61 protein-coding genes and 2 pseudogenes are annotated in these 55,525 nt (G+C 65.7%); 28 read left to right on the forward strand and 35 right to left on the reverse strand.

Features of this window, described 5'->3' with window-relative positions; genetic code table 11:
• Positions 1-395: 395 nt before the first annotated feature.
• The 4 genes from ABLE43_RS18085 to ABLE43_RS18100 all read right to left on the reverse strand — a co-directional run bounded on the left by ABLE43_RS18085 (position 396) and on the right by ABLE43_RS18100 (position 5,561).
• Positions 396-1,655, reverse strand: coding sequence for a Y-family DNA polymerase (locus tag ABLE43_RS18085; protein ID WP_348979722.1), 1,260 nt, complete (start codon positions 1,653-1,655; stop codon positions 396-398).
• 6 nt (positions 1,656-1,661) lie between these two features.
• On the reverse strand, positions 1,662-2,108 hold the full coding sequence (locus tag ABLE43_RS18090; protein ID WP_348979723.1) for a LexA family protein: 447 nt from the start codon (positions 2,106-2,108) through the stop codon (positions 1,662-1,664).
• Positions 2,109-2,750: 642 nt separating this feature from the next.
• The gene (locus tag ABLE43_RS18095) at positions 2,751-4,934 is read right to left on the reverse strand and encodes an NACHT domain-containing protein (protein WP_298808853.1); all 2,184 of its coding nucleotides are present in this window, start codon (positions 4,932-4,934) and stop codon (positions 2,751-2,753) included.
• Complete coding sequence (locus ABLE43_RS18100) at positions 4,935-5,561, reverse strand: hypothetical protein (protein ID WP_298808856.1); 627 nt, start codon at positions 5,559-5,561, stop codon at positions 4,935-4,937.
• Between the two features lie 548 nt (positions 5,562-6,109).
• On the opposite strand from ABLE43_RS18100, the gene ABLE43_RS18105 reads away from it, so the two are divergent.
• Together ABLE43_RS18105 and ABLE43_RS18110 are read left to right on the forward strand one after the other, a co-directional pair.
• On the forward strand, positions 6,110-6,556 hold the full coding sequence (locus ABLE43_RS18105) for a hypothetical protein (RefSeq protein ID WP_315463018.1): 447 nt from the start codon (positions 6,110-6,112) through the stop codon (positions 6,554-6,556).
• A 347-nt stretch (positions 6,557-6,903) separates the two neighbouring features.
• Positions 6,904-7,614: a recombinase family protein gene (locus tag ABLE43_RS18110; RefSeq protein ID WP_425475287.1), complete on the forward strand. Its 711-nt coding sequence runs from the start codon at positions 6,904-6,906 to the stop codon at positions 7,612-7,614.
• Positions 7,615-7,710: 96 nt separating this feature from the next.
• Here the strand turns inward: ABLE43_RS18110 and ABLE43_RS18115 are convergent, their stop codons facing one another.
• Both ABLE43_RS18115 and ABLE43_RS18120 read right to left on the reverse strand, forming a co-directional pair.
• Positions 7,711-8,076, reverse strand: coding sequence for a ribbon-helix-helix domain-containing protein (locus ABLE43_RS18115; RefSeq protein WP_315462956.1), 366 nt, complete (start codon positions 8,074-8,076; stop codon positions 7,711-7,713).
• Between the two features lie 131 nt (positions 8,077-8,207).
• Positions 8,208-8,843 (reverse strand): nucleotide-binding protein, encoded by a 636-nt coding sequence (locus ABLE43_RS18120; protein WP_315463019.1) that lies wholly within the window; start codon positions 8,841-8,843, stop codon positions 8,208-8,210.
• 564 nt (positions 8,844-9,407) lie between these two features.
• Between ABLE43_RS18120 and ABLE43_RS18125 the strand changes: the two genes are divergently transcribed.
• Entirely contained in the window at positions 9,408-9,707 is a 300-nt protein-coding gene (locus tag ABLE43_RS18125) for an antibiotic biosynthesis monooxygenase family protein (RefSeq protein ID WP_315462957.1), read from the forward strand.
• Between the two features lie 19 nt (positions 9,708-9,726).
• Here the strand turns inward: ABLE43_RS18125 and ABLE43_RS18130 are convergent, their stop codons facing one another.
• The 27 genes from ABLE43_RS18130 to ABLE43_RS18260 form a co-directional block, all read right to left on the reverse strand.
• A complete protein-coding gene (locus ABLE43_RS18130; RefSeq protein ID WP_348979724.1) occupies positions 9,727-10,245 on the reverse strand; it encodes an SGNH/GDSL hydrolase family protein in 519 nt (172 codons plus the stop codon).
• Positions 10,245-10,430: a hypothetical protein gene (locus tag ABLE43_RS18135; RefSeq protein ID WP_315462959.1), complete on the reverse strand. Its 186-nt coding sequence runs from the start codon at positions 10,428-10,430 to the stop codon at positions 10,245-10,247. Before ABLE43_RS18135 ends, ABLE43_RS18130 begins: the two co-directional genes overlap by 1 nt.
• Entirely contained in the window at positions 10,417-10,575 is a 159-nt protein-coding gene (locus ABLE43_RS18140) for a hypothetical protein (protein ID WP_240575686.1), read from the reverse strand. Before ABLE43_RS18140 ends, ABLE43_RS18135 begins: the two co-directional genes overlap by 14 nt.
• A 48-nt stretch (positions 10,576-10,623) precedes the next feature.
• Entirely contained in the window at positions 10,624-10,908 is a 285-nt protein-coding gene (locus ABLE43_RS18145) for an HU family DNA-binding protein (protein ID WP_315462961.1), read from the reverse strand.
• A gap of 46 nt (positions 10,909-10,954) precedes the next feature.
• Positions 10,955-11,647, reverse strand: a complete 693-nt coding sequence (locus ABLE43_RS18150; RefSeq protein WP_315462962.1) for an SOS response-associated peptidase family protein — start codon at positions 11,645-11,647, stop codon at positions 10,955-10,957.
• 15 nt (positions 11,648-11,662) lie between these two features.
• On the reverse strand, positions 11,663-12,646 hold the full coding sequence (locus ABLE43_RS18155; RefSeq protein ID WP_315462963.1) for a GGDEF domain-containing protein: 984 nt from the start codon (positions 12,644-12,646) through the stop codon (positions 11,663-11,665).
• Positions 12,643-12,966, reverse strand: coding sequence for a hypothetical protein (locus ABLE43_RS18160; protein ID WP_315462964.1), 324 nt, complete (start codon positions 12,964-12,966; stop codon positions 12,643-12,645). Before ABLE43_RS18160 ends, ABLE43_RS18155 begins: the two co-directional genes overlap by 4 nt.
• 202 nt (positions 12,967-13,168) lie before the next feature.
• Positions 13,169-16,084 (reverse strand): conjugal transfer protein TraG N-terminal domain-containing protein, encoded by a 2,916-nt coding sequence (locus ABLE43_RS18165; protein WP_315462965.1) that lies wholly within the window; start codon positions 16,082-16,084, stop codon positions 13,169-13,171.
• A 13-nt stretch (positions 16,085-16,097) separates the two neighbouring features.
• Positions 16,098-17,558, reverse strand: a complete 1,461-nt coding sequence (locus tag ABLE43_RS18170) for a conjugal transfer protein TraH (protein WP_375244185.1) — start codon at positions 17,556-17,558, stop codon at positions 16,098-16,100.
• Positions 17,558-18,310 carry a conjugal transfer protein TraF gene (locus ABLE43_RS18175; protein ID WP_423828600.1) on the reverse strand — a complete coding sequence of 251 codons (753 nt, stop codon included), beginning with the start codon at positions 18,308-18,310 and terminating at the stop codon, positions 17,558-17,560. Before ABLE43_RS18175 ends, ABLE43_RS18170 begins: the two co-directional genes overlap by 1 nt.
• Positions 18,311-18,434: 124 nt before the next feature.
• On the reverse strand, positions 18,435-19,127 hold the full coding sequence (locus ABLE43_RS18180) for a hypothetical protein (RefSeq protein ID WP_348979726.1): 693 nt from the start codon (positions 19,125-19,127) through the stop codon (positions 18,435-18,437).
• A 40-nt stretch (positions 19,128-19,167) separates the two neighbouring features.
• Positions 19,168-20,961 carry a conjugal transfer protein TraN gene (locus ABLE43_RS18185; protein ID WP_315462968.1) on the reverse strand — a complete coding sequence of 598 codons (1,794 nt, stop codon included), beginning with the start codon at positions 20,959-20,961 and terminating at the stop codon, positions 19,168-19,170.
• Positions 20,958-21,701, reverse strand: coding sequence for a type-F conjugative transfer system pilin assembly protein TrbC (gene trbC / locus ABLE43_RS18190; RefSeq protein WP_315462969.1), 744 nt, complete (start codon positions 21,699-21,701; stop codon positions 20,958-20,960). Before trbC ends, ABLE43_RS18185 begins: the two co-directional genes overlap by 4 nt.
• A gap of 10 nt (positions 21,702-21,711) precedes the next feature.
• The gene (gene traU, locus ABLE43_RS18195) at positions 21,712-22,731 is read right to left on the reverse strand and encodes a conjugal transfer pilus assembly protein TraU (protein WP_315462970.1); all 1,020 of its coding nucleotides are present in this window, start codon (positions 22,729-22,731) and stop codon (positions 21,712-21,714) included.
• Positions 22,728-23,006, reverse strand: coding sequence for a hypothetical protein (locus ABLE43_RS18200; RefSeq protein ID WP_315462971.1), 279 nt, complete (start codon positions 23,004-23,006; stop codon positions 22,728-22,730). The genes traU and ABLE43_RS18200 overlap by 4 nt, the downstream gene beginning before the upstream one ends.
• Positions 23,006-23,644, reverse strand: a complete 639-nt coding sequence (gene traW, locus ABLE43_RS18205; RefSeq protein WP_425475288.1) for a type-F conjugative transfer system protein TraW — start codon at positions 23,642-23,644, stop codon at positions 23,006-23,008. Before traW ends, ABLE43_RS18200 begins: the two co-directional genes overlap by 1 nt.
• Positions 23,641-24,183 carry a S26 family signal peptidase gene (locus ABLE43_RS18210; protein ID WP_315462972.1) on the reverse strand — a complete coding sequence of 181 codons (543 nt, stop codon included), beginning with the start codon at positions 24,181-24,183 and terminating at the stop codon, positions 23,641-23,643. Before ABLE43_RS18210 ends, traW begins: the two co-directional genes overlap by 4 nt.
• The gene (locus ABLE43_RS18215; protein WP_315462973.1) at positions 24,183-24,896 is read right to left on the reverse strand and encodes a TrbI F-type domain-containing protein; all 714 of its coding nucleotides are present in this window, start codon (positions 24,894-24,896) and stop codon (positions 24,183-24,185) included. Before ABLE43_RS18215 ends, ABLE43_RS18210 begins: the two co-directional genes overlap by 1 nt.
• A complete protein-coding gene (locus tag ABLE43_RS18220; protein ID WP_315462974.1) occupies positions 24,893-25,252 on the reverse strand; it encodes a hypothetical protein in 360 nt (119 codons plus the stop codon). The genes ABLE43_RS18215 and ABLE43_RS18220 overlap by 4 nt, the downstream gene beginning before the upstream one ends.
• A gap of 5 nt (positions 25,253-25,257) precedes the next feature.
• Positions 25,258-27,834 carry a type IV secretion system protein TraC gene (gene traC, locus ABLE43_RS18225; RefSeq protein ID WP_315462975.1) on the reverse strand — a complete coding sequence of 859 codons (2,577 nt, stop codon included), beginning with the start codon at positions 27,832-27,834 and terminating at the stop codon, positions 25,258-25,260.
• Positions 27,831-28,841, reverse strand: a complete 1,011-nt coding sequence (locus ABLE43_RS18230) for a TraV family lipoprotein (RefSeq protein WP_348979727.1) — start codon at positions 28,839-28,841, stop codon at positions 27,831-27,833. Before ABLE43_RS18230 ends, traC begins: the two co-directional genes overlap by 4 nt.
• Positions 28,838-29,710, reverse strand: coding sequence for a DsbC family protein (locus tag ABLE43_RS18235; RefSeq protein WP_315462977.1), 873 nt, complete (start codon positions 29,708-29,710; stop codon positions 28,838-28,840). Before ABLE43_RS18235 ends, ABLE43_RS18230 begins: the two co-directional genes overlap by 4 nt.
• Positions 29,697-31,019: a TraB/VirB10 family protein gene (locus ABLE43_RS18240; RefSeq protein WP_315462978.1), complete on the reverse strand. Its 1,323-nt coding sequence runs from the start codon at positions 31,017-31,019 to the stop codon at positions 29,697-29,699. The genes ABLE43_RS18235 and ABLE43_RS18240 overlap by 14 nt, the downstream gene beginning before the upstream one ends.
• Positions 31,020-31,023: 4 nt before the next feature.
• The gene (locus ABLE43_RS18245; protein WP_315462979.1) at positions 31,024-31,839 is read right to left on the reverse strand and encodes a type-F conjugative transfer system secretin TraK; all 816 of its coding nucleotides are present in this window, start codon (positions 31,837-31,839) and stop codon (positions 31,024-31,026) included.
• A complete protein-coding gene (locus ABLE43_RS18250) occupies positions 31,836-32,405 on the reverse strand; it encodes a type IV conjugative transfer system protein TraE (protein WP_315462980.1) in 570 nt (189 codons plus the stop codon). Before ABLE43_RS18250 ends, ABLE43_RS18245 begins: the two co-directional genes overlap by 4 nt.
• Position 32,406: 1 nt before the next feature.
• Positions 32,407-32,697 (reverse strand): type IV conjugative transfer system protein TraL, encoded by a 291-nt coding sequence (traL, locus tag ABLE43_RS18255; RefSeq protein ID WP_093067744.1) that lies wholly within the window; start codon positions 32,695-32,697, stop codon positions 32,407-32,409.
• Between the two features lie 58 nt (positions 32,698-32,755).
• A complete protein-coding gene (locus tag ABLE43_RS18260; protein WP_093067741.1) occupies positions 32,756-33,070 on the reverse strand; it encodes a hypothetical protein in 315 nt (104 codons plus the stop codon).
• Positions 33,071-33,476: 406 nt separating this feature from the next.
• Between ABLE43_RS18260 and ABLE43_RS18265 the strand changes: the two genes are divergently transcribed.
• The 5 genes and pseudogenes from ABLE43_RS18265 to ABLE43_RS23200 all read left to right on the forward strand — a co-directional run.
• The gene (locus tag ABLE43_RS18265) at positions 33,477-33,956 is read left to right on the forward strand and encodes a hypothetical protein (RefSeq protein WP_315462981.1); all 480 of its coding nucleotides are present in this window, start codon (positions 33,477-33,479) and stop codon (positions 33,954-33,956) included.
• 87 nt (positions 33,957-34,043) lie between these two features.
• The gene (locus ABLE43_RS18270) at positions 34,044-34,592 is read left to right on the forward strand and encodes a hypothetical protein (protein WP_315462982.1); all 549 of its coding nucleotides are present in this window, start codon (positions 34,044-34,046) and stop codon (positions 34,590-34,592) included.
• Between the two features lie 85 nt (positions 34,593-34,677).
• Complete coding sequence (locus ABLE43_RS18275) at positions 34,678-34,971, forward strand: hypothetical protein (protein WP_315462983.1); 294 nt, start codon at positions 34,678-34,680, stop codon at positions 34,969-34,971.
• 194 nt (positions 34,972-35,165) lie between these two features.
• Positions 35,166-35,951 carry a helix-turn-helix domain-containing protein gene (locus ABLE43_RS18280; RefSeq protein WP_315462984.1) on the forward strand — a complete coding sequence of 262 codons (786 nt, stop codon included), beginning with the start codon at positions 35,166-35,168 and terminating at the stop codon, positions 35,949-35,951.
• A gap of 50 nt (positions 35,952-36,001) precedes the next feature.
• A pseudogene (locus tag ABLE43_RS23200) lies at positions 36,002-36,172 on the forward strand (hypothetical protein); the annotation flags it as partial.
• Here ABLE43_RS23200 and ABLE43_RS18285 read toward each other — a convergent pair.
• A complete protein-coding gene (locus ABLE43_RS18285; RefSeq protein ID WP_315462985.1) occupies positions 36,146-37,057 on the reverse strand; it encodes a lytic transglycosylase domain-containing protein in 912 nt (303 codons plus the stop codon). The pseudogene ABLE43_RS23200 and the gene ABLE43_RS18285 overlap by 27 nt on opposite strands.
• 198 nt (positions 37,058-37,255) lie before the next feature.
• Here ABLE43_RS18285 and ABLE43_RS18290 point away from each other — a divergent pair.
• Positions 37,256-38,547, forward strand: a pseudogene (locus ABLE43_RS18290) (hypothetical protein).
• 7 nt (positions 38,548-38,554) lie between these two features.
• Here ABLE43_RS18290 and ABLE43_RS18295 read toward each other — a convergent pair.
• The gene (locus ABLE43_RS18295) at positions 38,555-38,824 is read right to left on the reverse strand and encodes a hypothetical protein (RefSeq protein ID WP_315462986.1); all 270 of its coding nucleotides are present in this window, start codon (positions 38,822-38,824) and stop codon (positions 38,555-38,557) included.
• Positions 38,825-39,033: 209 nt separating this feature from the next.
• Here ABLE43_RS18295 and ABLE43_RS18300 point away from each other — a divergent pair, with 209 nt between their 5' ends.
• The 19 genes from ABLE43_RS18300 (at position 39,034) to ABLE43_RS18390 (ending at position 55,523) form a co-directional block, all read left to right on the forward strand.
• Positions 39,034-39,249, forward strand: a complete 216-nt coding sequence (locus ABLE43_RS18300; protein WP_315462987.1) for a hypothetical protein — start codon at positions 39,034-39,036, stop codon at positions 39,247-39,249.
• A gap of 25 nt (positions 39,250-39,274) precedes the next feature.
• On the forward strand, positions 39,275-40,144 hold the full coding sequence (locus ABLE43_RS18305) for a DUF7146 domain-containing protein (protein WP_315462988.1): 870 nt from the start codon (positions 39,275-39,277) through the stop codon (positions 40,142-40,144).
• A 38-nt stretch (positions 40,145-40,182) separates the two neighbouring features.
• Positions 40,183-44,418, forward strand: a complete 4,236-nt coding sequence (locus ABLE43_RS18310; protein WP_315462989.1) for a strawberry notch-like NTP hydrolase domain-containing protein — start codon at positions 40,183-40,185, stop codon at positions 44,416-44,418.
• Between the two features lie 71 nt (positions 44,419-44,489).
• On the forward strand, positions 44,490-44,741 hold the full coding sequence (locus ABLE43_RS18315) for a type II toxin-antitoxin system Phd/YefM family antitoxin (RefSeq protein ID WP_093067704.1): 252 nt from the start codon (positions 44,490-44,492) through the stop codon (positions 44,739-44,741).
• Complete coding sequence (locus ABLE43_RS18320; protein WP_315462990.1) at positions 44,741-45,169, forward strand: type II toxin-antitoxin system VapC family toxin; 429 nt, start codon at positions 44,741-44,743, stop codon at positions 45,167-45,169. Before ABLE43_RS18315 ends, ABLE43_RS18320 begins: the two co-directional genes overlap by 1 nt.
• Before the next feature lie 63 nt (positions 45,170-45,232).
• Complete coding sequence (locus ABLE43_RS18325; RefSeq protein ID WP_315462991.1) at positions 45,233-47,419, forward strand: ParB/RepB/Spo0J family partition protein; 2,187 nt, start codon at positions 45,233-45,235, stop codon at positions 47,417-47,419.
• Between the two features lie 130 nt (positions 47,420-47,549).
• Positions 47,550-48,488 carry an ArdC family protein gene (locus tag ABLE43_RS18330; protein ID WP_315462992.1) on the forward strand — a complete coding sequence of 313 codons (939 nt, stop codon included), beginning with the start codon at positions 47,550-47,552 and terminating at the stop codon, positions 48,486-48,488.
• Between the two features lie 40 nt (positions 48,489-48,528).
• Positions 48,529-49,140: a DUF6927 domain-containing protein gene (locus tag ABLE43_RS18335; protein WP_093067692.1), complete on the forward strand. Its 612-nt coding sequence runs from the start codon at positions 48,529-48,531 to the stop codon at positions 49,138-49,140.
• Between the two features lie 44 nt (positions 49,141-49,184).
• Entirely contained in the window at positions 49,185-49,379 is a 195-nt protein-coding gene (locus ABLE43_RS18340) for a hypothetical protein (protein ID WP_093067689.1), read from the forward strand.
• Positions 49,370-49,936: a thermonuclease family protein gene (locus tag ABLE43_RS18345; RefSeq protein WP_093067687.1), complete on the forward strand. Its 567-nt coding sequence runs from the start codon at positions 49,370-49,372 to the stop codon at positions 49,934-49,936. The genes ABLE43_RS18340 and ABLE43_RS18345 overlap by 10 nt, the downstream gene beginning before the upstream one ends.
• Positions 49,937-49,985: 49 nt before the next feature.
• Entirely contained in the window at positions 49,986-50,633 is a 648-nt protein-coding gene (locus tag ABLE43_RS18350; protein WP_093067684.1) for a DUF7007 domain-containing protein, read from the forward strand.
• Between the two features lie 64 nt (positions 50,634-50,697).
• Positions 50,698-51,180 (forward strand): hypothetical protein, encoded by a 483-nt coding sequence (locus ABLE43_RS18355; RefSeq protein WP_315462993.1) that lies wholly within the window; start codon positions 50,698-50,700, stop codon positions 51,178-51,180.
• Between the two features lie 59 nt (positions 51,181-51,239).
• Complete coding sequence (locus tag ABLE43_RS18360; RefSeq protein ID WP_093067678.1) at positions 51,240-51,539, forward strand: CCDC90 family protein; 300 nt, start codon at positions 51,240-51,242, stop codon at positions 51,537-51,539.
• Positions 51,540-51,621: 82 nt separating this feature from the next.
• The gene (locus ABLE43_RS18365; protein ID WP_315462994.1) at positions 51,622-52,263 is read left to right on the forward strand and encodes a hypothetical protein; all 642 of its coding nucleotides are present in this window, start codon (positions 51,622-51,624) and stop codon (positions 52,261-52,263) included.
• Between the two features lie 13 nt (positions 52,264-52,276).
• On the forward strand, positions 52,277-52,573 hold the full coding sequence (locus ABLE43_RS18370) for a hypothetical protein (RefSeq protein WP_093067672.1): 297 nt from the start codon (positions 52,277-52,279) through the stop codon (positions 52,571-52,573).
• A 15-nt stretch (positions 52,574-52,588) separates the two neighbouring features.
• Positions 52,589-52,900: a hypothetical protein gene (locus ABLE43_RS18375; RefSeq protein WP_093067669.1), complete on the forward strand. Its 312-nt coding sequence runs from the start codon at positions 52,589-52,591 to the stop codon at positions 52,898-52,900.
• Positions 52,901-52,969: 69 nt separating this feature from the next.
• Entirely contained in the window at positions 52,970-53,473 is a 504-nt protein-coding gene (locus ABLE43_RS18380) for a hypothetical protein (RefSeq protein WP_315462995.1), read from the forward strand.
• A 184-nt stretch (positions 53,474-53,657) separates the two neighbouring features.
• Complete coding sequence (locus ABLE43_RS18385) at positions 53,658-54,224, forward strand: hypothetical protein (RefSeq protein WP_348979728.1); 567 nt, start codon at positions 53,658-53,660, stop codon at positions 54,222-54,224.
• Positions 54,225-54,230: 6 nt separating this feature from the next.
• Positions 54,231-55,523 carry a hypothetical protein gene (locus ABLE43_RS18390; protein WP_093067660.1) on the forward strand — a complete coding sequence of 431 codons (1,293 nt, stop codon included), beginning with the start codon at positions 54,231-54,233 and terminating at the stop codon, positions 55,521-55,523.
• Positions 55,524-55,525: the final 2 nt, after the last annotated feature.

A 55,525-nucleotide genomic window follows, 5' to 3' on the forward strand; every position in this document is an offset into this window, starting at 1 on the left:
CTTATGCACGTCCAGACCAACGTATTTCACTGCCTCCGTCATGACTCGCCTCCGCTGCTGAAAAATCCATCATCAGCATCTCAGATTCGAGCCTCCGAGGCTCGGGCAGTCATGGGGTCTAAGCCCGCTACCGTCCCGATTGGGAGGATGGTCGGGACGAGTGACGGTCGCAAGGCACGCTGGACGACAAGGAGTGAGCCGTTTTCCCGAAATATGTTCCCGATTGCTCGTTCCCGAAATAGCCGGTTGGAGACGGAGAAATGGGACGGCCCCGCCCGTGAGCGGAACCCGGCTTTGACATCCACCCGGAGCGGATAATGTAGGCAGGCATCTCGGATCACGAGCAACACCGGATGATGGCGAGCAGACGCCGCTATGTTTGCGAGCCTCTACACCTAGCGCGCCACCGGCACCTGATCGATCCGGGTGGTCCATGACGGACTCTTGAACGCGCGCTTGGTGTCATAGGCCTTCTGGCCGAACCCCTCGGATGCAAGCCGCATCGTGTGACGGCCGAACCGGCCGTTCAGCCCGTCGATCGCGGCCAGCAGCGCGGGCGAGCGCGGATCGGGTACGGCGAACAGGTCGGCCTGGTGCGCCGCCATCGGCTCCAGTCCTTCGAGCATCACCCCGCACTTGGTATAGACGCCGCCTGCCTCGTACATTGCATCGGCCATCCGCCCGGCCATACCGGCGATGATCCGGGGGTCGTGCGTCGCCGGCGACAGTCGCGCCACCCGCGATGCTGATGGGGCGTTCGGCTTGAAGCGGCTGCCGTGCGCGAAGGCGATGAGACGGGAGGCGGCGAGATGCTGCGCGCGGATCTTCTCGGCCGCGCGCACAGCGCGGCGCACCATCGCCTCGCGCAACGCCACCACGTCATGTACCGGCTCCCCGAAGCAGCGGGTCACCGCCGTCGCCTTGGATGGAGGCGGTTCGGGCTCGAAGTCGGTGCACTCGATGCCGTTCAGCTCGCGCACGAGCCGTTCGAGAACGACGGTGCCGACATCGCGCGCGACCTCCGGAGGCAATGCTGCCAGGTCCGCCGTGGTTCGCACCCCCAGCGGCCGCAGCCGAGCGCTCATGGCCTTGGCGATCCCCCAAACCTCCTCGACCGGCCATTGCGCGAACATCCGCGTACGCAGCTCCTCGTCGTGCAGGTCGACCACGCCGCGCCAGACCTTCTCCGATGCCTTGGCCAGCGCATTGGCGACCTTGCTGAGCGTCCGTGTCGGTCCCAGCCCGATGCGGATCGGCAGGCCCGTCGATCGCTGGACCGCCGCAATAATGCGGTGCGCGGCCGCCACGTCGCCCAATCCGTTCGCCAGAACCGGTAGACGGAAGAAGCTTTCATCGATAGAATAGACCTCTACCGTGCAGCTATGCTCGGCAATTACCTGATTGAACCTGCGGTTCATGTCGGCGTAAAGTTCGTAACAGCTGCTTCTATACTGAATGCCGTGTTCGCGAACGGTGTCGCGGATTTTGAACATCGGTGCGCCCATTTTGATGTGCAGCGCCTTCGCCTCTTCTGAACGAGCGATAGCACAGCCGTCTCCGTTCGACAGGACTATCAACGGTTTATTGCGCAGTGACAGGTCGAAAACCCGTTCCGACGAGCAGTAGAAGTTCGCCACGTCGGCGATCGCCCACATGGTCCCTCAGCCCTGAAGGTTGCGGACGCAGGCGCGCACCACGCCCCACACCTCGACGTTCTCGTCCGCGACCACCGGCTCATAGCGCATCCGAGCATTGCGCGCCTCGAGCAGTGGCTTGCCGTCACGCCAGACGATCTGCCGGATCACGAAGCCGCTATCGACCACCGCGATTACGATCCGGCCGCTGGTCGGTATCGCGTCGCGATCGACCACCACAACGTCGTCGTCATGGATGCCGGCATCGATCATCGACTGGCCGCTGACGCGGAATACGAAGCTGGCGGCGCGGTCGAGCCGCAGCAGCTCGACCAGGTCGATCGCCGTCTCCTCCCAGTCCTGCGCGGGTGACGGAAAGCCGGCACCGGCCGCGCTTACGACCTGCAAGCGCAGGGCAACGGGGACTTCGGCGATCGGTACGGGTCGGGACAAGGGAATGGCACACGCGGACATGCGCGCATGATACGCGCCTACAGAACATCTTGGGAACAGGGATTTCTGCTTTTGTTCTCATCCTACAAGCCGCATAAGTGGGGTCACGACACGAAAGTGAGTTTTGCGTACGCTAGGAGCGAACAGAACGTGTCCGTAAACCCGTTGCGCGCCGATCTTGTCCGGCAAGCCGTCAAAACCGTGCGCTGCCGGACACTCTGACGCTGACCGGCATACCAGCGTTTGACGGCGACGGCAGGAACCGCCCAAATCCTGCCGTTCAGTAAATCGTCTCGGCGTTTCGAAACCGGCCATTTGCCGTGCAGAAATATTCCCGCTTTCCCATGTACGACGGGCTGTTTTGAGAAAACTCAATCGGGAACAGATTTCGAGAAAGTAGCTCCCCTAGGCGCATCAAGAGAACGATCCTGCCCAGCTTTCTCGCTGCGCCTTCCCATTCGGGACGGCAGGTGCCGACCACGGCTCGTCGTTCTCCGACGCGGTCGTAAACGGCCGCTTTTGCCTTAACCCGCCACCCCGTCTCGTCGAGCGTTCCGGCACTAGCCCGGCCAAGCTACGCCATCCAAAGAGCCCAATTTATACCTGGATACAGCCGCTCACTACCGCATAGTGAATGGGACATGCTTGACACGTAATTGCGGGTTATTGCGCCAATTCCGCGACGCTCCCCCAAATTCGCCGATCCTCTTCCGAGGCACGTTCCAAAAGGGCGCCAGGGTTGATGATGTGAATAAATTCTCCGCGCTTTCCTGACGCATCTTTCCTGTCTGTTCGGCGCAACCGGCCTTCGTGAGCGAGCTTCTCTTCGATCGCAGGCCAGAGATCTTCCGATAGGTAGCGTCCCGCAGGGTCAAATGGATCGCTTTTGATAAAAAACTGTCGCAAAAATACGCGGGCAACTTTCTCGAGAAGTCTGGTGGCTTCGTTCTCTGCCTGCGACTCATCACGATGGGTCTGATGCGCAGATACCCAGTCGTTGATCTCCTCCGGATTATACAGCACCGCCGTTTTACCTGCGGTTTCGACCATCAAGCTGCCCACAGCGGGTCTCGTTGCCCCGATCAAAGTTTGCTCGTCGACGACCAATACTGAAGCTGAGCATTGATCAAATGTTATAGCTGATAAGTTAGCTCCTCTGCAGTCGAGGCGATTGATACCGACCTCCACCATTCGAGCCGAACCGGTAGTCCCAAACAGGACCACATCACCCGCGTTAGCGCGCTCAATAAGAAGCTCATCTGAAGAATCTACGATGGCTGAAGTTACTAGCAGACTGGTAACGTTATCGCTAAGTCTTTCTGCGCCAGCATCGTTGCGCATCAGTGTGATCAATTTTGATCGAAGATCGTTAAATATCTCAGTGGGCAAATCCAACATCTGCTCGCCCGCGATTAGAAGTAAGTCAGTTCCAAAGTAGCCGCGTCGCAAAAAGCGCGGCACCTTACCTGACAGCACCTCCTTGAACAGGGCACTTGCGAGAAAATGATTCGATATTTCCGTATGTGGAAATCGCCGAAATCCCTGTCGAGTATCGACGTCCATAAGGGCGAACGAACCCGCTTTGTGACGAAGCTTGGCTAAGTCGGAGGGGTCCTTCAGTGCACGTTCAAACGTGAGATCAACAGCCAACTGTAAAAATGGCAAATCAACGGATTCTGTCTCGGCTTCGGCCATTTCAAGCGCCACTAGCTCGAACAATTCCCACAGCAACTTGGCTGCAGTCGGCTCATCCATGTTTACACGCTGAGTGATCAACTTAGCTTCACGCTGGAGGAAGCTTTTCACAAGGAAGTCGCGTGGGCTGACTAGGTCTCCTAGGACGGAGTTAACGCCACCTAGTGGTGCGATCGTGCTCAAAAAGTACGGTCGGAGGACATAGGAGTCAGGCTTCAATAGCTCATTGGCTTCGCTGGAGTTGAGCTCCTCGGCTGACCAACCGATCTGCGTAAGCCATGTCTTCGCCGTCGCTGGGCTGATGGGCGACAGGCTGGCGTGCTTAATATCAACCTTTGCGCTGAGATCGTGTAGCCGTTCGGAGAATTTCGTGAGATCAAAGAAGGTATCTCGCCCTGCTAGAATAATCGGCCCGCCGGACTCGATCTCATTGAGAAAATCTCGAAGTACTGACCAAGTATCAGCATAGCCCTCGGCATCGACCAACTCATCGAATCCGTCAATCGCGATTTGCAAAACGCCATGACGGACCAAAGCTGGCACTTGGTCATACGTAAACCTGCCGCGAACGAGCTGAATCGATAATGCAATCAACTCATCCAGGCTAACTAAGCGTCGCCCACGATTTGCGACGTGTAGAACGGGTGGCTGATTGCCGTCTCGTCCGTAACTCTCTGCACGCGAAAAAACGAGCTGAGAAATAAGGGATGTCTTACCCACCCCGGCGGACCCATCTAGGAGAATGAGGCCGATAGGCTTATCGTGCGGTTGCCTTTCCTTAAGGCTCGCTAGCTGTTGAAAAGTGTTGAGTGTAAGAGGCTCTCTATCAATTTCACCCTCAGGCTCGATAAAATTGCCAACGCGTTGTGAGTCCAATAAGCGCCGTTGATTGTCTGCGAGAACCTGAACACTTGAAAAGTATTGTGAAGCAAGAAGCGAACGCAGGCTTGGGAAGTCACGCGTGACGGGTTCCCCGTCTTGTGAGGTCTGAAGCCGCACGTGGCCGGAGTCTGCGGCCAAGGTAATGGTATGGCCTTCGCCGTCGCGGGTCAGCAAAACCCGGATTGTTTGTCCATTGGCCAACACGTCGACTTCCGTTGCCGGATCCGCGAACGGGCGAAGGTCGCGCTCCAAGAAATCAGGCAAGATCATTTAAATCCCCTCAAGGACAGAGACAATCCGACGGGTGTCCAAGTGCCTGCTCCCATGGTCTGGGCGAAACATGTGGACGTTAGCGCCCCAAGCCTCAGCTGCAAACACACCCGGCAATAGGTCGTCATCGTTGCCATAGACTAGATGAATGTCATCACGAGAACTACGGGAAGACTGTAAAAGATCGCAAACTAAGCTAGTATCAACCATCTTCTGCCTTACCGTCTTCGTGCCATCCGCCTCTTCTAGTTTTCGTAAGGTATCATACAATGGCATTCTTTGCCCCCCGATGAGCATCGACGTTGCAACTTCGATGTCGATGCCGAAGGAGACGTTCCTAATAGCGATCGTGCTTGCGTCTTGCAAAAATCTGCTCACCGCTTGGTAATCAAAGGTCTTGCTCTTGCCGCTATACCAACCGTGGTAAAGTCGCCAACGAACCCGGAACAGCGACTTCGAATCCAGAGCTGTCAGGTGAGATGCGACGATGCCCTGAAGGGCCGAAAAGACCTGCTCGATCTGCCGTGCGGCGCGCTTGAGATCGGAGGTCTGGAAGCGATCCGCAGGAGCAATCCGACGGGCGGTATCCCAATCCAGGAATACGATAGCTCTACGGACAGATGCCATTGTTCAGCCTTCGGAATTGCCGGCAGATCGACCAAATTCGGTATGTGGTTGCCGTTTCGATTCCACGCCGTTCGCCTCCCATCTACCTTGGGGCGGTGCCTGAGAAATCGTCGGCAGTCTAGGCCATCCTCTCGGTGTAGGAGTGGAGCGTTGGTCTTATCAGTTCGAGGGATTCCAAGACGCCTTTCTTTGCACTGGAAGCTACATTGGCCCCACACACCAAGACCGGACAGATTGCAGTCGACCAAGCTTGCCCGTTCAATGAGCTAAGGTCGCCGAATGCGCGAATGTCGGCCCGTGTCGCAAGCCGACATATGGCGAACCGGACGAGAACGACGGCTTTGTCCCACATCACGCCATTTGAGAGGGCTGAAGCCGTCCCGTTATTCGATCCTTTTCGAGAAAGGCAGCAGCGCGACACGGTAGCAGCTATCAAACCTACCTCCCGGAAAGCGGTCGGATTGCTTCTCGCGAAGTATCGCCGTTCGCTGTCCGTTCGCTCCTAGCGTACGCAAAATTCACTTTCGTGTTGTGACCCCTAAGTGGCCATGCCGATCCGCCCCGAGAACCGCTGGCTCTATCCGATCGACTGGCCGCAGATATCCGACCGGGTTCGCTTCGGTCGCGCCAGAGGCCGGTGCGAACGGTGCGCGCGGCCGCACAAGCGCCGTGTCGCCCATCTCGGCGATGGTCGGTGGTGGGACGCCGATGCGCGCTGCTGGCGGTCTAACACCGGGCGGCGGATCAAGGGACAGAGGTTCGTGCTGGCGCGGATAAGGACCACCTATGTCGTCCTCGCCTGCGCACACCTCGATCACGATCCTGGGAACAGCACCCCCGGCAACCTCGCGGCGCTATGCCAGCGATGCCACATGCTGCACGATGCCGAGGAACATCGCTGGCAGCGATGGTGGAACGCTTACCGCATCCGTGCCTGGCGCGACCTGTTCGAAAGTCCGCAGGAAGTGCGGCTGCGTAATAACGTGAGCAGATGAAAACTTCAGATCGGTCCTACAACACCCTCTCGCAGTGGGCCGCTGATCGTGCCGACATGCGCATCGTTTGTGATTGCGGACGAACGATAAACATCCCTTCGGAACAAATACTCCAGCGTTTTCGCCGCGACAGCGATGTCCCGTCCAGCTTTGTCCGGCTGCGATGCCGTCGCTGCGGCCGGCGTGGCCATGCCACGGTGACTTCGGTTCCGATTCTGCGCCGGTAACGACATCATCTGATACATGAACCATGTCGTGATGGTTCGATGGGTAGCCACTTGAGGCCGCGTCGGATAGCTAGGCCACGTAGGTTCGCAACAAGTTTTTATGAGCCAGTAGTCGTTGAGATGGCCATTTCGGCTATACCCAATCGAGCCATGCGGGACGAGGAGCGAGGAAGCGTGATCCAGGCAGCGCGCGTATATCTACGGGTCAGCACCGACGAACAGGATCTGGCGCGGCAGGAGGCGATCGTTGGCAATGCGCGCACCGCCGGCTTCTATGTCGCGGCGGTGTACCGCGAGAAGGCATCAGGCGCGCGGCCGGACCGGCCCGAACTCCTGCGGATGGTAGGCGACCTGCAACCTGGCGAACTGGTGATCGCGGAGAAGATAGATCGCATCAGTCGCCTTCCGCTGCCCGAAGCGGAGCTGCTGGTCGAGACGATAAGAGAGAAGGGGGCTCGACTGGCGGTGCCGGGGATCGTCGACCTCTCTGACTTGGTCGCCGACAGTTCGGGGGTGGCGCGCATCGTGCTGGAGGCGGTGCAGGACATGCTGCTGCGCGTCGCGCTGCAAACCGCACGCGACGATTATGAAACCCGACGCGAGCGCCAGCGCGAGGGGATTGAGATCGCAAAACGGGCAGGACGTTATACCGGACGTAAGCCCGATCTTGCTCACCACCGCCGGATCGTCGCCCTACGCGACGCCGGCATGAGTATCGCGCGCACCGCCGAACTGGCGGGGTGCAGTATCGCGCAGGTCAAGCGCGTGACCGCAATTCACCGTAGAATGCTCGCCGCCGCCCCCTCACCCGCGATCGGAACCAGCCCTTGAGCAGCATGTCGAGCGATGGTGCGAAAGGTCGGGTGTACGGGCTTTGGACCGCGGCCGCACACCTTGCCGTAATCGTGCACGCCACCTTGCCAGCAATCAGGCGTTGTGGCGTTCCAGCAAGCTGGCAATTGCTTCACGCATCAAGTCTTCAATTGTCCGATCAGTATCAGCCGAAAGACGCTTAACTCTCCGGTGCTCTTCGGGCGGCACCACGACGGTCAGGCGCTTCATACCCTCTCTCGTTTTTGCGCGATAAAGGCTTGGAGCCTCGCGCTCGCCGGTGGCGGGTAAAGCGGATACTCCATTCGCCTCGTGTCTCGCTGACGGGGAAGCCACGTTGGCTACGGGCTCTTTTGCCGCCGCTTTCATACTCTCCGCCAGGCTCGGACGTTTAGCCATAGATATTCCCTTTCGCTGTAATGCCAGCTTCATGACATTGGTGAATTGCTGGTAAGCCGCCATGCCTGCACCTGGGCAATAAATGTTGCCTAGATTGCAGGTTGCCATCAAGCGACCATGCCATATTGCTGGCAACAAGGCATACTATCAATGTTGCGGTCGATTTTGCTGGAAATCAGGCATTCTGGCTTGCCTTAGAAGTTCAGGGTTTGACGAAGCCAAGCCACCACTTGGTCAACCTCCTCAGCAGCCTTGCCTCCTGGTTCGTACTCGGACGCGGTTTGGCCGACCGTAAGAGCGTGCCCGAAGGCAGCTCGTTGCTGAAGACCAACTGGCGCAACATCCATGCCGTGCTGGGCTATAGCGGTCTGGGCGTCAGCCAGCAGTTGGGTTGCTCTCGGCGGGACAGCGTTTAGAACGACGAACGCCTCCTTCCTCGCGCTGGCGACCAGCTCCGCAGTGCTCACAATCGCGCGAAGATCGAGGATGCCCGCTCGACAAGGAATCAACACGAGGTCCGCCGCTTTAATCGCGGCGATTGCTACGCTGTCAGAGTGGGGCGCAGTGTCGATGACGACAAGCTCGGCACCGCCGTCCGAGGCGGCTTGTAAACCGTGGGAAAGACGGGAGTAAGGCAGGGCAACCACGACAGGGGCCTCACCTTGCCGGCTGTCACCCCAACCCGCAGCACTCGCCTGTGGATCTAGGTCAATAATGGCCGAGGGGAGGCCCGAAGCCTCCGCAGCGGTTGCGATGTGAAGCGCAAGGGTCGTTTTCCCCGCGCCCCCCTTTTGACTAACTATCGCGATTGTTTTCATTATTGCTGGCATATTGGCAAAACGGCAAGCATGCAAGATCAATTATCAGCAATAAGACATGCCAATAGTCCGATATGCCGGATTGCCAGCAATATGGCAGCTTCATGCTTTCGCAGAATTCCGTGCACATTCGCATTCGTTAAGGGCAGTTACGCAAGCCTGCGCTTCTCCGCCTCCCACCGCAAATAGCCAAAGTAGCGCATCTCCGCAGGAGAAAAGACGTCTGCCCTTTGCATTGCCAAAGCTGGCTGGCAGACGCTTTACTCGATATGCTATCTATGTCCGATCATCGAGTGGGAGAATGAGGATGCGTACGATTATCGCCGCTGCTGCCGCACTTTCCCTTGTCGCAGGTGTTCCGGCTTTCGCTGCACCCTGCAAGGACGCCAAGGGCCGCTTCGTTAAATGTCCTGAGAAGCCAGTCAAGCCGGCACGCTGTAAGGATGCAAAAGGCAAGTTCGTCAAATGCGGTGCGCCTGGCAGCAAGCCTGTGTAACAACAATGGCATACTAAAGCGTCTCGCGACGCGGTTATTCAGCCTATCGGAATCAACAGTTGACCACATCGGTATTCAAGGTGGACAAGTTCGTCGTTCCTGCCGCGAGCATTAATACCTTCGTTGAGAAGCTTGCTGAAACGCACAGCTTTCTTGACGACATGGAGGGGTGTCTACAGAACCTCATCCTTACCCGAGAAAACGGGCTGGCCAGCTATAGCGTGGTGACGATCGTCGAATGGCGGGACCAGGCATGCTTCGATCACGCCAAGTCACTTGCTGCCGAACGACACCGGGCAAATGGCTTCGACCCGGCGACCATGATCGACGCGCTCGGCATCCACGCCGACCTTGGCAACTATCGCGTGGTCGAGCATTGACGAGCTTATCGCACCGATATCAGAACGTCATCACCACTGCCTGGCGAACCGGCCGAGCAGCGGGGGCGGGGGCTACGGCGCGGGGTTGCCGCGCAACGACAACTCCACCGTATCTCGGCGATGGCGACAGCGAAAGTGCAACCGATCGATAGCTGGCCGGGTGAATACCATCGCGGGTATCGATCGCTGCGAGATGGACGATCTCATCGCCGAACGATCGCGCGATGGCCGCGCTGATCCGCGCCGCTGCCGGCGCGTAGGGAGTGACCCAGGCAACCCGCGTAGCCCTGACCCGCTGGCGCAGCGCAACGAGATTGCGCAAAAGGTTCGGATTGCCGGCGTCGTTCGATCCCAGCGCGATCACCGCGCGCGCCCGATGTCCGCCATCGGTGAAGGTACGCAGCATTTCAGCAGAGGACGCACCGACGCGCGCGTGAACCTCGCAACGCAACCCCTCGCTGGCGAGTGCGCCTGCGGTTCCCACCGCGATGCTGTCACCGATCACGATGCAGGCAGGTGGCGGGGGCGGGAGCGGCATCAAAAATCCAGATCGCGGGCGCGCATCTGCTCGGCGGCAAGGTCGGCCACCGGCCCTGCGCCTTCAGCCGCCTCGTGGATCTCGATCACGGCCTTGTCGTCGAGCCACTCGACCATCAGCGCGACCGCACGGAGATTGGCGGGATCGAGCACGACCCCGCCGGCATCACCGTTACCGTCTGACACCGAACCGGTCCCGCAAGTCGGCCATCTTCGTCCAGATCTCGGCCGAGCGCAGCGCACGCTCGCGCTGGTTCGGCAACTCCGCCTCGGCGGCCTCCGCCAGGGCAGCGGCAGCGCGTGTGCGCAAGTCCATGACATTTTCCGACATATCGTCTCCCGGTTGCTTCGGCGGGCGGTGTCGCCCGCCGAGTGGATCTCAGTTGCCGTTCATGCGGTCGCGGACCTGCTTGGCCGGCGCGAAGGTCAGCTTGCGCTGTGCCGCGATCGTGATCGCCTCGCCGTTCGAAGGATTGCGACCCTGCCGCTCGGGGACGTCCTTCACCTTGAACTTGCCGAAACCGTTGATGCTGACCTCTTCGCCTCCGGCGACCGCCGCGGTCAGATTGGCGAAGACAGCATCGACCACCTTTTTGGCATCGCCCTTGGCGAGACCATGGGTGTTGACGAGCTGGTCGGCGAGATCGGAAGTCGTAACTGCCACGTATATGTTCCCTTGCTGTGATTTCCGATGCGAACCCTATCCACGATCAGGCGTCACCGCCATCCGGTGTTGCGATCTGTTCGCGCATTTCGCCTTCGTACGGCCGCACCAGCGCCAGGGCCGCCGCATGATCGCCGTCGAGCCAGGTCGTGAAGTCGCCCGGGTGCAGGATCGCCGGCATCGCCTTGGGATGCCACGGCGCGACCGTCTCGTTCGGACTGGTGGTGCAGAAGGCATAGGCGTCGCCACGCTCGGTCGGTCGCCACAGCCCGGCGAAGAAGCCGATCGGCCGATCGGGCAACGAGAACCAGACCTGGCGCGGCTTGCCGTCGTCGCCCTTGCCGCCTTCGGGATGCGGCTCGGCAAAGTGCGTGAAGGGCACGAGGCAGCGCCGCTCCGGGTTCGCGATCGAGGGCTTCCACATCGAGGACGAAAGGTTGCGCGCATTGGTGACGTACTTGTCGAGCTTCACCGCCGGATCGCGCTTGCTCGCGACCTTCGTCGGGAAGCCCCATTCCATCGCCACGGGCTCGAGCGGGCGGTTGCCTTCGCCCGATCGGCGCACGACCAGGCCATGCCGCGCGGTCTTCTTGCCGGTCGGAAAAATCTCGCGCGGCACGGGGAAGTTCGCGTCCTCGGGGTAGGGCGGCTCATAGCCGCACGCCCGCATCACCTCCGCCTGCTTCGCGCTCAGTCGATACCGATTACAGACGATCGCCTCCCTGTGTGAAATGGCCACGCCATCCTGCGCCGATCATCGAATTTCCACCACCGGCGGCTCGCTGACGATGACGTCGCCATCGGCGCCGGCGCGGGCGGCTAGAATGGCGACCGCCCCGATCAGTTCATCGACGGTCCGCGAACGGGCCTGGGCGATGCCCGCCGAGAAGGTCATCATGCCGAGTTCGACGTCGCTCTCGCGGACCTTCATCCGCCGATCGGCGAATGCCTGACGGGCTGCATCGAGACGCGCGATCAGCTTGTGTGCCGGCATGTCCCGGAAGACGGCGAGCAGCCGATGGTCACCGGCACGCCCGATCGCGGACGGGCGGCATTGTTCGGCAAGGGTCGTGACGAGGACACGCAACAATCTCACCGCAACCGCCTGACCGTGACTCGCCTCGACATGCGCGAACCTGTCGAGATTGAACATCGCGACCGATACGTGCTGCCGCTCGGAGGCGAGTGTCATCGCGAGCCGGTCGAGCACCGCGTCATGCGACAATGCACCGGTCGCGGGATCCTGCTCAACGACGTCAAGGATCGCGAGAAGATCGTCATGGAGCGCTCGGGTCCGGCTGCTGACCGCCGCGAACGACTCCTCGGCCGAGCGGCTCTGCGCCAGCATCCGCATGACGATCGCGCGCACGGTCTGCACATCGCCCTCGGCGAGTTCGATAGCCGCCAGGGTAAGTTCGCGGGTCAGCGCGGACGCCTCGCCGCTTGCAGCGGTCATGACCGCGAGGATGCCGAGCGAGATGCGTTCGATTTCGGGTAGCAGCCGGTCGTTGGCGGGGGCATCCACTGCCGGGGCGGGTGCAAGGCTGGCCACCTGTCGCTCGGTCAGCCGGACGCCGCCATCGATCAGTTCATCGACCCGGGACCTGAACATGGCATCGCGTCCGTGCAGGTAGCGGTGGGCGAAGGCATAATGTCCCGGCGTATGCTCCAGCTGATGGGCATCGAGAAACTTCAGCACCGCCACACCGCTGCGCGTTTTGCTCCGACGCCCGGTCATGCGCCGGCCACGAACAGCAGCGCGGCGAGCGACATCACGAACAGCGACAGCCAGATCGCGATCTGGCCGTAGATGTGCATGGCGAGCCCGACCCAGCTATAGCGGCGGCGCAGCACGATGCCGCTCGCTACCGCCACGAAGAAGGAGATCAGCGCCGGCGTCGCGATCGAGGGACTGCGCGCCATCGTCGCCTCCGCCAGCGGCAGGAGTCCCAGCGCCAGCACCAGCAGCCACGAGAAGGCCAGTACCACCCTCGATCGCAGGTCGAGTTCCACCTGTTCGGTGGTGCGGGAGCGTTCGGTTGTGAACCTCGTTGTCATGGTCTACCCTTCGCGCGAGGAGGCTGGGCTATGTTCGACAGTGAAACGTACACGACAAGCCGGGATAGGTTGGGGACGCCAATTTATGCTGAAACACAGGAGCCAGATCGATACGAGTTTGGGCCTTTCTACGACGAAGAAGGTAACGAAACGATCGGTTCAAAGATCGGCGGATATCTTTCCCTGCTTTTGATGATCGGGTTCATTTTTTATCTGTGGGCTCGCTAGGACCAAAAATCTTCTCTTTCAGGTAGCGGGATCCAGGGAAGAGTTCCGGCATCTCGCGAGCCTTCGGATCGGTGAAGAATTGCCGGTTCATGTCCTTGTCAACCTCGCTACGTACACCCGAGCCAGCATCCAGATGTCCCTGACGCATGACGGAAGCCACGCCTCCTTCATCCGCGATCCCGGCTTGACCCGCTGCGATGCTTCCCGCCGCCCCGATGGTGTCAGGCAGCGATCCCGGGATGTTCACAGGCAATAGCCCACCGGGCCGATGATGGCCGCGCACATCCGCCTCCGATGTGATCGGTGAGGCAGGAACGTCTACAAGATCCGGCTCGTGGAGGCGCGATGCCACGGAGTCCATGATCTCCTGCTTCGACGATGCGAGATACTCGGACATCAACTGGTCGCGGACCTGCCGCTGCTGCGGCGTCATCACGACGGCAAGCGGGGAGGGGGCATCGAGACCCTGGCGTCCCGCGATACGACGCTCGTACCACTGCGAGAAATCCTGGCTGAGGTTCTGGCTGACCTGGAAGTTATGGCTCTCCATGTAGCTGGCTTCGTTCGACAGCTGGTCCGCACGCTCGTTCAGCTTGCGCGCACGCAATTCGTGGGTCGCGGCCTCGGAAAGCGCTTGCTCGCGGCTGCGCGACGCCGTGCTGGATCTCTCGTTGCGGCTCGTGAGCGCGGTACGCTCCTGATGCCCTGATCCATCTGTGAAGCGCTCGCCACCGGACTTTTCATTTCGCACGCCACCGGAAGCTGTATTCGTATCATCGTTCGACTGCGTTCGTTCCGTCGAATGAGCCAAATTATCTGTTTGCTGAGCAGACATAGTTCTACCACCCTCAACGCCTGCCTTTGGCCGTGGGGACGATGCGCCAGTGCCAGATGCCCGACCTGCTCCACCTGATCCGCCTTGGGCTCCACTCCCCGAACCACCGCCGCCAAGGCTAACGGAGTACCCACCTTTCGTTGCATCGATGTCATCGGAACTACGCCGATGCGACCCAGATACTTTCGTGCCATTCCCGACACTGGACCGATCCTCGATCCCGTTGAAGGTGCTGCCGCTGTTACCGTAGAAGTTCTCCACGCCGCTGCTGTCGGTGTTCGACGAGGATGTCTCGAACCCGCTTCCAATCGTGGTCGAGGTGCCCTGAGACGCGCGATCGGTGTTGGTCGAGGTCAGGATGCGCGCTGCGGCTTCCTCTTCACTGACCGCCTGGCGACGCATCTCGGAGGCGGTCTGTCGCAGGTCGGCCGCGATCCCGCGGTTCTCGGTGAAGCCGGTGCCGAGCTGCGACATGGCACCCGAGACATTGTAGACGGACTCGCCGTTGCCATACGCCGAACGGGTCGCACCGTTGTTCGCGCGCTCGGTAAACCCGGCCGCGCCGGTCGTGTAGGTCGGTGCGTCGGACCACTGGTTGCCCTGGTGCATGTTCGACGACGAGTTGGCGAAGCTGACGTTGCCGTAGCTGTAATTGCCGGTGGTCTGCTCGACGGCGGCTGCCTCGGCCGCGTTCTGCGCCGGGTTGAGCATCGACATCGACTGACCCGAAATGCTCATGGCCCCGCGTGAGAGGGCTGCCGCCATGAACGGCACGCTCATGAGCATGAACCCCGCGATCGTGGCGGTCTCGGCGTTGACCGCGCCGATGCCCGCGAAGCTGCCGAGCGACACGCCGCCCTCGGCGACCCCGTTGGCGGCCGACATGCCCCGGCTCATGCAGATCATGTGGAGGATGACGTAGAGCGGCCCCCACGAGGCGAGGTAAAAGAAGCCGGTAAGATAGCCCTTCAACGCCTGGACGCCGGTCTGCGGCATCAGGAACAGCGGGAAGATCACCGGGAACATCGCGTAGAAGACGACGGTCAGCACGATATTGAGGATCGGGACCCAGGTCATCGCCTGCTGCGAGATCGAATTGTAGGTGTTGCGCGCCTGGATGTCGGCGCGGGTGGTGGCGAAGGTGTCGATCGAGGCTGACCCCGGCCCCCCGGCCATGCCGTCGCGCGCCTGCATGAAGGCGTTGATCGCGGTCATCTGGCGCATGGTCGAGGTATAGTCGCCCGACGAGCCGGTGAAGGCGGAAGCCACGACCGGTATGTCCTGTTTCAGCTTGGCCGCCGCCTGCGCGGTCGACAGGCGGGTATAGGCTTCCTTGCCCCACAGGCTGGTGGCCGCCTCGATCATCGGCACCCATTGCGCACTGAGCAGGTTATAGGCCTGCTCGCAGGTGACGATCTGGCTGCTCATGCCCGACCCGTCGCGCGCGATCCACGGCTGTCCGCGCGCCGGCGAGCCAGGGGCGAGATCGCGCCACAGGTCCTTCGATTGCGACAGGACGGTCAGCGACTTGCGGTGCAGCAGGATGTCGCCGAACACGCAGTTCTTGAAGTGCATCTGGAGGTTGGTGGAAAACTCGGCGTCACGGATCTGGAAGTTGCGCGTCATGTCGAACAGGCGCGAGCCGTAGATCATGCCGTTGGTCGAATAGTTGAGTTCGTTCGGCATCACGAACACGGTCTCGGCGGTGCGCGTCAGCCAGTCGCCGACCTGGCTGGTGAAGCTGGCCATGACGCCGAGCCCCAGCGGCACGTTGGCGACGACGGCGGGGGCGAGGCTGGGATTGATCCGGTCGGTGACCTTGACGGTGACGGTCGGCACCATGAGGCACGAATAGATGAGCGACGAGCCCAGGAACCAGTTGAGCCAGGCGCGCACGTTCATCGTGAAGGCGACCGCCATCAGCGCGTAGATGAAGCCGAGCACCATGACGACGCGCAGCAGCGCGCGATAACCGCCGCCTCCGGTCCACGCGGCGACCGCGTTGAAGACGTTGACGATATACTCGCCGCCCCCGATCGTGAACACCTCGACCATCGTCAAAGCCCCCTTAGTTGAGCCCCTGCGCGCTCAGGCCCCGCGAGAAATTGAGCGCGGCCTGCATGCCCGGCGACATCGCGTTCTGGAGTGTCGATTCCAGCATCACCGAACGGTTGATGAGGTTGGTCGCCATCGTGACGGTGTCCTTCACCTTCACGTCACGCTGCGCGTATTTGTTGCGCGCATCGGCCAGTTGCCCGCGCCACGTCTCGGCGGTCGCCTGATCGGCGGGCTGGAAATCGACCTGCGTCACCACCCGGTCGATCATGTTGTCGATCATCGAGGCGAGGAGGTTGACCGCGACGACCTCGGCCAGCGCATCGACCTCGCCGTCGGTGAAGCTCGAATGCGCGAGCGCCTGGACGGTCAGCATCTTGTAGAGCGGGATGTTGGTCATGTTGAGCAGCTGCTTCTCGGCATTGTCGAGCGCGCTGTCGGTGCGGATCTTGCCGTTCATCGATACGATCATCGCCTTGACGCGCGGGCGCAGCGCGCTCGCGGTCGGGATCGGCAGCGATTGCTCGCTGATGTCGAGGCAATCATCGTCCCGGCACGACAGGATCTTGACCGGGTTGCCGTTCTGGGTGCCGTCGAGCAGTGCGGTCACCACCGCATCCTCGCCGGGGCCGAAATACTTGATGCTCCGGTCCGCGTCCTTGCCGCTGATGACGACGGTGCCGACCAGCGTCATCAGATATTCGGAGAACTGCTTGTCGAAGCCGCCGAACTTGTTGGAGCGCTTCAACGCCTCCCAGGTATAGTTGCGCGGCTTGGCCGGAATATGGTCGGCCATCTTCGGGTCGGTATTGCCCTCGAGCGTCGCATCCTGCTCACCGCCGGCACCGCAGCCCTGCCGCGCCTTGGCCCAGTCGGAAAACTTGCCCTGGCTGTTGCCGACCGCCGCGCAGATGGTCGATCGCGCGCCCTGCATCTTGGGCCACACCGCCCCGACCAACCCCTGCGCGGCCTCGCACGACGAGATGTTCATCTGGTTGAGCTGCTGCGCCGCGCCCTGCAGGAAGTCGATCTCCTTCGAGATCTGCGGCGAGATGCTGCTGATGGCGAGCTTGAAGGCGAAGCCCAGCGCATTGTTGGCGACGCCCTTCATCATCGCGACGAGTTCGCCCGAGTTGATGAACGAGAAGGAGCCGGCGAACAGGTCGATCCCGCCGCACCCGGCGCGAGCACTCGGCAATTGCAGGTTGAAGGGCTGGACGCTGCGCTGGGGGAAGCGGGTCCAAACGTTGCCACCTGAATAATAACCGGCACTTTGCCCCTGATAGGCCGATGGCCCGGTCACGTTGGCGGCACCGCCGGCATCGTTGAAAAAGTCGTTCATCTTGGCGGCGACCTGAGCGGAGGCGATGTCGGCCGGGATCATCGAGAGCGCGGCGGCGCTCGCGAGCCCGGCGGCAAGCCGCCGGCGAAAGACGCGGAAAGGTGAGCGGGCGGGGGGCAGGGGAGTGTGCATCAGTAGTCGCTCCCGACCTTGGTGTTGGTAAGGGTGAAGATGCGGTCCGAGATTTCGTCGGCCGAGAGGATGCCGAACCCGATGGGGACGGTGCGGCGGGTGACGGTGTCGAAGAGGACGAGCGCGGGGGTGGCGTTGCCGGGCACGCCCATGCGCGCGCGCTGGCCGCTGTCGACCACGTAGTTGGGGAAGTCCTTGCTTGGTCCCCCGTCCATCGAGACCGCCATCACCGCCATGCGGTGGCTGGCGGCGACTGAGCGCAGGATCGGGCCGAAGACCTCGCAGGCGGCGCAGGACTGCGCGAAGAAGTAGAACATGCCGTACCGCTCGCCCAAGCGGTTCATCACCGTGTCGCGGTCGGCCTTGCGGGTATCGGTCCAGGCACGCTTGCCGACGGTCGAGACCGGGCGCTGCAACGTGTAGTCGATATCCGGGTTCTGCCACAGCGCGCGCTGCCAGGTGTCCGAGAAGGTCGAGGCACGGTCGAGCTGCTCGCGCTGGTAGCGGACATAGGCGATGACGTTCGCCTCGCTCGGCTCGAGGATGGCGCGGGCCTTCAGTTCATCGAGTTCCTTGCCGATCGCGGCGAGCCGCTCGCTGGCGGAGGCCTGCGGGGTGGGCGCGGGGGTCGCCGTCTTCGGCTTCGCGCGAGGCTTCTCGCAGTAGAACCATTGCCCGAGCCGACGCTCGCGGCAGTAGAAGGCGTCTTCAGCGGCCTGCGCCTCGTCGGCCGACGCGGGCGCTGCGACCATCTGTGCGCGCGCATCGTCCTCGTACGCGGCCGCCTCGGCGAGCGACTGCGCCGGAGCGGTCGCCGGCAGCAAAACGACACCCAACGCCGCGAGACAGACGATCCGCAACCGGCGGACCAGATTCCTATCGTTCGTCATCGTCATTCTCCCCCCGGGTCTTTCCCGGCGCCCCGGGCTCGTTCGTGGCCAGCTTTCCCGTGTCGTCACCGGCCGTGTCGGCATCGTTCGCGGCGCTATCGGCCGGGGCGTCGCCCGCGCCGGCGTCGTCACCGCTACCGGCACTCCCGGCCGGTTCCTCGCCGGCCCCGGCGCTCGCGGCGTTTCCGGCTTCGCCATCTCCAGAGCGGGTGCCCTTGGGTCCGCTGCCGTTGCGCCACGGGTCGGGCTTGCCGGTCGCCGGATCGATATCGGTCCAGCCATCCCTCGTCAGCCAGCGGTCGGGCGCGTCGGGATGGTCGAGATCCTCGTCGATCGGATCGAGATCCTCCTCGTAGGGCGGGTCGACCTCGTGCTTGGCGACGTTGAGGATGTTCATCATCAAAACGACGTCGAGCAGCTTGGTGCCCATCCGCATGAAGTTGACGATGCCGTGGAGGCTGACGCGCGCCTGGTCCCGGCCGTCGGGCGCGGCGCGCAGCCCCCCCTCACGGTGGGTGAGCCAGCCCTTGCGGATCATGCGGTCGGCGACCGCGCGAACGTGCGCCACGGTCACGTCGCATTCGAACCAGTGGCCGACCGTCGCCGCGACATCGCCGGGATCGACCGGGTTCTCATCGCGGAAGATCCGCATGAACATCGCCAGCTCGAATACCGACATGCGGATCTCGCACGGGCCTTCGCCCCCGCTGCTGCCCCATTTAGTTGCGAGGCGTACGACCATAATAATCCTCGATCTTCTGTTGTATCTTTGCCATCGTCTCCACCTCGTCGGGGAGTTTGGCGGCATCGGTGAACTCGGCGTAGACCTCGGCGAAGTCCATTCGCGACAGGTCGAGGCGCTGAAACTCCTCGATGGTGAAGCCTTCGCACTTCGCGTCCTTGGCCTTGCCCCACGGCTTGTTCAGCTGGGCGCGACCCTGTTCCTGCAGGATGCGCGAGAGCTTGCTGCCAAAGCAGCAATAGGCGTCGCGCGAGGTGACGCAGATGCCAAGGACGGAGTCGGAGCAATAGGTGCCGACCTTGTGGCACAGCCCCTTGTCGTCCTTCTCGTCGAGCGCGCGATCGGCCGCGCTGCACAGCCATGGGGTGAGCAGGGGCACGCCCTTGCCCGAACAGCAGTTGGACGCGCCGAAGATCTTCTTGCTGCAGGCACCCCGCTCGCCCGAGAAGACGGTGAGGTTGTCGGGATCGAGCTGCTTGCCCGCTTCACCCAGCGAATGGAGGGCGACCAGCGCGTCCTTGAACTCGGTCGATGCCTCGCGCTCGATCGGCTCGCAGTCGCCGTTGATGCAATAGACGTCGCCCCCGCAGATATACTGCTTGTCGCCCGGTGCCTGTTCAGCAGGCAGCGGACAGCTGTAGACCCGCTGCGACACCTTGCAGGCGCCCGACTGCGGATCGTCGAGGCATTCGTCGCGCAGGAACGTGCACTGGCGGTTCGCATCGAGATCGGTGCAATCGTTTGCCTGGGTGATGCGCTTGCAACTGAAGCTCCGCGACCACGCCCAGCAGGCTTGCGTGACGGCGACGCCCTCGATCATCCGCGTCTCCGGTCCCTCGGTGCACACCTCCCCGGTGACGGGGGTGCAGCCGTCATTGTCGGACAGCGCCGGACAGCTGCCCTCCTGCCGGGCGACCGAAACGCTGGTCGAACCCTCCGTGCGCAGATAGGTCGTTCCGGTGCGGCCGTTTACGTGCGCCGGGATCTCGGACCGCGGTATTTCCGACGAGCAGGAATAAAGCTGGGCGTTCGTCTTCATCGAACTGAGGCCCTTGCACCATTTGACGTAATCCGCCGGACGGTCGCCCCCTGCGCCCATCTCGATCTGCGCATCGCACACATTGGGGGTCGAGGGCTCGGCGCGGCAGAGGCCCGCGGCGACCTTGGCCTGCATCACGCTGTTGCGGGCAAAGCCGTTGCCCTCGTTCTGGTCGCGCACGCCGTAATAGAAATAGCGCTGGGTATTGACGACGGTCGGCACGAGCCGCGCGGTGCAGGTCTCGGACCCTTCCGACACCTGCGAGCCCTTGTTGCAGACCGCCTCGTAATAGCCCTTGGCACCTGCACCCGGAGGCAGCGGCGTACAGGTGCCGTTCTCGCCACCCAGATGCTGTCCCTCGAGATAGGCATCGGGGTTGTCCGCGATCGTCATGCCGCGTCGCGTCACGTCCTCGATCTCGGCGTTCGAGAAGCGCGGGCGGCTGTTGTCGGCGTCGGTCACGGTGCGGAAGTTCTGGTCGGCGGTCGCGATCGGCCGCGCCTCGGCGGTCAGACGATCGGGATCGTCGAAATAGGTCGATTCCGGGAGCGTCGTGCCCTGGTATCCCGGCAGTTCGCCAAGCTGCCCCTGGCCAGGCGTATTGGCGCCGTTGGCGCGCATCGCCTTGCCCAGATCGTTGCCCTCGCGCCGCGCCTCCTCGTTCGTCGTCTGTGCGAAGCCGCCGCCAGCAGCGAGCAGCGCACAGAGGAAAGGGAGGACGAAGCGCCTCACGCGCCGGCCTTGCTCATGTTGCGAAGCGCGACGCCGGCGACGCCCGCGCCGGGGCCGCGCGCGTCGACGAAGGTTTCGAGGACATGGCGCAGCGTGACGTTACCCGTCATCCGGTCATAGGCGGGGACCTCGCTCTTGCACGAGAGGCCCGAACACAGGTCGAAGTCAGACGAGACCGCGACATAGGCGGGCACCGCCTGGATATCGAAGGCGCGGAAGAGACGCGGATCGATGCCGACATTGGCAAGCTGGTCGCGGTCGGTCACGACCTTGCCCATCTGCTCGCTGAACGCGCGCATCGAATTGTTCGGGAAACCGCGAAAGGCGACCACCCCGCCAGCCTTGGCGGTATCGGCGATGAGCCGGCGCAGCGCCTGGGGCGGCATCGAAAGGCTGGCGAAGACGATCAGCTGCGGTGCATCGCCGCGCGCGCCCGCCGCATTGGCGCCGGCGCCCTTGATGATCTCGTCGAAGTCGACCGCGCCGTCATACCCCTTGGGCAGGTCGGCCTTCGCCAGCTGGACGGCATTGGTATTCGCCTTGTCACGCACCGCGATGGCTTCCTCGCGAAAGGCGTCGCCGCGATTCCGGACATGGGCGACGAAGGCTTCGGCATCAGGACCCATCGCCTGCGCGCGGGCGCGCACCGCATCGAGGTCGAGCCCCTCGACGGTCTGGGCGAAAGCCTGGAAGCCAGCGACCCCGGCAAGGGCGGATGCGAGAATGAGGAAGCGGCGCATCGGGTTCTCCTCAGAGCACGCAGCAGTTGCGCTTGCGCCACACGAGGTAGCCCATGTCCTCACCCTTGACGGGGAAGGACCGGCCGGCCTGCGGCGGCATGTCGGACGCGCCGATCGGCGAGCAGGCGGCCTTGCCGCTGACCGTCGGGATCGGGTTGGTCATCTGGATGCGGTATTGCTGCTTCCTGAGCATCGGCATCGGATATTTGTTGCACAGGCCCGGCGCGCCCATCGTGCCCCAGGCCAGCCCCTCGCGGTGCATCTTGAAGGCGAAGCGCGACAGCGCGAGGCGCGAAGCCTGGACGTGGCCGACATGCGAGGCGACGTTGCCGTTCATCGGGTACATCGGTCCCTGGCATCCCGCGCACCAGAAGGTCGCATCGAGCGGCAGCCGCGCGGTCGCGGCGATGCAGTCGCCCGCGCACGCGGCCTGCGCGACCGGATTGGAGAAAACCACCGCCTCGGGGTTGATGAGCGCGGTCAGCGTGTCGTCCTGCCACAGGGGGTCGACCTCGGTAATATAGGCGATATCGAACGAGGCCTGCTCGAAGCAGGCGAAATCGGCGAGGATCTCCATCCAGTAGAGGAGCGGGTAGATATACCAGTGGACGTGCCACTTGGACGTGCTCTGCTGCTGGCCGCCGACCTGGCCGGCGGCGGAGATCTGGCCGTTGCCGATGTCGAAGCCGGGCGAGATCTTGGCGCCGCCCAGGTTCACGAAGCACCACGGCTTGGTCGAGACGTCGGCGAGGCGCACCGGTTCCCAGAACCCCGCCGCGATGCCGATGCGCGGTACCGGCGCGCCGCAGGCACAGACCGGCAGGCCTGGGTTGGGCGTGTCGGGGCGACCGCTCGGCCAGATGTTCAATCCACCGACCGACATCGGAAACAGGCATGACCAGCACACATCCGTGATCGGGTTCACGAACTTGCCGGTGCATTTGGACGGGCCTTGCGCGGCCGCGGGCAGCGCCAGCATCGCGGCGAGCCCCACCAGGAACGTCACCAAGGCAAGGCGCAGCGCCTTCATGCCTCGTCGCCCCCCGATACCGCCGCGTCGAGGAAGGCGGCGTCCGCGCGGTTCTTGCGAGTCACGTAGAGCGCGGTGTGTAGCGCGGTCATGATAAGGAGCGCCGCCACGCCGACGCCGGCCGCGCGACCGACCAGCGCGGTCAGCGGCGAGATCGCCAGCACGCCGAGCGCGCACAGGACGCACAGGACCTGGAAAGTGCGGCGCATGGCGCGCAGCTCGTCGGTCTCGGGCGCTGCCATGGGGGTGCGCAGAAGGTCGAGCCACAGCGGCATCAGCCTTGCCCCCGCAGCACGATCTCGCTGAGTTTCACGACGCGGCCGTCCTGCTCGGCGACCGCCGGCGTATGGCGCACGCCCAGCTTGCCCGTGAGCCGGCCCTCCTGATCGAAATAGAAGCGCCGCTGGCGCTTCGTCATGGCATCGATCGGCGAGCCGTTGACCATGATGATCTTGGCGTTGGCGTCGGTGTAGCGCTTCGTCGCCCACTCCATCTGTTCGGGGCTGTCGCCGTCCACGAACACCAGCGCCTGGCGCATGGTGACGAAGTCGAGCGGATTGACGGTGTGCCCCGCCTTCGCGACGAGGTTGCCCTTGGGATCGCGGATATCCTTGTCGATCGTGATCGTCGGATCGTAGAGCCACTCGCGCGCATCGCTGGCGGGTGTGACGCCCGCGACGGGTTTGGGGCGACGGATGCGCGCCTCGGACCGCTCGGCGAAGACCTTGTTCATCCGCTCGATCCCGCCGTTCGCCTCGAGCGTGCGCAGCCGGGTCTCGATCGTGGTCAGCAGGTCGGCTTCCGCGATGGGAAAGGTCTGGCCGACCGTGCCGTGATCGCGCGCGCGGATCGGGGTCGACATGCCCAGCGTCAGGATCGCGGCGAAGGCGGCGGTCTCGAGCAGCGCCTTCACAGGATCGGCTCCCCGACCCCGACGATCTTGTCCGAACACGCATAGCCGATCGCGGCATAGCGGCTGTCGAAGCCGTCCTTGTGGGGCGTGCCGACATAATAGCAGCCCTGCGGGACCACGCCGTTGCTCCCACGCACCAGCGGCTCGCCGAAGCGGGTGGCGGGCTTGGTGTGCGATACCACGCGTCCCGCGACCAGCACGGTGTTGCCGCGATGCTCGACGGTATCGCCGGGCATCCCGTAGACGATCTTGCCGAACATCTGCTTGTTCGACCCGAAATGCCGGATCACGATCGGGTGCGCGGGCGGCACGAAGAATACATAGTCGCCGCGTTTGGGGACATGCGTCTTGTGGATCACGAACGCCCAGTTGGGCAGCGATGTAGTCTGGTTGATGAGCAGCGCGTGGCTCTCGCGCCAGTCGGCGATGGCGGTGAGCGCGATGCTGCCGGCGAAGAACAGCCCCATCGCCGCCCACAGGTTGCGGCGCGGCCGCCATGCGGGGGCGGGATCGGAAGCCGGGGCGAGCGCCTGCGCCATCACTGCTGCCCGAAGACCGAGACCGCCGCGCCGGGAAGGCCCGGATCGGAGGCGGGTGCAGGTCCGGACATCGCCGGCGCGCCGGCAGGCGCGGGGCCGTCACCGAAGATCGCGGATCCTGGCACCGGGCCGATCCCCGGCTGCGACGCCGACGCCAGATCGACCGGTGCTGCCATCGACGCGCCCTGTCCGGCCTGCCCGACCTGGCCTTGCAGCGCGCCGCTGCCGGCACGCGGGCGCGGCACGCCGTTCGCATAGACCGCTTTCGCCACATCGGCAGTGATGTCGGCGACGTTCTTGGAAAGGACCGCCTCGCCGACCAGCACCACCTCGCCCGCCTTGCCGCGGCGCTGGAGCTCGCCGTCAAGCGATGCCATGAAGCGCCGCATCTCGGCCTGGACGCGCTCGGGCGGTGTGTCGCTGCGCGCCTGCGCCTGCACATAGTCGCCGACGATCCGCGACAGGTCCGCCTTGACGATATGCTGCTCGGTGGGAGCCATGAGCGTGTGCGTCACCCACATGCCCCAGATCGCCAGCAGGATGGCGAGCAGGCCCATGCCGAGCTGCGCGGGGGTGAGCCCGGCAAAGCCCGCGGCGCGGCGCGCGTTCGGCATCGCGGAGACACTCGCGGAAGCGGGAGTGTCCACCTGGGGGGAGGTCACTGTCGAATCGACGGCCATGTGGACCTCGGGGCCGATCACGGGCGCGCTCACTTCGCGTCCTCCTTTATCTCGACCAGCAGCGCGACGAGCGCGTGCCGGCGGAAGAAGGCGATGGCGAGGGTCGACACGAGGAAGGTCGTGCCCGCGATCGCCTTGAAGCCGGTGATCCGCGAAGGCTCGGCCTCGACATAGCGCCCCGCCATGTTGGCGAGGTGCGCCATCATGCCGTCGAGCGAGAAGCCGCCGATCGCGAGGAAGAACAGGACGTACACGCCGAACGCCATCAGCATCGTCGAGGCGAGAAAGCCCGTGGCGCGCAGCATGAAATAGAGCGCGAAGCCGTAGTCGGTCCGTGGTCGCGCGCTCGGCGCGTTGCGCTCGGGGGCGGGGGAGACGATGGTCGCCATGCTGGTCACTCCGCGGCGATGGCGAGATCGTCCGCGCCATCGTTCCACTTCTCGGGGTTGTCGGGGAAGGCGATCCGCTCGATCGCGGCCTCCATGGTGAGGCCCTGGTCGAGCAGCTCGTGGATCGCGGCGAAGGTGCGCGGCGAGGAAGAATAGACCGTCGCCGAATAGGGATCGAGGACGAGCCGGCCCGAGGCCAGCATGTCGGGCCCCTTGATGAGCACGTCGGAATATTCGACGCCCTGGCGTTTCAAGGAGCGCAACAGCGCATCGGTATGATCGTCCATCTCGAAGCGGTCGTGCTTCTTGAAGTCCGCGATCGTCTCGGCCTTCTGCTGGAGGATGACGAACCAGTCGCTGTTTTCCAGCGCCGCCTTCGAGCCGTCCGACTTGTAATAGTCGTTGAGGCTCTGCGTCGCGGTGACGAGGCTCGCGCCGTATTTGCGGCAGGTGCGCGCATAGGCCTCGATGAAGTCGGCCATCGAGCCGCCCTTGAGCATCTGCCATGCCTCGTCGAGAAGCAGCGCCTTGGGCGTCGCGCGATCGACGCGGCGCATCATCTGCGAGGCCATGAACATGATCGCGGTGAGGACGACGCTGCGCAGTTCCTCGCGCGAGGACAGGTCGGACAGCTCGAAGACGGTGAGGTTCGCCTCCAGCTTGAACGACACCTCGCCCTCGAAGAAGCGGCCATAGGTGCCCGCCGACGAGAAGGGGCGCATCGCGATGCCGAGGTCGCGACCGAGATCGTTGCCGGTATCGTTCAGCGCGTCGATCACGTCGTCGATCGAACCGGCGCGTCCCTTCGCGCCCCAGACCTTGTTGACCGCCCCGTCGATGAGGCCGCGTTCGGTGTCGTTCAGCTTGTCGATGTGCCGCGCCATCTGGCTGATGATCGATTTGAGCATCGCGAAACAGTCGAGGAGATAGTCCTCGTCATTTTCGGCCTGCACCGGATCGATCATCGAGAACGGGTTGAGGCAGAAGCCCGACGCCATGGTGAACTCGACGAACGAGCCGTTCTGCAGCTTGGCGGAATGCTCGAAGGAGCGGCCGTCGTCGATCACCACGACCTTGGCACCGGCCCCCACCATCGAGGCGCACAATTCCTGCAGCGCGACCGACTTGCCCGAGCCGGACTTGCCGAACACCGCGACATTGTGGTTGCCCGCCGTGTTCTCGAACGGGCTCCAGAAGAAGGGCTGGCCGCGCCGTCCGATCAGCATCAGGTGGGGCACGTTGGCGCCGAGATACTCGCCCTGCATCGGCATGAGGCTGGCGGCGGTGGTGGTCAGCACCGTGCGCAACCGCTTCATGTTCCTGAGGTCGTACGACAGCCCGTTGGCCATCGTCATTGGCATCGAGGCGAGCAGCCCCTGGATCTGGAGATAGCGGTCATCGAGCAGGTCCCAGCCCGCCGCGCGGTATACCGATTTCAGGATACGCTCGTTGGTATCGCCGTTGCCCTTGGGGCTGAACGAGGTGACCGAGAAGAACGCCTGCACCAGCTTCCGGCCCTGGCGCAGCTCGTCCTTCACGAACTTCCACTCGGCCGACTGATCCTTCAGCTGCGGCAGCAGCCGCGCCGACTTGCTGTCGGCAAGGCTGGTGGTGCGCATGAACTTGCGGCTCGCGCGGCCGCTGGCGGCCTCGGCATCGGGAAAGTCGAGGCACAGGTTCGTCGCGACCGGGCAGGGCATGCGCAGCTTGTCGGCGAAGAGGTCGCCGATGAGCTTGGCCATGTCCCATGGCGCCCAGCGCGTCGGCAGGTTGCGCACCGAGAAGGAGCGCACATCGAAGACGTCGGGGTAGATCTCGCCGATCTCGGGCGCGTCGTCGATGACCTTGCCGGTCGGACGGAAGCGCTCGGTGCGCAGCAGCAGCCGGTCGGGCTCGATCCGGACTTCGAGATCGTGGCGCACCGCCTGGTCGGCGATGGGATCGAACGGATTGTAGCTGATCGCGTCCGACCCCGGCGCGGTGGTCGGCGAGGTGATATCGTCGATCCAGGCGATGAGCGCTTGCGGGTCCATCGGGCGGGCCTCGACCCCGATCGCCTCGAGGCTCGAGATGAGCCCCTGCAACACCGAGACGATCTCCTCGTTGCTGACCCGGCTCGATTCCGGCGTCGCATAGCTGATCGCCACGCGGTGGTTGCGCAGGTGGAAGGGGGCCGCGACCGAGAGCGAATCCCAGACCCCGCCCAGCAGATAATCGGTGCGGTGCTTGGCCATGCGCTCATAGACGCCGGCGGCCATGAAGCGCGGCAGATACCAGCCCGACAGGCGGTCGCCGACGCGCGGGCTCATCCAGCCATGGATCTGGAGCGTCCCCGGCGTCGGCACGCCTTCGGAAAGGAATTGCGTCAGGATCTCGTGGCTGCGCTCGCTCGCTCCGATCATGGGGGCTGCCTCGACCACGAAACCGCGCGAGGCGGAATTGTAGAAGATATGCGTCTTGGGATCGAAGCTGCGATAGGGTAACCAGTGGACGAGCCGGGGGACGGCTGTCGCGGGGCGCGCATTGTCGGGCTTGTCGTCATCGCCGAGGATGCCGCCGAGGATCGAGCGCAGGACGTTCATTGGGGTGCTCCCGGGAAAGAGGGTGCGCGCAGGACCGGTAGCGCGACCGGTGGACGGGCGCCCGTCGCGGCCGCGCTCATGCCGCCGACGCCGGCGGCAAGGGCCGGGTTCGCCTGCAAGCGTGCGACCGCCGCCTTGCCTTGCGGCGTGGCATGCGTCGGCGTCGCGATCCCGGCCGCGACCGGAGCACGAACAGGCACCGGGGCTTTGGCTGCGGTCACCGCCTGGTTCGCCGGGGCGCTACGTGTTCCGGCCGGTGCCACGGGGACCTTCACGGCGACAGTCTGACCGGCGGGAGCCGAGACCGAAGCATCTACCGGCAGTGCCGCCTTGCCGACTTCGAGGCGGGGCGGCGCGGGCCGGGCGGCACCGGGGCGGGTCACGGCGGTACGCGACGGAGCCGCCAGCTTGCTCGCCACCTGTGCCTTGATGTCCTCGATCGGATCGGATGCACGCGCGCGTGCCGCCGCGACCGCGGCCGCGCTCGGTGCGTCTGGATCGCCTCCGGCATAGCCGTTGCCCATATCGGTAAGCGCGACGCTGACGCGGTCGACCGCCGCGAACAACGGTCCGCCAACAGCCGAGGACGCGACCTGCGCCGGCGACGAGGCAACGGGCGCGCCGACCGAGGCGCTCTGCCAGTCACCGTTCTCGACGACGGCGTGAACCGCCGTCTGCTCGTAGAGCCGTCCCGACGCATCGATATGAGAGGGGAAGACGATCCGCAGCACCTTCTCGCGGGTGCGCGAGGGGTCGGCAGCGGCGATCTGCTGGCCGCCCCGCGCGGACGGAGCCGGGGTATAGGGACCGGCCGGCGTCGTCTGTGCCTCGGGCGCATCGCCGAGGATCAACGCGAGCGCGCGATCGTCGATGACCGAACTCGGCGCGCAGATGCCGTCGGGCGCGCGGCAGGCGAAGTCGCCCTTCACCGTCCCGCCCATCGTCATGCAGCCCGAGAGCAGCGTGCCGGCGAGGATCGCGGCGAGCGTGTGCGCGCGCGCGGTCACGAGGGCTTCCCCGCGAGCCACGCGGCGAGGAACTCCTTCGGCCGATAGCCCTCGATCGCGGCGCCATCGGCGCGCACGATGACCGGCGTGCCGGTCAAGCCATGCTTGCGCGCGAAGGCTTCGTTGGCATCCAGCCCGGAAGTATCGCAGGAGGCATCCCCCTTGACCGGCTCGCCGGCGTACGCCGCGTGAAGCGCCTGTTCGCGGTTCTTCGCGCAATAGACGCGGTTGGCGAGGTCACGGCTGCCGAGCGTCGAGATCGGCCGCTCGATCACATGCACGTTCATCGAGCGCAGCGTATTGGTCAGCGCGCGGCAATAGCCGCACTGGAAATCGCTGAAGACGGTGACGCTCTTACCACCGCGCGGCCCCCACTCGATCGCGCCGGTCGCCGGCAGGGTCGAGATCGGCAAGGACTTGAGCGACGGCGCGGGCGCGCGCGCCGGCGCGGCGCCGGGCGGGGAGGGCGGTCCGCCCGCCTCGGCCGCGGCATTCGCCTTCGCCGCACCGCCGACCAGCATGTCGGGATTGATCTCGAGCAGCCGCGCGGCGGTCAGGTCCTGGCGCGTGTCCATGTCGTAGACCCGGCCGATGACGAGATAGCGCGCGCTGCGATCGACGTAGAACAGGTTGTTGCCGGCGGTGACCTCGCACAGCCCCGCGACCTTGCCGCAGTCGAGCCCGGAGACCTGTGTCTTGGGCAGCCGCTCCTTGAGGAGGGCGGCGACCTTGGTGTCGGACGCGCCGACGATGCCGATGCTGGACGCGTAGCTTGCCGCGCCGAACCCGGCGAGCGGCGAGGCGATCACGGCTGCCGCGAGCAGCGCGGACTTCGCGGGCCGCGCACGGATGCGGTCAATTACGGACATGGACACCCTCCAGGAAAACGACCTCGACATCGACACCGGTCGGCATCTCGATCACGGGCTGGTATTGCTCGGCGCGCTCGATGAGATACTTCGAGACCATGTCGCCGCTCTCGGCGACGCCGTTGCCCAGACCCCCTTGGGCGATATCGCCGAGGCCGAGTTGCTGGCGGCGACCGTTCACGACGACGTTCCCAGGTTGCAGCGCGAGATTGGTGTTGGTGGCAAAGCCGCGCCCGATTCCGCCGACAAGCCCCGCGATGAACGCCTGCCCAACAAGAGAGCCTTCGCGGCTGACCACCCGCCCGCGCACGCCGGTCTTGCCGGCAAACGCGATGAAGCCCTTCACTTCGGACACCGCGTAACGCCCGCCGGGCTGCGGGCAGGTCATCTTTTGAAGCTTGACGTAGACCTTCTCGCTCGAGAGTTCGCCGCGTGCCGCACCGTTGATGAGGCAGCCCTGGATCCGGGTGGTCAGGAGCTTGCCGTTCTGGAAGACCGAGCGTGCAGGACCGGTCACGCGCAGCACGACCGGCAATGGGTCGGTCTGGCTCTGGACGCCGGCCGCCGCATCGACGCCGACGATGACGCGCGCGGTCGCGAAGGAGTTGGGCGGCAGGTAGTTCGGGCTGTCGCTATAGACGGTGTTGCCCTTCTCGACCTGCGTCGCGGTGCCGCCCGCCGTCTGGAACGAGACCATTTTCACCTCGGATAGCCGCGCCGGGGCGGGGGCTTCGGGGACCTGCGCGCCGCCTGCCCCATCGGGCCGCTGGTAGAGCGCCGTCCCGGCCGGACCGTACATCGCGGCGGGGCCGGGGGCAGGCGGCGTGCTCGCGCGCTCGTTGACCTGGCGGCGCAGCTGCTCGTTCTCATTCTGGTAGGCCGAGACCACACGCTGGCCGTCCGAGGCCATCGACTGGTTCTGCGCCTTGAGCGCCTCGATCTGCTCGGAGAGCTGGTCGACCCGGTGGTTGGTGCCGTTGATGCCCTTCAGCTGGTTCTCGGTGGAATCGAACCGGTTTTCGCTGAGCGCCATCCACTCCTGCTCGGAGAGATTGCGGTTCATCATGTCCTTGGTGGAGACCTTCACCTCCTCGGCGGTGTCGGCCGTCTCGGGTTTCGCGTCACCGCCGTCGAAGATGTAGAAGGAGGCGCCGACCAGTGCGACCGCCGCCACGCCCGCCAGCATCATCTGCTGCTTCTTTTTGGTCGCGTCGTTACCGGCGAGTTCGGAGGCGACCGGCGAGACGCCGTCGCCCTCGGGCGCGTCGAGCGCCTTGCGATTGCGCGAGAACATGTCTTTGAATGCCATCGGCTTACTTCCCGCTGCGTGAGACGAGATAGGCCGTGGTCACCTTGCCCACGGCCAGTTTGGGATCCGCGATCGAGACCGCGAGCGCGCCGCGCGGTGCGACCATGTCGTCGGTCAGCACCGTCTCGGTCGTGCCGGTGTTCTCGATGCGCAGGACATGGCCGGTGAGATCGGACCCGCGATATTCCGCGATCATCTGGACCTTGAGATCGCCGACATGAACCGGCCGGATCGCGCGCTGCTTCATCTCGTAGCCGTCGCCGACCTTGTTGGCGTACATCGCCTGGATGAGCTGGATCGCGCCTTCCTGCGGGCTCGTGGTTGATGCCGCTGCCCGGCCCATCGGCGCCTCGTCCGCTGCCTCGGCCTTCTCGATCGCGGGGTTCGAGAGAAACACCTGCGCGGCTTCGTTGCCCGCGATCCGACAGGCGAACTTGTAGACATAGCCGCGCTTGCTGGTCGCAAAGAACGACAGCACCGGGCGGCTATAGCCGTCGGGCACCGACAGGTAGATGTCGCCGCGCACCGGCTCGTTGACGACCGAGAAGTCGTCGCTCGGATTGCCGGTGTTGATCTTGGAGACGCTGGCGAACTCGTCCTGGACGAGACTGATCCGCGTCAAATCCCTCGCCGAGGCATTGCACTGCACCGCCGCGCCGTCCGAGACTTGGAGATTCTGGTCGGCGAAGGCGGGCGTGGCGAACAGCAGTACCGATGCCCCGATCAAGGCACCGCCCGCCAGACGGCTGAGATGGCAGAAGCTACGCGAGGCAAGCACGGTGCCGAGCGCTGCGCTGCCGAAGGCGAGGTAGCTGGTCATGCGGGCATGCCCTTCTTCTCGGGCTGGACCATCCCGAAGCCGATGAGCTTCAGCGACACGCCCGAATATTCCCAGTCGAACCGGAAGGTGCGCACCTGCGAGGTGATGATCTTCTGGCCGACGACGGTGTTGAGCTGGCCCGTCACCGTCGACTGGAGGTTGGCGGGGTCGATCTTCATCGACTGGAGCGTGAAATACTGGCTGATGCTCGACCCGCGCTGCTCGTCGACGATGCGCAGCAGATCGGCCTTGATCTTGCCCTGCGCGCGCGGCGAGACGATCTCGAGGACCGACTTCATCCAATAGTCGAGGTTGGCGGGCGAGCGGTCGAGGGTCAGGATCGCGGTATCGCGCGTGACCATTTCGAGATATTCACGACTGACGCCCGCGCTGCTGACGGTCAGCGGCGAGCGCAATACCGGCTGCAACACGACCTCGCGGTCACGCGAGGCGGAGAAGAGGAGGAGGAGTGCCACGGCTGCTGCGAGCACGATCGCGACCACGCCGAGCAGGTTGCGCTGGCGCAGCACGCGCTGGCTGTGCGTATGTTGATATGCGAAATCCATCTCAGCCCACCATCAGCCGGAGATAGGAAGGTGGCGTGGCGCGCAGCGACGGAAATCCGCCCGGCAGATGCCAGTAGGCCAGGTGTATGAGCCACGATGCCGCCCGCCCAGCTTTGGCTTTTTTTAGACCCCACCAGCCCGCGAACCCTAATGCGATGCCGATGATGATATGCTGGGACAGGATCCCCCACACGAAGGGGATGACCATGAAGAGGAACTCATCCAGCGTCCAGAACCCGATCAGTTCGGGGTCATCCAGATGAGACGGGATCACGTATTTGTCGGCTGACATCACACCACCTTCCGGTAGGGACACCGGCCGGGCTGCAACCCGGCCGGTGCGCACGGGGTCAGACCGTCGCCGTGACGGTGGAGGTGACGATCGGGATACCCGTGCCCGCGCCGACGCCGACACCGACCGGGATCGCGACCTGGCCGAGGCTGAAGCGCCCCGAGGCGAGGCCGACGATGCCGCCCGCGAGGCTCAGCACGGTGATGATCTTACCGCCCGAGCCTTCGAGGAAGCCGGTGAACGAGTTCAGCGCGGTGTTGAACGTGGCGTCGGCGCCGGCGAACGCCGGACCGGCCAGAACGGCTGCGGCCCCTACGAGGCCGAGGGCTGCGAGGCCCGCGGTCTCGATGCGGCCCTTGGTCAGTGCTTTCATGGAAGTCTCCTTCAGATGGAGCGCTTTGTGCGCCCAAGGGAAGGATGCGGGGGGCAGGACGGCTTCGGCAAACGGTCGGTTAACGATAGAGTGATTTTTTCAGAATGTATTTGAGGGCAGCGGCACATTTTCGTTCGAAAACCCCGATTCGGGCCTCGGGTGGCCCGCCCAGCGGGCCAGGGCGGCCCGCCCAGCGGGCCGGGGTGGCCCGCCCAGCGGGCCGGGGTGGCCCGCCCAGCGGGCCGGGGTGGCCCGCCCAGCGGGCCACCACCGAACGGTATAGCGATTCGCCATGCATCGAGCGCAAATCGGAGATGTCGCAACTACGGCACTTGCGTTAGCGACATCCCGGCTATCGGCCACGGCCGATGCCTAACAACGGTTTTTAGCGAGAGACGTTTCTACCATGACCGCCCCCGGCCAGGTGCCGCAAACCCAGATCGACATCGACGCTTCGGAAGCGTTCTTCCGACTGACGACGGAAAGCATCCGGCAGTTCTCCAACGAACACCAGCTATACGCATCGATTTCAGACGTGATCACCGCTCGAACCGCGCTTGCGCTGGAACATAGTCGCTATCTCACTGCACGGATGATTTCGGCGCATCTGGCCGCCGTCGAATCCCACGGGCCGGTCACCATTCAGCTGACATTCGAGGAGGGCAGCGTCGATATGATCGATGAAATGCGCGAGGAATTGTCACAAATCATTTCCCGAGCGTTATCAAATGTGGATGCGATCTCGATCCTGCTCTTCGACTATATCGCCGAGCAGGAGAGCGCACGCCTGGCTACAAGGCTCGGCTTCTACGGTGACGATGCCAAAAACTATCGCGATATCCTGCAATCCCATCGGGACAACGTCACAAAGATGCGAACGCACTAAGCCAGCGGACAGGTTTTGTTCAGAATGAGGTTGCGAGGCTGTCGCAGTTAAGGTTAAGGAATCGGCGACAGAGGGGACTTACCCGACATGGCGCACGTCGAGGGACCACGGCAAAACCGCACATCACTGGCCGATGCAGTACGCACTCGTATGGGTTTGGTTCCCGCCGATAGTGTGGTCGAAATCCTGTGCGGCCTGATCGACGAGGTCGGCCTGAGCCAGCGTTATCTGTCAGGCGTCACCGGCATCAAGCGAACGCGGGTTCAGCGTATCCTACACGCAGATCCCGAGCAGCGAGCGCTCATGACGATCGACGAGGTCGAGGCATTGAAGGCCGCGTTGAGCGTCGATGATTATGACATCGCGGTCGAGCTTGAGTTCCGGCGCCGCAATCTCGATAATTCAGGAGACATCCCTCAACGCAAAGGCATCATCAAAGGGATCCTCCGGGGGCTACCGAGCGAGCTCATCGATGAAATGGATCTGATCTGCGAGATCGACTACGATGAGGTGACCCCGGAACTGACCCTCAACCTCCAGAAGATTCTGGCGAAATGCGCGGGCCGGTCGCTGAAAAGCTTCAAGCGGGTGTGCGACCGACATAATCAGGAACGCTCGGATCCGTTTCGCGACTGAGCCACCTCAACGTAGTTCCTCGAACATTCTTTAGAAAATCAATACTGAAGTTGATCCCGTCGACCAAATGCCTTATGGCCGAATCATGACGGATTCGGCAACCCCCGCTACGAAGCGCCCCAGCGGCAAGAAGGCGTCGCAACAGACGACCTTTTCGTCCGCACAGTCGGCGGTCGCCATGCGGGAACGGTCCAGGCAACTCAGGGCCGAGGGCTATGTCCAGTCCGCGATCTGGTTCGGACCGGACGCCATCAAAATCCTCAACGAAACGCAGAAGAAACTCGGACAGTCGTCGCGGAGCGAGACCGTGAACCGGCTGATCGAGTTCCTTGCCGCGGACAAGGATCTGTATCGGGAGTTTCTGGCCGTGACCACATAAAGGAAAGCCCGGCACGAGGCCGGGCATCCCAAAGTTCGGATCGGGGGTCGCCCGATATGTCAGCGTCTGGAAAACGCTAAACGGCTTCAACATCAAGCCCCGACATATCGACCCTCGGTCCGGCCGTCAAGGATGCGCGTTTCGCGCCACGCATTTTCTTTGCCTGGGCCCGGCCTCCATAGGGAGGAAGGAAGATGGGGTTGTTTTCAGTCGGCGAGGCCGGCATCGCGGCATTGTCGGGGATGCCGGTGTGCCGCTCGCGTGCCCGATCGGGCGCGCCGCATCCGACCGGCGCGCCGGTGCTGCGCGGCAGCCGCGAGGCGGGGACGTTCGAGGAGACGTTCTTCGCGGTGCCGGCCAAGGGCGAGACCGATCGGCTGCTCAGCGCCGCCAGACGCGCGCTCGATGAGGGACGCCGGCTGAAGAGTGAGGCACGCGCGGGCAAGCGCTCGCTGAGCGCCGCCGAGCGTCTGCTGACGTTGCTGACCGGCGCGGCGATCCGCGTCTACGAGGAACTCCTGACGCTCGCGCGGCTGTGCCGCGGGGAGGTCTATCCTTCTTACGCGGGCCTCGCCGAGCGGACAGGATTGGGCGAGGCCACGATCGGGCGAGTGCTGAACATCCTCGAGGAGGTGGGGCTGCTTGCCCGCCAGCGCCGGTTCAAGCGGGTGCCGGGCAGCGGGCCGGGGCCGCGTTATGCGCAAACCTCCAACGTCTATCGCGCCTTCCTGCCCGATTGCGTGAAACGGCTGCTGCCGCGCGGCTTGCGCCCTGCTCCGCTACCCGACGACGACATCCAGCGCCGCGCCGATGTGGAGCAAGCGACGCGGGATATGCTGGCGAGGCTCGGCCTCGGCGAGCGGGCACGCGTCGAGATCGGCGGTGAACTCGGCGAGCTGCTCGCCCGCATGGGGGCGACGATCGAGCGCCGTGAGCGTGACACTCATTATGATGCTCAACCGCTACAAGATTCTATTTGATACAACGCCAATGGCGTTGCCCTAGTCGGGCAACACGTCGGGCCTGACGGCCTGAATGCCGAAATGTCCAAAATCACCTCAACGCTCGCATGTGCCGAACATGCGGGAGCGTCGGCTATCGCCGCCGCAATGCTCCCCGATGGGAGCAAGCGGATATGGCGTGCCCCCTTCCCGGCGTCGCGCAGGTAGCACCGTCAGAAGGTGGAGACCGCGACGCCTGACCGGCGTACCGGCATGGAGGTGAGAGGCGGTGTCCCGCGTGACGATGACGCCTGGAGCGTTGCGACCCGACCGAAGCCGGAGAGGCGCGACCAGTTGGTGAGGATGTTGGCGACATAGTCGCGGGTTTCGGTGATCCGGGGGATCTGCCCGCCGCGAACCCGGCCGGGACCCGCATTGTACGCGGCCAGCGCCAGATGGACCTGCCCGAAGCGGTCGAGCTGCTGGCGCAGATAGCGTGCCCCGCCGCGCAGATTTCCCATGATGTCAAAGCGATTTACGCCGAGGCCATCGGCGGTGCCGGGCATCAGCTGGGTGAGACCATAGGCGCGCTTGGGCGAGATCGCGGCCGGATCGTAGCGGCTCTCGCGCATGATGACGGCATCGAACAGCCCGACCGGGATGCCGTGCTCGCACGCGATCGCGCTCATGTTCGCGTAGAAAGCGGCACGGCGTGCCTCGGCATCACGGGACAGGATACCCGACGGGCGATAGCCGCCGGGCGTACAGCCAGGGGTGAAGACCGCCGGCGCCATCGCGAGGACCGGGCTTGCCGGCCGCATCCAGAACGGCACCGAGATCGGTGACGACGCCGCGACCGGAAGGGTCGGCGCGGCCATGTTCGCGGCATCGATCGGGGCAGGAACGACGCCGTCGACGTTGCCGCGCAGCTCGTTGGCCATGCGATATTCGACGTAGCGCCGGCTGAGGTCATGGACCGCGAAGCCGGGGATTTCGGGTGGCGACGAGATGCCGGCAGGCTCGCCGGCCTCACTTCGCACGACAGGACCGGCGGGGTCCGACACGCCGCCCATCGCGATCATCTGCACCTGGCGCATCGTGTGCTTCGACTGCGCTTGCACCGGCGCAGCGAAGGTTGCCGTCATGGCGACCACCCCTATCCATCCCTTCATGTTCCCAAACCCCGCTTCACTCATTCGATGACGCCAAGGAAAGCCGGGGCGACGATTGCCCGTCAAACGCCGACGACAAAATCAGCCGCCGAATGAAGAAAGTTCTGGACATCGTACAAATCATGATTCCCGATATCGGCCTGACCATCATCTTCGACGGATGCGCAGCGCATGTGGCTGGTCGACCGCGACACTTCGGGCGAAGGCCCCGACCGTATCCCGCTCCGGGGCCGCTGCGCGCGGCGCTGGTGCGCTGGTACGTCGGCGACGGCGATCACGGTGACGAGCAGGCGGGGATACGCCTCGTCCAGAATGCACGCGTCGGCCACAAATGGCTTGCCTGCGACTGCCTCGGCCGCGGGGTCGCTCCGCCGATTCTGACGCCGGCCTATCTCTCCGAGGCGGAGACCTATTATCTGCGCCGCCTGACCGGCACGAAGCGCGCCGAACATCGTGACGACTGCCCGTTCTTCCGCGACCAGGCCACCGCGCGGATCTCGGAGGTTCGCACCCGGCATGCGCCGGCCAGGCCGCTCGAGGGCTTCTTCGAGGTGCTGAAGCCCGCGCCAGAAAAGCTGTCGCAGCGCCCCGAGGACGACAGCACCGACGACCGGACGCGCAACGCCGCCACCCCCAAACTCGCGCGGCAGCTATGGCGGCTGCTCGATGTCGCCGGAGTCAACCGGATCGCGCCGCTCTCGGCGCGGGTGGATTGGTCGCTCGGCACCAGCCTCGCGTCGGCCACCCGCGCGGCCAGGGGCATCGCCGTGGCGCCGGGGCTGGAACTGTCGCGCGCCTTCTGGACGCATGCCGCCCCGCTCCATGCCGGTCATGTCCATACCCGTCTCGACACGCTCACCCCGCACTGGCCGCTGGGGCACGCACCGCAGGGCTTCCTGCTGCTTTACGCCCGGGCGTTCAGGGGAACCGCGATCGAGGTGGCGGACGGCGAGCCGGTTACGCTGGTCAACCGCCTCCAGTCACCCTCCACGCTCGGCAACCGGATCGCGGGGCCATACCTCGTGCTGGTCGTCGTCGGCGAATATCCCGATGGTCCAGGACACATGCCGCTGCGCGGCTATGCCCAGCCCGTCCTCAACGGCCGCCTTCCCGTGCCGGTCGAAAGCGAGTTCGAGCGCCGGACGCTCTATGCGATCCTCGCCGCACAGGTCCGGCTGCATCACCGGGGAATCGACATGGCGATCGACAAGCCCCTGTTCGATACGCTAACCAGGGACGGGCCGTGTCGCCCCGACTTCCGGATCGAGGCGCGTTCGCGCGTCACCGGCGAGATCCGCGATCTGGTCATCGAGGCGATGGGACTCGACAGCGATGCCTATCATGCCGGCAAGGCGGTCACCCATCCGCGCATGGCGCATCTGGGTCGTATCGTCACGATCGAGCCCGAGGACGTGGGCAGCGACCGTGCGGTGCGGCGCATCCTCGACGCGCTCGATATGTAGGACCAGGTCAGCTCCAGCTGAGCGTCGCGGCGAACCAACCGACGATGCCGAGCGTAACCGGGGTCGACAGGAAATACAGCTTCTGCCAGCGCCACCACAGCTTCGGCAGGAACAGCGCGGCACCGCGGACCGTGCGCGCGTCTTCCCACGCCCGCTCGCGCCAGGCGCCGTGCGCGGCGACCGATACCGACATGACCATCGCGATGGCGCAGCACAGCCCCGCGGCCAGATAGATCGCGATCCAGTTGGCGATCTCGACGGGAGTGAGATGGGCCATGGGCAGCAGCACTCCTCGAGGGGGCTCGGTTCGACATGAACCGGCGGACCCATCAGCGGTTCCAGCTCGCTGCATAATGAAAACCCCTTAGCGCTCCGTAAAGCCCGAGGCAGCGGGAGAGAAGAGGGCGGGGAGAAGGCGGTCGCGGGAATAGTCCCGGGACATGACCGCCGGTGACAAGCGTCACCGCCCTCCTTCGGACACCTCCCATGCACGCTTTATATCTTCGCGATCTCGCGGGACGCGAGACGGTTACCCTGCACGCCTCACGCGACGAGGCCCGTTCCAGTCTGGTCAAACGGATCAAGTCGGACTGGTCGGCTTCGCTCGGCACGCAACCCCTTGACGATGACGCTCTGATCGAGCGCTATTTCGCCTCGGGCGTCGCCCGTTACGCCATCGCCGGCGTCGCACCGGATCTCTGATCGTCACCGGGAAGGAGGCAAGCTGATGCCGATCACCGCCCATCGACCAGAGCAGCGTCTGGTCGATCTGGTCGGCGCGCTCGGCGGCACATGGCATGGCAACATCGCCATGTGCCGCTGCCCGGCGCATGCCGACACCACGCCCAGCCTGTCGCTGCGACAGGGCGACACGGGCATCCTCGTCACCTGCTTCGCCGGATGCAGCGCGCCCGATGTGCTGCGCGAGCTGGACCGCGTGGTCCTCACCGGCCGCTACCGCGCACCCGAACCCGCATCGGCACCAGCGATGCGGACCGGCAACGTCACGCGGCTGTGGAACGAGGCCCGCCCGGTCGCGGGCACGCTTGCCGAACGCTATCTCGCCGGACGCTTCCTCCTCCCGATCGCGGGCGACCTGCGCTTCCACCCCCGCTGTCCGTTCGGCCGCAAGCCGCTGACCGTCTTCCGGCCCGCACTGCTGGTCGCGGTCCGTGAGGAAGCGACACTGGTCGGGGTGCAGCGCATCGCACTCGATCCGGCGAGCGCGGCCTACACCCACAAGGTCACGCTCGGGCAGCTCGGCGCGGGCGCATGGCATGGCGGTGGGCATGGCGCCCGCATCGCGCTTGCCGAGGGTTTCGAGAGCGCGCGCGCCTGGTCGATCCTCCACGACGACATGCCCTGCTGGACATCGCTCGGGAGCCGCAGGCTCGACCTGGTCAACGTGCCCGACAGCGTGACCGACCTGACCCTGGCGGGCGACAATGACGCGCCCGGACGGCTCGCGGTCCGCAAGGCGATCCGTCGCTACGTGTCGGCGACCAGGATCGTGCGCGTCGCGTATCCGCCACCCGGCTTCAAGGATTGGGCCGAGGTTCTGGAAGCCCGGGAGAAGGAGAGAGCGGGAGAGGGGTGAGCTGCCGGGAGGGCAGCGACCCTGACGGAGTATCCCCGATGACCGACCTCCTCGACCTCGTTACCCGGTCCGCCCCGGAACCGGCGTCGATCGCCGCGCATGCGTTGCTGCCGCTCGTCGCCGGCGATGCGCCAGTCACGCGCCGCGATCTCAACGCCGCGATGACCGCCGCTTACGGCGGGAGCGACGCCGACGGCCACTGGACCCAGCGCGACAGCTTCGAGGTCCTGGAACATGGGCTTGCGCTGCATCTCGCGTCCACGGCCTGGTCGATGACCGCTCTCGCCGACGTCGCCCGCGCCTCCGCGCTGATGGAACGCCTGCCGACCCAGACGGTGCGCAGCGAGGAGCAGATCGACCTCCAGCAATTCTCGACGCCCGCCGACATCGCCGGACTTGTGGTCCTGCTGGCGGCGATCGGGGCGGAGGACATCGTGCTCGAACCCAGCGCCGGCAACGGCATGCTGGCAGCCCAGCTTCCGCCGCATGCGGCGCTGCAACTCAACGAGATCGATCCGCGACGCCGCGCCCGGCTCGCCGACATCTTCCCCGCCGCCACCATCACCGGGCATGACGGGGCGGCGCTGGTCAGCCGCCATGCCGACCTGCCCCAGCCCTCGGTCATCGTCATGAACCCGCCCTTCTCGCGCAGCGTCGGACGCGGCGTCGACGACCTGGCGGCGGTGCGGCACCTCCAGGCAGCGCTTCGCCGGGTCCTCAAGGGCGGCCGCGTCGTCGCCGTCATGCCCGACTGGTTCGCGCCCTCGGCGCGGATGAGGAAGGCGTTCGACACCGTGCTGTCGGGCGTCACGGTCCGCACCTCGCTCCGGCTCGAGCATTGCTACCGGAAGCACGGCACCGACATCGCGGTGCGGCTCTACGTCATCGACAAGGCTCCGGGCGACTTGCCGCCGGCCACGATCCAGCGCGCCTCGGTCGCCGAACTGGTGCCGGCGCTCGCCATCCCCGAACGTCTGGCTCTTGCCGACCCGGCGCGCGCCGTCCCGCGTGCGGCGGTGCCGGGCATCTCGATGTTCGGTACGGCGCGCGTCACCCGATCGGCCCCGCCGCGACCGGTCCATGCGCCGGCGCGCAACGACGTGGCTCCGGTCGGCTATACCCCGCTCGACGCCCCGGCGCCGCTCGGCGACCAGGCCGGGGTCTATCTGCCATACCGTCCGAGCCGGATCGCCTTCGACGCGGCGGGCGAGCATCCGACCGCGCTGGTGGAATCGGTCGCGATGGGCTCGATCCCGATGCCGGTGCCCGCCTATATCCCGCATCTGCCCGAGCGCACGGTGAGCGAACGGCTGCTGTCCGCCTCGCAGCTCGAAACCGTCGTCTATGCCGGCCATGCCTGGACCCGGATGCTGCCCGGCACCTTCCGCCCCGACAAGCAGGGCGTCGGCCTCGTGCTCGACCCCGACGGGGGGCGCCAGTACCGGCAGGGCTTCTTCCTCGGCGACGGCACGGGGGCGGGCAAGGGCCGCCAGGTCGCCGCCTGCGTGCTCGACCATTGGCTGGCAGGCCGGCGCCGCCATATCTGGGTCAGCAAGAACGAGCCGCTGCTCGACGATGCGCGGCGCGACTGGACCGCGCTCGGCGGGCTGTCGGGCGACGTCCAGCCCCTGTCCAACTGGAAGATCGACCAGCCCATCGCCATGGCCGAGGGCGTGCTGTTCGTCAGCTATCCGACGCTGCGCTCCGCCCGCGCCGACAGCACCCGGCTCCAGCAGATCCTCGACTGGGCCGGTCCCGACTTCGACGGCGTGATCGCGTTCGACGAGGCGCACGAGATGGGCGGGGTCGCGGGCGGCGAAGGCGCGCTCGGCAAGACCGAAGGCTCGCAGCAGGGCATCTGCGGCGTCCTCCTCCAGAACCATCTGCCGCTCGCCCGCGTCCTCTACGCCTCGGCCACCGGTGCCTCGGACGTGAACAACCTCGCCTATGCGGTGCGGCTCGGCCTGTGGGGACCCGAGACCAGCTTCGCCGATCGCACCCAGTTCATCAGCCAGATCCGCCAGGGCGGCATCGCCGCGATGGAACTGGTCGCGCGCGACCTGAAGGCGCTCGGCCTCTACATCGCGCGGGCATTGAGCTTCGCCGGCGTCGAATATGACGTGCTGCGCCACACGCTCAGCCCGGCCCAGATCGAGGTCTACGACCAATATTGCGAAGGCTGGCAGGTCATTCACCGGAACATGGAAGCCGCGCTCGCGCTGACCGGCGTGGTCGATGACCTCGACGGCGCGACGCTGAACAGCGGGGCGAAGGCATCGGCGCGCAGCCGTATCGAATCCACCAAGCAGCGCTTCTTCGGCCAGGTACTGCTCGCGATGAAGCTGCCGACGGTCATCGCGGCGGTCGAGGAGCATCTCAAAGCCGGCCAGTCGGTCGTGCTGCAACTGGTGACCACCGCCGAGGCGATCCTCGAGCGCCGGCTGTCCGCGCTTTCGCCCGAGGAGCGCGCCGACCTCGATATCTCGCTCAGCCCGGTCGAATATGTCGTGGATTATCTCAGCCGCGCCTTCCCGACCCAGCAGCAGGAGAATTATACCGACGACAGCGGCAACGTCCGCGCGCGGCCGATGCGCGACGAGCACGGCAACCCGGTCCATAACCCGGAGGCCGAGGCCGCGCGCGACGCGCTGATTGAGCGGCTGTGCTCGCTGCCCCCGATCGAATCCGGGCTCGACGCGGTGATCCGCCACTTCGGCACCGATGCCGTCGCCGAGGTGACCGGGCGTACCCGCCGCCTCGTGACCACCAGCGACGGTCGCCAGAAGGTCGAGGCGCGGACCGCGCGCTCAGGCCAGGCCGACAGCGCCGCCTTCATGAACGGTGCCAAGCGCATCCTCATATTCTCCGATGCGGGCGGCACCGGGCGGTCGTACCATGCGAGCCTCGATGCGGTGAACCGGGAGCAGCGCGTCCATTTCCTGCTGGAGCCAGGCTGGCGCGCCGATCGCGCGATCCAGGGGCTCGGGCGCACGCACCGCACCCATCAGGCGTCCTCGCCGCTGTTCCGCCCGGTCACCACCGACTGCAAGGGCGAGCTGCGCTTCACCTCGACCATCGCGCGCCGGCTCGACAGCCTTGGCGCGCTGACGCGCGGCCAGCGCCAGACCGGCGGGCAGAACCTGTTCGACCCGGCCGACAATCTCGAAAGCGACTATGCGAAGGACGCGCTCGTCACCTGGTTCCACCTCCTGAACCGGGGGAAGCTCACGAGCATCTCGTGCGACGACTTCACGGCGCGTACGGGCCTCGAACTCCACGACCAGGACGGGGTGCTGAAGGACGAACTGCCGCCGATCCAGCGTTGGCTCAACCGCCTGCTGGCGCTGCCGATCGCGTTGCAGAACGTGATCTTCGACGAGTTTCTGACGCTGGTGGAAACGCGCGTCGCGGCCGCGCGCGAGGCCGGCAGGCTCGACGTCGGCGTCGAGACGATCCAGTGCGAGCGCGCGACCCTGATCGAGGATATCGTGCTGCGCACCGATCCGGTCAGCGGCGCGACCTCGCATCTGCTTACCATCGAGACCGAGCGCCGCAAGACGCCGATCACGCTGGACCGCGTCCTCGATTTCGCCCGCTGGGACGATAGCGCGCGCTTCGTGCGCAATGCCAAGTCCGCCCGCGTCGCGCTGATGAGCAAGGCGCGTGCCTGGATGGACGATGACGGGCTGCCGATCGCGCGGCTCGAACTGCAACGGCCCTGCCGGCGCGAGTATCTCCACGAGGCGGACTTAGGCGAGACCGCCTGGGAGGAGATCGACCGCGACACCTTCACGACGCTGTGGGAAGCCGAGGTCGCCGAGGCGCTGGTCACGCCCGAGATCGAGACGGTCCGGCTCGCTACGGGTCTGCTGCTGCCGATCTGGTCGGCGCTTCCTTCCGACCACATGGCGGTCAACCGCATCGTCGATGAGCAGGGCAACAGCTGGCTCGGCCGGCTTGTCTATGAGCAGCATATCGTCCAGCTTTACGGGAAGCTCGGGCTGGCGAGCCCCGAAGAACTGCCGGTCGATGCCATCGCACGCTCGGTCCTGTCGGGGCGCAGCGTCGAGGTGACGCGGCCGTTCGCGATGACGCTCCGGCGCTCGCTGGTGAACGGCAAACCCCGCGTCGAGATCGTCGATGCGCCTTCCGCGCAGCTGCCGTGGCTGAAGTCGCTCGGCTGCTTCACCGAGATCATCTCCTACAAGACCCGCGTCTTCGTCCCCGCCAACGACGCCGAAGCCGTGCTGGCGAAGATCCTCAAGGCGGCGTGAGATGGACGGCAGGACTTCGCAACCGGACAGCGGCAGCCTATGTAGATACGTAACGACATAAGGAGGCCGACATGGCGACCACATTCTCGAGCCGCGACTTCAACCGCGAGCCGGGCCGGATCAAGCGGGCTGCGATCGACGGGCCTGTCATCATCACCGAACGCGGTGAACCGACGCTGGCGGTCATGAACTATTCCGAATATCGTCGGCTTACCGGGCAACCGAACGATATCCTGAGCGCACTTGCCCTGCCCGGCATCGGTGACATCGACCTCGATCTTTCCCGGCCCGCTTCGTTCCCGCGCGCGGCGGTGTTCGACTGATGTACCTCCTCGATACCAATGTCCTGTCGGAGATGCGCAAGTATGAGAGCGGCCGCATCGACCGTGCGGTCGCCGCATGGGTGCGCAGCGTGGCGAAGGAGGACCTCTATCTGTCGGTGATGACAATCATGGAGATCGAGCTCGGCATCGCGAAGCTCGAACGACATGACGCTCCCCAGGCCGCACTGCTGCGCCGCTGGCTGCGCGAGCATGTCGAGCCGGTGTTCTCCGACGCCCTCCTGCCGCTCGACCTGTCCATCGCCCGCCGATGCGGACCGCTCCACGTCCCCGACCCGCGTCCCGAGCGCGATGCCTGGATCGCGGCGACGGCGCTCGAGCATGATCTGATCGTCGCCACCCGCAACGGCAAGGATTTCGCCGGCACCGGCGTGACGATCGTGAACCCATGGGACCATCCATTGTCCTGAAGGGGAGAGGGAAGGGGGCTGGTGTCCGTCGATTGGGCGGGCCACAGATAAGGACCCTCTCTCATGACCATTCAGAGCGTGAAGCTGGCGAAGCTGGTGCTGTCGCCGATCAACGTCCGCCAGGCGGGCGAGGATTTCATCGAGCAGCTGGCGGCGGATATCGCGGCGCGCGGGCTGATCCAGAACCTGATCGTGACGCCGGCGAAGAAGCCGCGCGGCACCTTCGCCGTGATCGCGGGCAGCCGGCGCTTCCGCGCGCTCGAACTGCTGGCGCAGCGCGGCGAGGTGGATGCGGCTGTGTACGACGTGCCGGTGCTGGTGCTCTCGGGAACCGATGCGGCGCTGTCGGAGACCTCGCTCGCCGAGAACTTCCAGAAGCTCGCCATGAACCCGGCCGACGAATGCCGCGCGTTCCAGCATTTCCTCGGCACCGGCGGCGACATTGACGGCGTGGCGAAGCGCTTCGGCATCACCCGGCGCTTCGTGGAAGGCCGGCTGCGCCTGGCCGATCTCGCCGAGCCGATCTTCACCGCGCTGGCCGAACGACGGATCAGTCTCGATCTCGCCAAGGCCTATGCCTCGACCTCGAGCCAGGAACGCCAGCTGATGGTGTGGCAGGCGTATGGGAATCAGGCTTACCAGAGCGCGGACTCGATCCGGCGGATCATCGCCAACGAGACGATGAAGTCGAGCGAGCCCATCGCGCGGTACATCGGCGAGGACGCCTATGTCGCGGCGGGCGGCAAGGTCGAGAGCGACCTGTTCAGCGACGACGGTGACCGCTGGATCGATCCCGGCATTGCGCAGACGCTGGCGGCCGCGAAGCTCGAAGCCGAGGCGCAGCGGCTCGGTGAGGAACAGGGGCTGGCCTGGGTCCGCCCGGTCGCCGGCACCAGCACCTGGGAAGCCGCGCGCGACCTGCACCGCGTCCATCTGCCGACGCTGCCGCTGACGCTCGCGGAAGCCGAGCGGCTCGATGTCATCGCCGACCGTCTCGAAGAGATCGAGGACGGGATGCAGGGCATCGAGGGTGACGAGGACGAGGCCACCTATGCCGCGCTCGAGGAAGAGCATGAGACGCTGTCGGACGAGCGCCAAGCGCTCCATGAGCGTCCCCAGATCCTGCCCGACGAATTGAAACAGAAGGTCGGCACGTTCCTGCTGCTGAACCGCGACGGCACCACCGCGCTCGACACCACCTACTACAGCGAAACCCCGATCCGGGTCACCGCGGTCGAGGCAGACACGGACGAGGGTGACGACGCCGGGAGTGACGGCGACGACGGCGAGCGGCGTCCGGCCGCGACCTTCCACATCGAGGAAGGTCCGGCCAGCCCTGCCCGGGGCGGTGCGTCCGCGCCGGTAGCGGCCGAAGCCGCGGCTCCGGGCGGCAAGGCGCTCAGCCAGGTGCTGTATGACCAGCTCGCGGTGCAGCGTCGCGACGTGCTCGCCGCCTCGATCCTCGCCAACCCGGCGCTGGCGCTCGACTATATGCTGTTCGCGATGATCGACGGGCGGGTGAACATGGGCTCGCACAGCGGCACCACGATCCGTGCGGGCAATCCGCAGGATCCGATGCTGGCGAAGAACGTGCCGGCCACCCGCGCGCGCGATTACCTCGCCGAGGCCTATGACGGGCTCGATGCGTCGTGGTGCGAAGGCCGGGACGCATCGAGCAGCGGGGCGGCGACGATCGCACGGTTCGAGGCGTTCCGCGCGCTTGGCGACGAGGCGAAGACCGCGTGGCTCGCCTGGATCGTGGCGGCGTCGTTCGAGGCCAAGGACGGCTATACGAGCCGGCAGAACGCGCTCCAGAACCGGCTCGCGACCATTCTCGACATCGATGTGGCGACATGGTGGCGGCCGACGGCGGAGAACTTCTTCGACCGGGTGCCCAAGGGCGCGCTGCTGTCGCTGCTCGACGAGGTCGGTGGTCCGGCGCTGTCGGGACGCCATGCCAGCCAGAAGAAGGGCGAGATCGCGGCGAGCTGCGAGAAGCTGTTCGCCGGCGAGGCGATCGTGGAAGCCGAGGTGAAGGCCGCCGCGCTCGCCTGGGTGCCGGGCGCGATGCGCTTCCTCGACCAGGCCGACGATGCCGGCGACGACGGCGACGAAGACGGCCTCACCGACCTGATCGTCTCGGACGAGCCCGACATGGACGACGACGCCGGAGACGACATCGATATCGGTGACCTGATCGATGACGAGGACGCTGACGACGACGATCTCGATCTCGTCGCGGCCGAGTAGCGGATGAAGGCGGAACGCCGGCGACCGGGGCAGCCCGGCGCCGGCGTTGCCGTCCAGTCCGCGCCTTGGGGTGTCATTTCGCCCCGAGCCGGAACCACCGTCCCGCCACATTCATGGGAGGATCGTCCCCATGTCCCGTTCGACGTCCCGTATGCCGACCGTCCGCGACATCGCGGGCGAGGTCACCGCCACCATCCTTGCGCGTCTCGAGGCCGGCACACTGCCATGGGCCAGAGGCTGGTCGCTGACCGGCGAGGGCGGGCGACCGCTGCGCCACGAGGGCACGCCTTATGCCGGCATCAACACGCTGTGGCTGTGGTCGATCGCCGACATGCGCGGCTATCGCAGCCGCTACTGGATGACCGCGCGACAGGCTAACGAACTCGGCGGGCGCGTCCGCCCGACAGCCATCCCTTCGATGTCGATCTACGCCTCGGCGTTCCGCAAGCCCGGGCAGCCCACGCTCACCGGTGAGAGCAGCGCCCGCTTCATTCGCTTCCTGCGTTCGTACCTGGTCTACAACGCAGACGAAATCGACGGCCTGCCGGCATATTACTACCCGCGCGACATACCCCCGACGCCGGCACTGCTGTCGCAGCGGCAGGATGCGATCGACGCCTTCTTCGCCGCGATCCCCGCCAGGGTACGCCATGGCGGCGACGAGGCATATTACTGCCCCGGCACCGACCGGATCCAGTTGCCTCGGCCCGGCAGCTTCGTCTCGGGCGATGCCTACGCATCCACGAGAGGTCATGAGACGGCGCACTGGTCCGGGTCCCCGGCACGGCTCGCGCGCACCTTCGGCAAGCGCTTCGGCGACCGCGCCTATGCGATGGAGGAGCTTACCGCCGAGCTTTGCGCCTCGATGATCTGCGCCGATCTCGGGCTGCCGACCTCGCTGCACGACAGCCATGCCAGCTACGTGTCGCACTGGATCGGCATCATGCGCGCCGACAGCTCGGCGATCTTCACCGCCGCGGCGAAGGCCGAGCAGGCGTTCGCTTATTTGCGCGGCTTCTCGGCACCCGCCGCGGGCGGAACATCGCCGCCCGTCGCGCTCGCGGCCTGACACTGCGCCCATTCACCCCGTTCATTTTAGGAGAGCCGTCATGGGATGGTTGTTCATGAGCCGCTACGCCATGGGCGGACACGAGACGCCCAAAGCCTATCTCGACGCCCAGTTCACGTACGAACGCGACCTGCCCGAAGGCGGCACCAGCGGCCTGCGCATCCTCGACAGCGCGATCGTCGGCCTCACCACTTATTATGCCGCCGCGCAGGTCACGCGTGACGGCACGGGCGGCGAGGTGTTCGCCATCGTTTGTCTCGTGCGCTGGAACGCGCGCAGCAAGGACGGAGAACATTTCGGGTACAAGGATATGGAGGAATCGATGGGGCCGTGCGAGGACGATTGTCCCGAGCGGATCCTGCGCCTGCTGACCTCCAGCGACAGCGAATCCGCGCTCCAGTGGCGCCGGCGCTGCCTCGCCAACCTGCGCCTGCGTGCACGCAAGCTGAGCGAGGGCATGCGCATCCGCCTCGCGGTGCCGCTCCACTTCACCAACGGGCACGAGGGCACCGACTTCACCGTGGTGAAGCACAGGCGCGGGATCGCCTTCCGGCCCGTCGACGGCTTCGGCCTCTACCATATCCGGGGCGTCCGGACGCTCGCATGGGAGGTGCTGCCGCAGACCCGTGTCCACAAGACGCTGTTCGCGTGAGCGCCGCATCATGCCACACCAACCGGATCGTCACGAGGATCGTCATGCCCGAGCCCCTGTCCCCCTTTCGTCGCCGCCTGTGCAGCCGTTCCAACGCGGTCCGCGTCGCGGCGCGCCTGACCGCGGCCGGCGAGCACGTTGCCGTCGTCGCCACGCCCGAGCCGCTGCAACCCTGGCGCGTGGTCGACGTCGCCGAGGCCGCAAGCCCGTGCCTGCCAAAGCTCGACCGATGCGCCTGACCGCCCTTGCCGCGCTGGTTCTGGCCGGTGCCTGCTCGGCCGCTACGCCGGCCGACACCGGTCCGGGGGAGACCCGCGCCATCACCGCGCGCGGCCGCGCACTCGACGGCGACACCGTGTCGATCGACATCCGCCTGTCGGGCGCCGACGCCTTCGAGAGTCGCCAGCTGTGTCGTGGCAATGCGGGTTGCTGGCAATGCGGCAAGGCGGCACAGGACATTGCCGCCCGCGCGCTCAAGTCCGGCGATGCCGTGATCCGGCTGACCGGAACGACCAGCTACGGTCGCCCGGTCGGCACGGTCACGATCGGGGGCCGCGATCTCGGCGAGACCATGATCGCGGCGGGGCTCGCGGTGCCGGTGACCGGCTATCTCAGAAACGACCCCGACCGCGCCTCCCGCTATGTCGCCGCTTACGATCGCGCGGTCGCGACGCGGGCCGGCGCGCATGCCGGCTATTTTATCGACCCCGCGCGCTGGCGTCGCGGCGAGCGGCTGTCGTGCGAAACCAAGGGTTCCCCACGACCACCGCGATCCTCGCGACCACCGGGGACATAGGAGCGGAGGGGGAGGGGGCCGGATGTGTCCGTATCCAAAGGAGCACCCCATGACCAGGACCTTCGCCTCTTCCCCGCGCCCCGAACATAGCCCGTGGGGACCGCTCCAGACCGCCACGCAGCGCCTCCCCGGCATCTGGCATGTCACCACCGCCAGCCATGGCGGCTTCCTGCTGTCCGACGAGCGCCAGGCCGCGGTGCCGGGCGTCCTGCGCCGCGACGACGGCGCTTACGAGGAAGACGTCGACTGGACCCGCGTCATGATCGCCTTCGAGCGCGAGTGGCGCGCGTCGCGCGATCCGCTGCTCGACCTCGAACTTCCCCTCGCGCACGACATCGCGCGCAACTGGCTGCCCGAAGCCTACGGCACCTTCACCGGCAAGGCGGTGCCCGCGCGCGACAGCCATGTCCTGCGACGCCGCGCCGCCTACGAGGCGGCGATCGGGGACTATGTCTCGACCTCCGCCTATGGCGATTGGGCCGACTGGGTGCCGGCGGGCAAGGTCGGCCTGGTGTTCCGCAAGGTCGCCGGCGTCGATGCGATGGGGTTCGCCGACTATACCGCGGATCAGATGTACGGCCTGGTCGACAAGGACCGCTACGCGACCCGTGCCGAGGTCGAGACCTTCGAGAGCCTCGGTGCCGTGCGCGTCGAGAGCATGGCCCCGATCACCAAACAGGTCGCGGCACTCGCCTGAGCGCTGCCCCTGACGCGGGTGCGGCCAAGCCTTCCACGTCCCTTCCATCCAGAGGACCGACACGATGAGCGTCTACCTCTACCTCTTTCACGGCCGCGACCGGTTCGACCAGGACATGGATGCCTGGGGCCGCGAGTGTCCGGCGATCGGGCCGCTCTCCTACGTCCACACCACCTATGGCGGCGACGTGAAACTGCGCGGCCCGCGCGAGGTCATGGAAAGGTTTTTCCCGAATACGGAAATCCATTTCCACGACGGCTACGGCGAGCACGCCATCCCGCTCGACGGCGACTGCCTGCCGCATGGCGGCACGCTCTACGGCGACTGGTCGGTGTGCGGTGCCGAGGCGCTGCGTCCGCACGGCACGGCGCATGTGACGCCGGTCTGCGATATCTGCGGCAGCGACGACCTCGTAAAGGATGCCGCGGCGGTCTGGGACCGCGAGGCGCAAGCGTGGTCGCTCGCTTCCACCTACGATTCCACCTCCTGCCAGTCGTGCCTGCGCGAGGGCGACGACGTGGAGCAATGGATCCCTGCCGCGGCCTGAGCCGGTGCCACTTTGCGCGTTCCCGGCCGTTCACCCATATGATAGAAAGATCGACGACGATGGCGACCATGTTCAACAGCATCCGCGCTTCCCGCGAACTCGAAACCGCCGGTGCGGCCAAGCCGCTCGCCGACGCGATCGCGACCATTCTCGGCGATACCATGGTGACCTCGCGCGAGGACCTGGTCACCAAGGACTATTTGAAAGCCGAAATCGCGACGGTGAATACCGAGATCGCGAAAGTCCGAACCGAGATCGCGTCCGCCAAGAACGACACGATCCGTTGGCTGATCGGCAGCCAGGTCGTGCTGATCGCGGCCCTTGGCGGCATGATGAGCCTCATGCGCGCCTTCGGCTGACGCCGAACAGCCGGGGCACTGGGAGAGGAGCGGGCGAGGGAGGGCGAGCGCGAAGGTTGCGCTCTGACCCGGAGACGCCCCCATGTTCGACGTCGCATTCCGCCATCAGCAGGCGCTCGACCCCAGCGCGCTGACCACCATCCCGACCACGATCCACGCGATCGAGAAGGCGATCGAGGATTGCCGGCACGCCGGGCTCGACGCGAACAGCGATCCCGCGATCGTGCTGCTCGCCCGTCACCTGGCCAGTATCTGCGCTACCCGCCCTGACGACACGGTGCTGCGCGGCACTTGCACCGACCGCATTGCGACGCTCCGTCGTTTTCCGCCGCTGGTCGCGCTCGCCGTGCGCGGCGTCGCCTATGACGCGGTCGCCAAGGAGCGTTTCCACATCGACGGGCGCAAGGCGCTGCGCCGGCTCGCCGCCGCGCTGGATCTGTCCGCCAAGGATTATGACCTCCACTCGCTACCCGGCGAGGTATCGATGGCGGGCGAGATCGTGCTGCACACCCGTGCGATCCATCTCGAACTGACGATCGGGCGGCTGCGCGAGGGACGCGAACTGCTCTACCGCCGCGCGGGCACGACCCGCGATCCCGCCGGACCGCGCAACCATTATGCCCCGATGCGCGAGGTGATCGCCCCCGACCGGCTCGCCGCCCGCATCCGCCGCGATCTGGATCTGGCCACGCTGCCCGCGCTGCCGGTACTGCTCAGCGCCTGACGGGAGAGCGGACATGCACATCGATCCCGCCATCATCGCCGCGCGGGCCGAGGTCGCCCGGCTGACGCGCTACATCGCCAGGCGCGAGGACTTCCTCGACGCGCTCGACTGGCACGCGTTGTCCGACGACACCGCGCGCCAGTCCGCGATGCTCGACGAATTGCTTGCCGGCGACCTCGCCGATGCGATCCTCCACCGCGACTGGCTCGAAGAGCGCGCCGGCGACGGCCATACGCAGGTGGTCGGCGTCCTGCGCTTTGAGCCGAGGCCGCGCCCGTGGCACGCTGAATGGAACACGCTTGCCGCCTGACCGGGAGAATGCCCCATGAGCTGCCACCAGTTTCCCGGCCTCGACGGCGCGTCCACCGTCGCCATCGGATGGGACAGGCCCTTGCAGACCTTCTTCGTCCATGTGCTCCGCCCGCATCCCCATCTCGCCGGCGAGGAGGAGACCGTCGCATGGCACGGCACCGCGATCGGTGAGCTTCGCAGCGCACGCGAGGCGGTGACGATCGCGTCGCGATGGGCCGACCTTCCGCACGACCTCGCCATCCACCTCGAGACCGACCGGCTGAAGACACTGGGACAGTCGGACGGCGAGGCGCAGATCGCCGCGAAGCGGCTGATGGGACACTGAGCGCCCGCGGAATCGGAAGGGGAGCGGGAGAGGGCGTGTCGATCCAGTCAGGATCGACGGAGAACCCAAATGCCCTACACCATCGACCTCGGCGCAGGCCCCGCCGAAGAGGATTGCGCCCAGCTCGGCCGCTCGCCCGACTTCGACACGCTGAACATCCTCGAGATCGAGGCCTGGCGCTGCGCCCTGATCGCCCGCCACGGTCCGCCCCCCGAAGGATGCCGCTTCAAGGTCATTCCCAACCCGCACGACTTCGGATGCTACCGCACGCTCGGCTTGCGGGTCATGTCCGAGGACGATGCGACGGTCGCCGACTATGCCGAAGCGGTCGAGGAAGGTCTCGCCACCTGGATCGAGGCGGGCTTCCGCGCGCCGGTCCGCTATGACGGCGCAGCGCCCGTCGTCGAGCACGCCGATCCCGCCGAAACCGTCATCGCCGCGCTGATGACTACCCGGCCCGCGGCCGACGGCACCTTTCCGATTCCCGGCTTCGCGGTCCTGCACACGAATCTTGTCGCCGCCTTCCCGGTCGAGGCCGCGACCGCCCGCGCGCGCATCGCCGCGCTCGCCTGACCCTGCCCCAGGCGGCTTTACCCCCGATTCATCCGGAACGGAGCAATTCCCATGGCCAACAGCTACACCAAGGCTGCCTTCCACCTGCTGGTCACCGCCGAAGAGGCCGCGATGCTGCGGCTCGCCGAACGCGCGGTCGACATTCTCGACACCAACGGCGCCGACGAGGACCTGGCGCTCGGCTATGACAGCCTCGGCACCGCCTTCCACGCCCTGTTCCCGCCCAGGGGGGGCGAGCCGGTTCGAGAGCTTCCTCGACCTGTTCGACGACTGGAGCTTCCCCTATCTCGATTGCCGGATCGGTCTCGACGCGCCGGACGAGAACGGCAAGGTCATGGCGTTCTTCCACGGCGACCAGTTCGGCGTCGAGCCCGTCGCGAAGCTGATCCGCATCGCGTGTCCTTCCGCGCTCCCCTGCGGCTTCACCTGGTCGAGCGACTGCGACCGGCTGCGCGCCGGAGAGTTCGGAGGCGGCGCGGTCGTCATCACCGCCGACGGCATCGACTGGCACTCGACCACCGGGATCCTCACCCGCGCGCTGCTGCGCGCTGAAGACCCCGGGGAAGGCCATGACGGCTATGTTCTCGCGGTGCGCAGCCCCGAAGACGACATCGCCTACTGGAACAACACCGACGGATTGGGCGCGCTATCGAGCGCCACGGTCTTTCGCGGCGACGAGGCCGCCGGGGTGAACCCGCTGCCGTTCGAGGATGCGGCGTGGCTGGCGCTGCCCGCGCCGCGCCACGGCTGACCGACGATGGCATCGCCCTTCGATCCGGCCTGCGCCGATCACTGGATCGCGCATGGTCGTGACCCCGCGCATGCCGCCGCCATCGCGCGCGCATGGCATGACTTCCCCGACCTCGCGCCCGACGCGCCGCTCGCCGAGCGTCAGGCGCGAGGCCGCGAGCGCATCGCCGCGATGCGCCCGATCAACGATGCCATCGCCGCCGAAGGCGCGGCGCGACAGGAAGCGACCAACTTCGCCTTCACCGATCGACAGGTCCGTGACGGTAAGGGCAGCGACCGCGACATCGCGGTCCTGCGCGGCCGCGACGATCATGGCTACAGCTGGGACCTCGCCAACCGCTACGCCGATGGCTGGTATGCCGCGCATGTCGGGTGGCCGCACCGTTACCCGGACGGCATCCCGTGTCGCGCCTCGCTGGAAGAAAAGCGTGGCGCCTATGATCTAGGCTTCACCGCGGGCGGGGGCGACCGCACCGACCTGTTCGATGCCGCCCGCCGCACGCTGGCTGCCGACATGCGCCGCGACAACCTGCCGCCCGCACCATCGGTCACGCTTGCCGGCAGGCCGCTGCCGGGGAGCTGGCCGAAGCCCGGCGACGCGCCGCGTCCGGCGCGCTGGTCGCGCCGGCTCGCGATCCTGTCGGCCGGCGACATCGGCGGTGATCCGGCATGGGACTTCCTCGGCCTGCTTCGCGCCCGCCCCGGTGCCAGGGCCGCGACGGTTATCGTGTTGACTCCCGCCGGGTTCGTCTCGGCAGATGACCCGGATCGGTCCGATGTGCCCGCCCGACACCTTGCCGATCCCGGCGAGGCCGCCCGCCAGCTCGGGCACCTCCTCGCTTATGCCGAGTTCGACGACATACTGGTCACGCTGCAGGGCCACGACCTCGACCTGCTCGACGCCATCGCGCCCGTCCTGCCGCTCGCCCGCACGATGGAGCGCACCCGCAACTCGCGGCTCCAGCAACGCACCCACCTGCGCACCTGGCTCGATCGCGGCCTCGCGGACGGCGTGACGATGGCGCAGGGCCATATCCGCTGGGGGAAGGTCATCGCCGCCTTCTACGGCAGCCTCGGCGAGTTCACCGCGCGCCATGTCGGACCCGCCCCCGGGCGCGGCCACATGGTCCGTGTCGAGACGCGATCCGGCCTTGCCACCGGCTATGCCGCTGCCGACGGCACGCCGCTGACGCCTGAGATCATCGTGTCGAGCAAGGCGAGGCTGCGGCCTGCCATGGCGACGGCGCTACGTACCTTCGCCGCGGCGACCCCGATCATGGCCGCGGCGCGCGCCGTCTGAGC

It is taken from the genome of Sphingomonas silueang (assembly GCF_040049155.1).
Taxonomy (GTDB): Bacteria; Pseudomonadota; Alphaproteobacteria; order Sphingomonadales; family Sphingomonadaceae; genus Sphingomonas; species Sphingomonas silueang.

Coding starts and splice junctions, on each gene's coding strand:
- ABLE43_RS18085 (WP_348979722.1), bottom strand. CDS start 1,655: ATGTGGGCGATCGCCGACGTGGCGAACTTCTACTGCTCGTCGGAACGG.
- ABLE43_RS18090 (WP_348979723.1), bottom strand. CDS start 2,108: ATGTCCGCGTGTGCCATTCCCTTGTCCCGACCCGTACCGATCGCCGAA.
- ABLE43_RS18095 (WP_298808853.1), bottom strand. CDS start 4,934: ATGATCTTGCCTGATTTCTTGGAGCGCGACCTTCGCCCGTTCGCGGAT.
- ABLE43_RS18100 (WP_298808856.1), bottom strand. CDS start 5,561: ATGGCATCTGTCCGTAGAGCTATCGTATTCCTGGATTGGGATACCGCC.
- ABLE43_RS18105 (WP_315463018.1), top strand. CDS start 6,110: ATGCCGATCCGCCCCGAGAACCGCTGGCTCTATCCGATCGACTGGCCG.
- ABLE43_RS18110 (WP_425475287.1), top strand. CDS start 6,904: ATGGCCATTTCGGCTATACCCAATCGAGCCATGCGGGACGAGGAGCGA.
- ABLE43_RS18115 (WP_315462956.1), bottom strand. CDS start 8,076: ATGGCGGCTTACCAGCAATTCACCAATGTCATGAAGCTGGCATTACAG.
- ABLE43_RS18120 (WP_315463019.1), bottom strand. CDS start 8,843: ATGCCAGCAATAATGAAAACAATCGCGATAGTTAGTCAAAAGGGGGGC.
- ABLE43_RS18130 (WP_348979724.1), bottom strand. CDS start 10,245: ATGCCGCTCCCGCCCCCGCCACCTGCCTGCATCGTGATCGGTGACAGC.
- ABLE43_RS18140 (WP_240575686.1), bottom strand. CDS start 10,575: ATGTCGGAAAATGTCATGGACTTGCGCACACGCGCTGCCGCTGCCCTG.
- ABLE43_RS18155 (WP_315462963.1), bottom strand. CDS start 12,646: ATGACCGGGCGTCGGAGCAAAACGCGCAGCGGTGTGGCGGTGCTGAAG.
- ABLE43_RS18160 (WP_315462964.1), bottom strand. CDS start 12,966: ATGACAACGAGGTTCACAACCGAACGCTCCCGCACCACCGAACAGGTG.
- ABLE43_RS18165 (WP_315462965.1), bottom strand. CDS start 16,084: ATGGTCGAGGTGTTCACGATCGGGGGCGGCGAGTATATCGTCAACGTC.
- ABLE43_RS18170 (WP_375244185.1), bottom strand. CDS start 17,558: ATGCACACTCCCCTGCCCCCCGCCCGCTCACCTTTCCGCGTCTTTCGC.
- ABLE43_RS18175 (WP_423828600.1), bottom strand. CDS start 18,310: ATGGTCGCAGCGCCCGCGTCGGCCGACGAGGCGCAGGCCGCTGAAGAC.
- ABLE43_RS18180 (WP_348979726.1), bottom strand. CDS start 19,127: ATGTCGGTATTCGAGCTGGCGATGTTCATGCGGATCTTCCGCGATGAG.
- trbC (WP_315462969.1), bottom strand. CDS start 21,701: ATGCGCCGCTTCCTCATTCTCGCATCCGCCCTTGCCGGGGTCGCTGGC.
- traU (WP_315462970.1), bottom strand. CDS start 22,731: ATGAAGGCGCTGCGCCTTGCCTTGGTGACGTTCCTGGTGGGGCTCGCC.
- ABLE43_RS18200 (WP_315462971.1), bottom strand. CDS start 23,006: ATGCCGCTGTGGCTCGACCTTCTGCGCACCCCCATGGCAGCGCCCGAG.
- ABLE43_RS18210 (WP_315462972.1), bottom strand. CDS start 24,183: ATGGCGCAGGCGCTCGCCCCGGCTTCCGATCCCGCCCCCGCATGGCGG.
- ABLE43_RS18220 (WP_315462974.1), bottom strand. CDS start 25,252: ATGGCGACCATCGTCTCCCCCGCCCCCGAGCGCAACGCGCCGAGCGCG.
- traC (WP_315462975.1), bottom strand. CDS start 27,834: ATGAACGTCCTGCGCTCGATCCTCGGCGGCATCCTCGGCGATGACGAC.
- ABLE43_RS18235 (WP_315462977.1), bottom strand. CDS start 29,710: ATGTCCGTAATTGACCGCATCCGTGCGCGGCCCGCGAAGTCCGCGCTG.
- ABLE43_RS18240 (WP_315462978.1), bottom strand. CDS start 31,019: ATGGCATTCAAAGACATGTTCTCGCGCAATCGCAAGGCGCTCGACGCG.
- ABLE43_RS18245 (WP_315462979.1), bottom strand. CDS start 31,839: ATGACCAGCTACCTCGCCTTCGGCAGCGCAGCGCTCGGCACCGTGCTT.
- ABLE43_RS18250 (WP_315462980.1), bottom strand. CDS start 32,405: ATGGATTTCGCATATCAACATACGCACAGCCAGCGCGTGCTGCGCCAG.
- traL (WP_093067744.1), bottom strand. CDS start 32,697: ATGTCAGCCGACAAATACGTGATCCCGTCTCATCTGGATGACCCCGAA.
- ABLE43_RS18260 (WP_093067741.1), bottom strand. CDS start 33,070: ATGAAAGCACTGACCAAGGGCCGCATCGAGACCGCGGGCCTCGCAGCC.
- ABLE43_RS18265 (WP_315462981.1), top strand. CDS start 33,477: ATGACCGCCCCCGGCCAGGTGCCGCAAACCCAGATCGACATCGACGCT.
- ABLE43_RS18270 (WP_315462982.1), top strand. CDS start 34,044: ATGGCGCACGTCGAGGGACCACGGCAAAACCGCACATCACTGGCCGAT.
- ABLE43_RS18275 (WP_315462983.1), top strand. CDS start 34,678: ATGACGGATTCGGCAACCCCCGCTACGAAGCGCCCCAGCGGCAAGAAG.
- ABLE43_RS18280 (WP_315462984.1), top strand. CDS start 35,166: ATGGGGTTGTTTTCAGTCGGCGAGGCCGGCATCGCGGCATTGTCGGGG.
- ABLE43_RS18285 (WP_315462985.1), bottom strand. CDS start 37,057: ATGACGGCAACCTTCGCTGCGCCGGTGCAAGCGCAGTCGAAGCACACG.
- ABLE43_RS18295 (WP_315462986.1), bottom strand. CDS start 38,824: ATGGCCCATCTCACTCCCGTCGAGATCGCCAACTGGATCGCGATCTAT.
- ABLE43_RS18300 (WP_315462987.1), top strand. CDS start 39,034: ATGCACGCTTTATATCTTCGCGATCTCGCGGGACGCGAGACGGTTACC.
- ABLE43_RS18305 (WP_315462988.1), top strand. CDS start 39,275: ATGCCGATCACCGCCCATCGACCAGAGCAGCGTCTGGTCGATCTGGTC.
- ABLE43_RS18310 (WP_315462989.1), top strand. CDS start 40,183: ATGACCGACCTCCTCGACCTCGTTACCCGGTCCGCCCCGGAACCGGCG.
- ABLE43_RS18315 (WP_093067704.1), top strand. CDS start 44,490: ATGGCGACCACATTCTCGAGCCGCGACTTCAACCGCGAGCCGGGCCGG.
- ABLE43_RS18320 (WP_315462990.1), top strand. CDS start 44,741: ATGTACCTCCTCGATACCAATGTCCTGTCGGAGATGCGCAAGTATGAG.
- ABLE43_RS18325 (WP_315462991.1), top strand. CDS start 45,233: ATGACCATTCAGAGCGTGAAGCTGGCGAAGCTGGTGCTGTCGCCGATC.
- ABLE43_RS18330 (WP_315462992.1), top strand. CDS start 47,550: ATGTCCCGTTCGACGTCCCGTATGCCGACCGTCCGCGACATCGCGGGC.
- ABLE43_RS18335 (WP_093067692.1), top strand. CDS start 48,529: ATGGGATGGTTGTTCATGAGCCGCTACGCCATGGGCGGACACGAGACG.
- ABLE43_RS18340 (WP_093067689.1), top strand. CDS start 49,185: ATGCCCGAGCCCCTGTCCCCCTTTCGTCGCCGCCTGTGCAGCCGTTCC.
- ABLE43_RS18345 (WP_093067687.1), top strand. CDS start 49,370: ATGCGCCTGACCGCCCTTGCCGCGCTGGTTCTGGCCGGTGCCTGCTCG.
- ABLE43_RS18350 (WP_093067684.1), top strand. CDS start 49,986: ATGACCAGGACCTTCGCCTCTTCCCCGCGCCCCGAACATAGCCCGTGG.
- ABLE43_RS18355 (WP_315462993.1), top strand. CDS start 50,698: ATGAGCGTCTACCTCTACCTCTTTCACGGCCGCGACCGGTTCGACCAG.
- ABLE43_RS18360 (WP_093067678.1), top strand. CDS start 51,240: ATGGCGACCATGTTCAACAGCATCCGCGCTTCCCGCGAACTCGAAACC.
- ABLE43_RS18365 (WP_315462994.1), top strand. CDS start 51,622: ATGTTCGACGTCGCATTCCGCCATCAGCAGGCGCTCGACCCCAGCGCG.
- ABLE43_RS18370 (WP_093067672.1), top strand. CDS start 52,277: ATGCACATCGATCCCGCCATCATCGCCGCGCGGGCCGAGGTCGCCCGG.
- ABLE43_RS18375 (WP_093067669.1), top strand. CDS start 52,589: ATGAGCTGCCACCAGTTTCCCGGCCTCGACGGCGCGTCCACCGTCGCC.
- ABLE43_RS18380 (WP_315462995.1), top strand. CDS start 52,970: ATGCCCTACACCATCGACCTCGGCGCAGGCCCCGCCGAAGAGGATTGC.
- ABLE43_RS18385 (WP_348979728.1), top strand. CDS start 53,658: ATGACAGCCTCGGCACCGCCTTCCACGCCCTGTTCCCGCCCAGGGGGG.
- ABLE43_RS18390 (WP_093067660.1), top strand. CDS start 54,231: ATGGCATCGCCCTTCGATCCGGCCTGCGCCGATCACTGGATCGCGCAT.